The 52,940-nt window shown below is 39.3% G+C and carries 56 protein-coding genes, 1 tRNA gene and 1 pseudogene; 20 read left to right on the top strand and 38 right to left on the bottom strand.

The features are described 5' to 3' along the window. Positions 1–109 precede the first annotated feature (109 nt). The gene (locus tag QC759_RS11180; RefSeq protein ID WP_048073301.1) at positions 110–976 is read right to left on the bottom strand and encodes a response regulator; all 867 of its coding nucleotides are present in this window, start codon (positions 974–976) and stop codon (positions 110–112) included. Positions 977–1,229: 253 nt separating this feature from the next. On the opposite strand from QC759_RS11180, the gene QC759_RS11175 reads away from it, so the two are divergent. After that, a complete protein-coding gene (locus QC759_RS11175) occupies positions 1,230–1,589 on the top strand; it encodes a hypothetical protein (protein ID WP_276699407.1) in 360 nt (119 codons plus the stop codon). A 58-nt stretch (positions 1,590–1,647) separates the two neighbouring features. Here QC759_RS11175 and QC759_RS11170 read toward each other — a convergent pair whose 3' ends face one another. The 3 genes from QC759_RS11170 to QC759_RS11160 form a co-directional block, all read right to left on the bottom strand. Further along, complete coding sequence (locus tag QC759_RS11170; RefSeq protein ID WP_048073300.1) at positions 1,648–2,841, bottom strand: potassium/proton antiporter; 1,194 nt, start codon at positions 2,839–2,841, stop codon at positions 1,648–1,650. A gap of 134 nt (positions 2,842–2,975) precedes the next feature. After that, the gene (gene nudC / locus QC759_RS11165; RefSeq protein ID WP_048073299.1) at positions 2,976–3,815 is read right to left on the bottom strand and encodes an NAD(+) diphosphatase; all 840 of its coding nucleotides are present in this window, start codon (positions 3,813–3,815) and stop codon (positions 2,976–2,978) included. Between the two features lie 106 nt (positions 3,816–3,921). Beyond that, a complete protein-coding gene (locus QC759_RS11160) occupies positions 3,922–4,302 on the bottom strand; it encodes a winged helix-turn-helix transcriptional regulator (RefSeq protein WP_048073298.1) in 381 nt (126 codons plus the stop codon). Positions 4,303–4,585: 283 nt separating this feature from the next. Here QC759_RS11160 and QC759_RS11155 point away from each other — a divergent pair, with 283 nt between their 5' ends. Next, positions 4,586–5,707 (top strand): aldo/keto reductase, encoded by a 1,122-nt coding sequence (locus QC759_RS11155; protein ID WP_279845822.1) that lies wholly within the window; start codon positions 4,586–4,588, stop codon positions 5,705–5,707. 87 nt (positions 5,708–5,794) lie between these two features. Here the strand turns inward: QC759_RS11155 and cofH are convergent, their stop codons facing one another. Continuing rightward, positions 5,795–6,844 carry a 5-amino-6-(D-ribitylamino)uracil--L-tyrosine 4-hydroxyphenyl transferase CofH gene (gene cofH, locus QC759_RS11150; protein WP_048073296.1) on the bottom strand — a complete coding sequence of 350 codons (1,050 nt, stop codon included), beginning with the start codon at positions 6,842–6,844 and terminating at the stop codon, positions 5,795–5,797. 188 nt (positions 6,845–7,032) lie between these two features. Beyond that, positions 7,033–7,275 carry a hypothetical protein gene (locus tag QC759_RS11145; RefSeq protein ID WP_048073295.1) on the bottom strand — a complete coding sequence of 81 codons (243 nt, stop codon included), beginning with the start codon at positions 7,273–7,275 and terminating at the stop codon, positions 7,033–7,035. Positions 7,276–7,435: 160 nt separating this feature from the next. On the opposite strand from QC759_RS11145, the gene QC759_RS11140 reads away from it, so the two are divergent. The 5 genes from QC759_RS11140 (at position 7,436) to QC759_RS11120 (ending at position 11,640) form a co-directional block, all read left to right on the top strand. After that, a complete protein-coding gene (locus QC759_RS11140) occupies positions 7,436–7,972 on the top strand; it encodes a DUF1697 domain-containing protein (protein WP_048073294.1) in 537 nt (178 codons plus the stop codon). 313 nt (positions 7,973–8,285) lie between these two features. Then, positions 8,286–8,507 (top strand): AbrB/MazE/SpoVT family DNA-binding domain-containing protein, encoded by a 222-nt coding sequence (locus tag QC759_RS11135; protein ID WP_048073293.1) that lies wholly within the window; start codon positions 8,286–8,288, stop codon positions 8,505–8,507. Between the two features lie 140 nt (positions 8,508–8,647). Further along, on the top strand, positions 8,648–9,445 hold the full coding sequence (locus tag QC759_RS11130; RefSeq protein WP_048073292.1) for a sulfite exporter TauE/SafE family protein: 798 nt from the start codon (positions 8,648–8,650) through the stop codon (positions 9,443–9,445). Between the two features lie 110 nt (positions 9,446–9,555). Continuing rightward, a complete protein-coding gene (locus QC759_RS11125; RefSeq protein WP_048073291.1) occupies positions 9,556–10,200 on the top strand; it encodes an MBL fold metallo-hydrolase in 645 nt (214 codons plus the stop codon). A 111-nt stretch (positions 10,201–10,311) separates the two neighbouring features. Beyond that, entirely contained in the window at positions 10,312–11,640 is a 1,329-nt protein-coding gene (locus tag QC759_RS11120) for an ATP-binding protein (RefSeq protein ID WP_048073290.1), read from the top strand. A gap of 731 nt (positions 11,641–12,371) precedes the next feature. On the opposite strand, the gene QC759_RS11115 is transcribed toward QC759_RS11120, so the two are convergent. From QC759_RS11115 to QC759_RS11105, 3 genes are read right to left on the bottom strand one after another with little or no spacing between them, the layout of a single operon-like run. After that, positions 12,372–13,151, bottom strand: coding sequence for a hypothetical protein (locus QC759_RS11115; RefSeq protein WP_048073288.1), 780 nt, complete (start codon positions 13,149–13,151; stop codon positions 12,372–12,374). Between the two features lie 10 nt (positions 13,152–13,161). Beyond that, complete coding sequence (locus tag QC759_RS11110) at positions 13,162–13,830, bottom strand: hypothetical protein (protein ID WP_048073287.1); 669 nt, start codon at positions 13,828–13,830, stop codon at positions 13,162–13,164. 38 nt (positions 13,831–13,868) lie between these two features. Continuing rightward, positions 13,869–14,480 carry a COMM domain-containing protein gene (locus tag QC759_RS11105; protein WP_048073286.1) on the bottom strand — a complete coding sequence of 204 codons (612 nt, stop codon included), beginning with the start codon at positions 14,478–14,480 and terminating at the stop codon, positions 13,869–13,871. A gap of 594 nt (positions 14,481–15,074) precedes the next feature. Here QC759_RS11105 and QC759_RS11100 point away from each other — a divergent pair. Next, positions 15,075–17,714, top strand: coding sequence for a PAS domain S-box protein (locus QC759_RS11100; protein ID WP_052659999.1), 2,640 nt, complete (start codon positions 15,075–15,077; stop codon positions 17,712–17,714). Between the two features lie 213 nt (positions 17,715–17,927). On the opposite strand, the gene QC759_RS11095 is transcribed toward QC759_RS11100, so the two are convergent. Together QC759_RS11095 and QC759_RS11090 are read right to left on the bottom strand one after the other, a co-directional pair. Next, positions 17,928–18,311 (bottom strand): hypothetical protein, encoded by a 384-nt coding sequence (locus QC759_RS11095; RefSeq protein ID WP_054858459.1) that lies wholly within the window; start codon positions 18,309–18,311, stop codon positions 17,928–17,930. Positions 18,312–18,623: 312 nt separating this feature from the next. Further along, on the bottom strand, positions 18,624–19,304 hold the full coding sequence (locus QC759_RS11090) for a hypothetical protein (protein WP_048073284.1): 681 nt from the start codon (positions 19,302–19,304) through the stop codon (positions 18,624–18,626). 251 nt (positions 19,305–19,555) lie between these two features. Between QC759_RS11090 and QC759_RS11085 the strand changes: the two genes are divergently transcribed. Both QC759_RS11085 and rnc read left to right on the top strand, forming a co-directional pair. Then, positions 19,556–20,401: a carotenoid biosynthesis protein gene (locus QC759_RS11085; RefSeq protein ID WP_048073283.1), complete on the top strand. Its 846-nt coding sequence runs from the start codon at positions 19,556–19,558 to the stop codon at positions 20,399–20,401. Between the two features lie 157 nt (positions 20,402–20,558). Then, positions 20,559–21,218 carry a ribonuclease III gene (rnc, locus tag QC759_RS11080; protein WP_048073282.1) on the top strand — a complete coding sequence of 220 codons (660 nt, stop codon included), beginning with the start codon at positions 20,559–20,561 and terminating at the stop codon, positions 21,216–21,218. Between the two features lie 395 nt (positions 21,219–21,613). Here the strand turns inward: rnc and QC759_RS11075 are convergent, their stop codons facing one another. From QC759_RS11075 to QC759_RS11030, 10 genes are all read right to left on the bottom strand, one after another. Then, positions 21,614–22,150 (bottom strand): hypothetical protein, encoded by a 537-nt coding sequence (locus QC759_RS11075; protein ID WP_144405539.1) that lies wholly within the window; start codon positions 22,148–22,150, stop codon positions 21,614–21,616. Positions 22,151–22,279: 129 nt separating this feature from the next. Further along, entirely contained in the window at positions 22,280–23,263 is a 984-nt protein-coding gene (locus tag QC759_RS11070; RefSeq protein ID WP_048073281.1) for a magnesium transporter, read from the bottom strand. Between the two features lie 84 nt (positions 23,264–23,347). After that, positions 23,348–24,163 carry an alpha/beta fold hydrolase gene (locus QC759_RS11065; RefSeq protein WP_052659998.1) on the bottom strand — a complete coding sequence of 272 codons (816 nt, stop codon included), beginning with the start codon at positions 24,161–24,163 and terminating at the stop codon, positions 23,348–23,350. A gap of 107 nt (positions 24,164–24,270) precedes the next feature. Beyond that, complete coding sequence (locus tag QC759_RS11060) at positions 24,271–27,087, bottom strand: DEAD/DEAH box helicase (protein WP_048073280.1); 2,817 nt, start codon at positions 27,085–27,087, stop codon at positions 24,271–24,273. 193 nt (positions 27,088–27,280) lie between these two features. Then, positions 27,281–27,363 (bottom strand) — tRNA-Leu (locus QC759_RS11055). Positions 27,364–27,499: 136 nt separating this feature from the next. Then, complete coding sequence (locus tag QC759_RS11050; RefSeq protein ID WP_048073279.1) at positions 27,500–27,742, bottom strand: toxin-antitoxin system TumE family protein; 243 nt, start codon at positions 27,740–27,742, stop codon at positions 27,500–27,502. Then, the gene (locus tag QC759_RS11045) at positions 27,711–27,866 is read right to left on the bottom strand and encodes a hypothetical protein (protein WP_243687099.1); all 156 of its coding nucleotides are present in this window, start codon (positions 27,864–27,866) and stop codon (positions 27,711–27,713) included. Before QC759_RS11045 ends, QC759_RS11050 begins: the two co-directional genes overlap by 32 nt. A gap of 6 nt (positions 27,867–27,872) precedes the next feature. Beyond that, on the bottom strand, positions 27,873–28,151 hold the full coding sequence (locus QC759_RS11040; protein WP_048073278.1) for a hypothetical protein: 279 nt from the start codon (positions 28,149–28,151) through the stop codon (positions 27,873–27,875). Positions 28,152–28,255: 104 nt separating this feature from the next. Then, on the bottom strand, positions 28,256–28,738 hold the full coding sequence (locus QC759_RS11035; protein WP_048073277.1) for a DUF488 domain-containing protein: 483 nt from the start codon (positions 28,736–28,738) through the stop codon (positions 28,256–28,258). A gap of 113 nt (positions 28,739–28,851) precedes the next feature. Continuing rightward, complete coding sequence (locus QC759_RS11030; protein WP_048073276.1) at positions 28,852–29,169, bottom strand: aminotransferase class IV; 318 nt, start codon at positions 29,167–29,169, stop codon at positions 28,852–28,854. Between the two features lie 457 nt (positions 29,170–29,626). On the opposite strand from QC759_RS11030, the gene QC759_RS11025 reads away from it, so the two are divergent. After that, positions 29,627–29,878 carry a hypothetical protein gene (locus tag QC759_RS11025; RefSeq protein ID WP_048073275.1) on the top strand — a complete coding sequence of 84 codons (252 nt, stop codon included), beginning with the start codon at positions 29,627–29,629 and terminating at the stop codon, positions 29,876–29,878. A 146-nt stretch (positions 29,879–30,024) separates the two neighbouring features. Here the strand turns inward: QC759_RS11025 and QC759_RS11020 are convergent, their stop codons facing one another. The 3 genes from QC759_RS11020 to QC759_RS11010 all read right to left on the bottom strand — a co-directional run bounded on the left by QC759_RS11020 (position 30,025) and on the right by QC759_RS11010 (position 32,563). After that, positions 30,025–30,552 (bottom strand): phospholipase D-like domain-containing protein, encoded by a 528-nt coding sequence (locus QC759_RS11020; RefSeq protein ID WP_048073274.1) that lies wholly within the window; start codon positions 30,550–30,552, stop codon positions 30,025–30,027. A 166-nt stretch (positions 30,553–30,718) separates the two neighbouring features. Continuing rightward, on the bottom strand, positions 30,719–31,399 hold the full coding sequence (locus tag QC759_RS11015; protein ID WP_048073273.1) for an ABC transporter ATP-binding protein: 681 nt from the start codon (positions 31,397–31,399) through the stop codon (positions 30,719–30,721). Positions 31,400–31,423: 24 nt separating this feature from the next. Continuing rightward, positions 31,424–32,563 (bottom strand): ABC transporter permease, encoded by a 1,140-nt coding sequence (locus QC759_RS11010; RefSeq protein WP_048073272.1) that lies wholly within the window; start codon positions 32,561–32,563, stop codon positions 31,424–31,426. A 554-nt stretch (positions 32,564–33,117) separates the two neighbouring features. Between QC759_RS11010 and QC759_RS11005 the strand changes: the two genes are divergently transcribed. The 3 genes from QC759_RS11005 (at position 33,118) to QC759_RS10995 (ending at position 35,869) form a co-directional block, all read left to right on the top strand. Continuing rightward, positions 33,118–34,563 (top strand): MFS transporter, encoded by a 1,446-nt coding sequence (locus tag QC759_RS11005; RefSeq protein WP_082055721.1) that lies wholly within the window; start codon positions 33,118–33,120, stop codon positions 34,561–34,563. A 175-nt stretch (positions 34,564–34,738) separates the two neighbouring features. Beyond that, positions 34,739–35,086 (top strand): DUF2085 domain-containing protein, encoded by a 348-nt coding sequence (locus QC759_RS11000; RefSeq protein ID WP_048073270.1) that lies wholly within the window; start codon positions 34,739–34,741, stop codon positions 35,084–35,086. Between the two features lie 36 nt (positions 35,087–35,122). Beyond that, positions 35,123–35,869: a PsbP-related protein gene (locus QC759_RS10995; RefSeq protein ID WP_048073269.1), complete on the top strand. Its 747-nt coding sequence runs from the start codon at positions 35,123–35,125 to the stop codon at positions 35,867–35,869. 95 nt (positions 35,870–35,964) lie between these two features. Here the strand turns inward: QC759_RS10995 and QC759_RS10990 are convergent, their stop codons facing one another. The 7 genes from QC759_RS10990 to QC759_RS10965 all read right to left on the bottom strand — a co-directional run bounded on the left by QC759_RS10990 (position 35,965) and on the right by QC759_RS10965 (position 42,599). Then, on the bottom strand, positions 35,965–36,408 hold the full coding sequence (locus tag QC759_RS10990) for an Hsp20/alpha crystallin family protein (RefSeq protein ID WP_048073268.1): 444 nt from the start codon (positions 36,406–36,408) through the stop codon (positions 35,965–35,967). A 192-nt stretch (positions 36,409–36,600) separates the two neighbouring features. Further along, positions 36,601–36,837, bottom strand: a complete 237-nt coding sequence (locus tag QC759_RS10985) for a type II toxin-antitoxin system HicB family antitoxin (RefSeq protein ID WP_197050487.1) — start codon at positions 36,835–36,837, stop codon at positions 36,601–36,603. A 172-nt stretch (positions 36,838–37,009) separates the two neighbouring features. Continuing rightward, complete coding sequence (locus QC759_RS10980; protein ID WP_048073267.1) at positions 37,010–38,104, bottom strand: acyltransferase family protein; 1,095 nt, start codon at positions 38,102–38,104, stop codon at positions 37,010–37,012. A 237-nt stretch (positions 38,105–38,341) separates the two neighbouring features. Then, positions 38,342–38,602, bottom strand: a complete 261-nt coding sequence (locus tag QC759_RS12275; RefSeq protein ID WP_048073266.1) for a type II toxin-antitoxin system RelE family toxin — start codon at positions 38,600–38,602, stop codon at positions 38,342–38,344. Between the two features lie 2 nt (positions 38,603–38,604). Further along, the gene (locus QC759_RS10975) at positions 38,605–38,793 is read right to left on the bottom strand and encodes a hypothetical protein (RefSeq protein ID WP_048073265.1); all 189 of its coding nucleotides are present in this window, start codon (positions 38,791–38,793) and stop codon (positions 38,605–38,607) included. Between the two features lie 332 nt (positions 38,794–39,125). Beyond that, a complete protein-coding gene (locus QC759_RS10970; RefSeq protein WP_048073264.1) occupies positions 39,126–40,634 on the bottom strand; it encodes a PQQ-binding-like beta-propeller repeat protein in 1,509 nt (502 codons plus the stop codon). 297 nt (positions 40,635–40,931) lie between these two features. Then, on the bottom strand, positions 40,932–42,599 hold the full coding sequence (locus QC759_RS10965) for a helicase C-terminal domain-containing protein (protein ID WP_279845799.1): 1,668 nt from the start codon (positions 42,597–42,599) through the stop codon (positions 40,932–40,934). A gap of 681 nt (positions 42,600–43,280) precedes the next feature. Between QC759_RS10965 and QC759_RS10960 the strand changes: the two genes are divergently transcribed. Together QC759_RS10960 and QC759_RS10955 are read left to right on the top strand one after the other, a co-directional pair. After that, complete coding sequence (locus tag QC759_RS10960) at positions 43,281–43,685, top strand: winged helix-turn-helix domain-containing protein (protein ID WP_048073263.1); 405 nt, start codon at positions 43,281–43,283, stop codon at positions 43,683–43,685. Positions 43,686–43,697: 12 nt separating this feature from the next. Beyond that, entirely contained in the window at positions 43,698–44,030 is a 333-nt protein-coding gene (locus QC759_RS10955; RefSeq protein WP_052399984.1) for a DUF3467 domain-containing protein, read from the top strand. Positions 44,031–44,406: 376 nt separating this feature from the next. Here the strand turns inward: QC759_RS10955 and QC759_RS10950 are convergent, their stop codons facing one another. From QC759_RS10950 to QC759_RS10935, 4 genes are all read right to left on the bottom strand, one after another. Further along, entirely contained in the window at positions 44,407–44,784 is a 378-nt protein-coding gene (locus tag QC759_RS10950) for a HEPN domain-containing protein (protein ID WP_052399983.1), read from the bottom strand. Beyond that, complete coding sequence (locus QC759_RS10945; RefSeq protein ID WP_048073261.1) at positions 44,781–45,116, bottom strand: nucleotidyltransferase domain-containing protein; 336 nt, start codon at positions 45,114–45,116, stop codon at positions 44,781–44,783. The genes QC759_RS10950 and QC759_RS10945 overlap by 4 nt, the downstream gene beginning before the upstream one ends. A 275-nt stretch (positions 45,117–45,391) precedes the next feature. Beyond that, positions 45,392–46,402: a Fic family protein gene (locus QC759_RS10940; RefSeq protein ID WP_048073260.1), complete on the bottom strand. Its 1,011-nt coding sequence runs from the start codon at positions 46,400–46,402 to the stop codon at positions 45,392–45,394. Positions 46,403–46,724: 322 nt separating this feature from the next. Next, positions 46,725–47,210 (bottom strand): TspO/MBR family protein, encoded by a 486-nt coding sequence (locus QC759_RS10935; RefSeq protein ID WP_048073259.1) that lies wholly within the window; start codon positions 47,208–47,210, stop codon positions 46,725–46,727. Between the two features lie 629 nt (positions 47,211–47,839). On the opposite strand from QC759_RS10935, the gene gdhA reads away from it, so the two are divergent. Next, positions 47,840–49,174 carry an NADP-specific glutamate dehydrogenase gene (gene gdhA, locus QC759_RS10930; protein ID WP_048073258.1) on the top strand — a complete coding sequence of 445 codons (1,335 nt, stop codon included), beginning with the start codon at positions 47,840–47,842 and terminating at the stop codon, positions 49,172–49,174. 34 nt (positions 49,175–49,208) lie between these two features. Here the strand turns inward: gdhA and QC759_RS12270 are convergent. From QC759_RS12270 to QC759_RS10920, 3 genes and pseudogenes are all read right to left on the bottom strand, one after another. Then, positions 49,209–49,475 (bottom strand): annotated as a pseudogene (locus QC759_RS12270) (type II toxin-antitoxin system RelE family toxin); the annotation flags it as partial. A 44-nt stretch (positions 49,476–49,519) separates the two neighbouring features. Then, positions 49,520–49,699, bottom strand: coding sequence for a hypothetical protein (locus tag QC759_RS10925; protein WP_048073257.1), 180 nt, complete (start codon positions 49,697–49,699; stop codon positions 49,520–49,522). A gap of 293 nt (positions 49,700–49,992) precedes the next feature. Then, positions 49,993–50,946, bottom strand: coding sequence for a nuclease-related domain-containing protein (locus tag QC759_RS10920; RefSeq protein ID WP_048073256.1), 954 nt, complete (start codon positions 50,944–50,946; stop codon positions 49,993–49,995). A gap of 116 nt (positions 50,947–51,062) precedes the next feature. On the opposite strand from QC759_RS10920, the gene QC759_RS10915 reads away from it, so the two are divergent. The 3 genes from QC759_RS10915 to QC759_RS10905 form a co-directional block, all read left to right on the top strand. Beyond that, positions 51,063–51,257 (top strand): hypothetical protein, encoded by a 195-nt coding sequence (locus QC759_RS10915; RefSeq protein WP_048073255.1) that lies wholly within the window; start codon positions 51,063–51,065, stop codon positions 51,255–51,257. Next, positions 51,254–51,400, top strand: coding sequence for an AAA family ATPase (locus tag QC759_RS10910; protein WP_082055719.1), 147 nt, complete (start codon positions 51,254–51,256; stop codon positions 51,398–51,400). The genes QC759_RS10915 and QC759_RS10910 overlap by 4 nt, the downstream gene beginning before the upstream one ends. 182 nt (positions 51,401–51,582) lie before the next feature. Beyond that, the coding region (locus QC759_RS10905; protein WP_279845793.1) for an ATP-binding protein at positions 51,583–52,940 on the top strand (1,358 nt) is incomplete at its 3' end.

Below are 52,940 nucleotides of genomic sequence, written 5' to 3'. Positions count from 1 at the left end.
TTTGTGACTTAAGTCACAAAAGGAATATCAAAAAATCTTACAAATTTATTTAGATAGCTTAACCAATTTAATCGAACCTTATATCGCTTTAAGGATTTTTTCATATGGATTATTCCATTTCATAATCGAATTTACACACTGATTGCAAGGCCCCGGTAGTAGCTTCCTCTTTCACTGTACCCGGAAGACCAGTCCAGGAATAGGTTAACTGCATTATGCTCTGGCAGATCAAGCATAGAAAAACATCCTTAGGTCGAATAGGTGCCCATGAACATTTTTTAACAGTCATCAAGCCTTTATCGTCCCTGGTACGTGTTAATACCTTGAAACCCAGGTTTTCGTATAACTGTGAAATCCAGGAAAGGTATATCCTCATTTTGTCCCGATCACTGAGATCCTCGTATGGTTCCTGGGTGATGCTTCTGGTGAATTGTATGAAGAGGGGCTTCATATTCTGTTCGAAAAGACGCATGAATCGTGATAAAAAACCACTTCTTTCGGAAATGGGAATGTTAGCCACCAGTTCTGGGAGGGCGCTACGCATGAATATCTGAACATCTTTCAATCCCAGCATTTTTTCATTGGCCATTTCCCTTTGTCTGGTTTCATAGTTTTTCAAGGCCAATTGAATGTTGTTACGTAACTCTGCCTCTTCAATGGGTTTAATTAGATACGCATTGGCCTGGGTTTCGCTCATCCGATTAAAGGTTTCCACATCATCTAGGGCAGTAAGATAAATTAGGGGAATATCCATAAAACTTCTGATAATGGTGGCGGCATCAATACCATCCATATCTCCCTTTAAAGTAATATCCATTAGAATTAAGTCGGGTTCAATGGAAAATGCTTCCTGTATTGCTTCATTACCACTTTTAGCAATGGATGGAACCTGGTACCCCAATGACTCCAAGCACTCCTTGATTTCAATGGCGCTTATTCCTTCGTCTTCCACTACTAAAATTGTCTCCCCAGCCATTTCGTCACCATAAACCCTGAATTGTTACATTATAAAAGTATGTTATTATGGAATTATGGATATTTTAACATATAAATTTATTAGGTACGTGTATTGGAGTCATCCCCCACTTAAGCCTGCAGTAGTATGATCTTTTAGTTACTGTAATGATTATTAATTATTAATTATCAGTTTTACAACCTTTTTAGGGCATTAACTGGTGAAATATGGGCCTAAAGTTGGAATAAATATTTTTAAACCAATGTCAATTATTATGTACTCAACAGGAGGAGGTGATAAAGGTTGGAAAAAAACAATATTGATCTGCGTAGCCGTGGTTTTAATTTCCACCCTGCCTATCTATGCCCTGGATTCATACAACACCACCTATAACCAGACAGTTAATTCCGTGGAACACCAATCTCATAATGATAATGGTCAATTATCAGCCATTAAGAATGGAATTTCCGGGAAATATAAGGATGTGCAGGATTTGCGTTTGAAGATACTGCAAATACTGGAAGAAATAAGGCTGCTACGTCAGGGAAATGAAACTTCGTCCTTATTCCGGTATGAACTGGAAGAGGAGTATGCTGAGCTACAGAGTAAGATGCGAAGTATAATCCGACAGTGAAGTTTTTCCCCAGTTATTCTTTTTTTTTGTAAAGGTTCATTCCTTTTTTATTAAAGGTTCATTCTTTCGTTTTATTGCTAGTCAGACCCAGGTATTGGGCTAGTACATTGATGGTGGATCCCTGTAGTAGGGCGGAGGTTATGGTGATGAAGAAGACCAGGTTGAAGATCATCTGTCCCCCACTGATACTGGATACTATGGGGTAGGTGGCAAATATAATGGGTACTGCACCCCGGATACCCACCCACGAAACAAAGGTCTTGTCCTTTAAAGGGACTTTAAATGGTGTAAGGCATAGAAAAACCGCCAGGGGCCGGGCTACCAGCATGAGGAAGAATGAAATTACCAGCCCAATACCCATTACCGGAATGATCTGGGAGGGGAAAACCAGTAATCCCAGGGCCAGGAACATTATTATCTGCATTAGGAGGGCCATACCATCGAAAAACTGTAACTGAATATCTTTGTTTTCAAAATAACTGTTTCCCAGTATAAGGGCAGCGATATAAACACTTAAAAATCCATTACCTCCGAGGAAATGACTGACGGAGAAGGTTAAAAAGGCCAAGGCTATGGTGAATACTGGGTAAAGTCCATCTACATGGAGTTTAATGTTGTTGATGATTTTGATCATCCCTTTTCCAGATATAACTCCAATAATAACTCCTAATCCTATAGACTGTATGAGTAACAGGACCATGGACCCTATCGAAGTAGTGGGGTTCAGTATGAGAAATATGAGGGTGGTGGTCATGAAGTAGGCCATGGGATCATTGGTTCCACTTTCCAGTTCCAGTAACTGTTCCAACTTATTTTTCAAACCACACTTTTGAGAACGGAAAATAGAAAATACTGCAGCAGCATCAGTTGATGAGACAATTGCACCCATTAAAAGAGATTCTGTTAATGAAAACCCGGTAATCCAGTTTATAAATAAGCCGACTGTCAGGGTGGTAATAACAACACCGGCAGTGGAGAGGGTAACACCCTTCCATAGAACTGGTTTAACATCAGTCCATTTGGTGTCCAGACCTCCTGAGAAGAGGATGAAAACCAGAGCAACAATACCAATGAACTGGGCAACCACGGGATCATCAAAATATATCCCTCCTATACCTTCTGACCCGGCCAGCATCCCAATGAAAAGAAAAACCAGTAACGAGGGTATTCCCAGTCGGTGGGAAGTTTTACTGATTATGATGCTAATGAAAAGAAGTAAGGCACCAATCAGTATAATCTGTTCAGAAATCATTATAATAACGTCTATATTTTTTAACTTTTATAATTATTTAATAATAACTGTTCACATATTGTTGATTTATATGGCACATTACCTCACCAGATCTAAGGGGGGTTTAAAAAAAAATAAATTAAGTTGTGGGGTGATTAAGGTGAATAATGGTCCAAATACCACTGAATCAGGTCCCCCGCAATACTCATTCCCGACGGTGTCCGGGGAAGTTCATCTGGACTGAACCACTGGGCATCCACAATTTCCTTACCATCCACTTGGATTTCTCCACTATCATAATCTGCAGTGAAGCCCACCATCAGGGAATGGGGGTAGGGCCAGGACTGGCTGCCAAAATAACTTATATTTTTAACCTTCAAACCCACTTCTTCCAGAGTTTCCCTTTCCACAGCTTCAGTCAGTGTCTCACCGGCCTCCACAAACCCGGCAATCAGGCCATACATATTTCCGGTGGTTCTGGTGTGTTGGGCCATGAGTAATTTACCATCTTTTACAATAGCGGTAATCACTGCCGGTGAAAGGCGGGTGAAACTCGTAAAACCACATTCAGGGCAAATTTTAGCCATTTCATCCCCCTTGGTCATGGTGGGACTCCCGCACTGCCCACAGAACTGATGGGTCCGGTCCCAGTGTGCTATTTGAGATGCCCGGCCTGCCAGGAGGTACAGATCCTCACTAATAGCCCCATAAAGTGAACGAAGATCTAGAAAATTCATTTCTACCGGTGTAGCACTTTGAGGTGATAACTCTCCAGTGTAGGCTGGAAATCCATCGAACGTGCCCATGTACTGGGATCTTTCCGGTGCAATATCTAAATCCTCTAAATTTTTTAAAAAAGGAATTTGTATGGAATTGCCATTATTTTTAACCATAATTTTGTTGGATTTGAAAAGGAACCAGTAAGAACCTTGATTATTATTTAGTTGTGGTATAAATTCCGGTTTATAACGCTTATAAATACTTTCCCGAGGCATGGGTAATGATTGTACCTTGAAATAAATAAATATCACGGCCCCCGGTAATTGGGAATAAGGGGGAGTTTAGGTAAAAATTTAATTTTTACCAAAAAAATTATTCTATTTAAACCTGGAATAGATCTTCAAGTTCCTCTTTCAGCTGTAAATTAAATTCTTCACTGGGATTTTCCGTGGTTTCCGCAGCGAACATGAAAAACTCGTAAATTATACGGTTTAACTTCCCTCCCTTCACAGTTAAATGGTACTCGGTTTGAACTGGTGAAGAATTAATTACCCTTTTTTCAATTATACCCTTCTGTTCCAGTTCTTTTAACCGTTCCGACAGTACTTTACTGCTTAAATCAGGATTCATTTCTAAAAAATCCTTAAAATGTATGCAATGGCAGAAAAAACCTTTAATAATCTTAATACTCCACTTTTTCCCCAGATAATCAAATGTATCCTCAATGGTGTGATATATTTCATGAATATGGTTGTTTTCCATATAATTCAACTCCTCGCTTACCAAATGGTAATTAGATTACCAAATGGTTAGAAAAACTACTTTAAACCCTGATTACTATTTTAATTTGATTAAGTTGATATTTGATACTGGTTCTAAATATAGATCACGGTGAAGTCAAAAAGAGACACTCACCCTAGACCACTGTATCTGGAAATTTAGTAACTTTTAAAAAATTTAGTTTAATGTTCAAAGAAATTCTACTGAAGGAGGAATTATCATTCTTTACAGAAATTTTGGAAAAACCAACGAGCAGGTTTCAGTATTGGGCTTTGGGTGTATGCGCCTTCCTACACTGGGTGATGATCCTGCCAGAATTGACGAAGAAACAGCCACCGTCATGATCCGCCAGGCCATTGACCAGGGAGTTAACTTCATTGACACCGCCTATCCTTACCACAGCCCGGGATTGTACCACACCGGGGAGAGTGAACCCTTTTTATCCCGTGTTTTGGAAGATGGATACCGGGATAAGGTTATGTTATCTACCAAACTCCCCAGCTGGAGAATTGAAAATCAGGAGGATATGGAACGTTATCTGGAACACCAGCTGGAACGTCTTAATACCAATTGCATTGACTTTTATATGGTGCACGGCCTTAACCAGGCATACTGGAAGAAAATGAAAGAATTAAAATTCGAAACCTTTTTAGAGGAAGCCCTGGACCAGGGAAAAATAAAACATGCCGGATTCTCATTCCACGATCGCCTGGACCTGTTTAAGGAGATCGTGGATTACTATGGCTGGTCATTCTGTCTCCTGCAGTATAACTATCTGGATGAGGTTTACCAGGCCGGAACTGAGGGACTAGAATACGCAGCCAGTAAAGGATTAGGGATTGCCGTCATGGAACCCTTAAGAGGAGGGCAACTAGTATCCAACATCCCACCACAAGTTCAGGAGGTATTCAACCAGGCTGAAATTAAAAGAACACCTGCTGAATGGGCATTAAGATGGGTGTGGAATAACCCCCTGGTATCAGTGGTTTTAAGTGGCATGAACACCAGGGAAGATGTTAAAGAAAATTTAAAGATAGCCAATATTGCCGAACCCCATTCTTTAAGTTCAAAGGAGTTGGAGATCATTGGTAAAGCCAGGGACATCTTTAAAGATAAACTAGCCATCAACTGCACTGGCTGCGGCTACTGTCTACCCTGCCCGGCCGGAGTGGACATACCAGAGAACTTTGCCCGCTACAATGACTACCATCTTTTCGGCAGCCCAGAAGAAAAAGCCAGTTTCCAGTTTTCCTACGAAGCCCTACTACTGGAGAATCGTCGAGCTTCCGTCTGCACTGCCTGCAAACAGTGTGAAGAACACTGCACCCAGGAAATAGCCATTGTTGATGAATTGAAGAAGGTCAAAGAATTATACGAGACCGGTTAAAACTCGAACAAATAGAATAATATAATTCAAAGATAAGGATTGGTTTTAAAGAAAGTAGGGAGGAGTTATGTGTTGTGGGCAGGATTTTTAATTTACCCGTTCATACTGGGTAGTCCTTTCCACGGGGATCCGACCTATATCCTTGATCAGGGTGTGCATCTCCTCCCGGGAGAGGTACTCACCGTGGGATGAACCCGCAGCAATGGAGATGAGGTCCTCCATCATGGTACCACCCAGGTCATTGGCTCCACAGCACAGGGCCATCTGGGCCATTCTGGTACCGATCTTAATCCATGAGGCCTGAATATTAGGTATATCCCTCCCCAGGATTACCCGGGCTATGGCGTGTAATTTCAGGTCATCAAGGCCACTGGCACCACTGGATTCCTCTCCCATCAGGTTATTTTTTCCCAGAAAGGTCATGGGCACCAGTTCGGTGAAACCACCGGTCTCCCTCTGGATATCCCGCAGGATCATCAGGTGGTCAATGCGGTCCTCCCAGGTTTCAATACTACCGTACATAATTGTAGAGGTGCTTGGAATCCCTAGTTGGTGGGCTTCGGTAATAATGTCCACCCATTCCTGGGTGGAAACCTTGTTAGGGCAGAGTTTTTCCCGTACACTGTCCACCAGTATCTCGGCCGAAGCACCAGTAAGGGTGTCCAGTCCGGCATCCCTAAATGAAGTTAAAGCTTCCCTGGTAGTAACATTGGATGCTTTAGCCGCATGGTAAACTTCGACTGGGGATAGACTGTGAAGCTCTATGTTGTATTCTTCTTTAATGGATGAAAAAAGGTCACAGTAAAAGTCAACTGTCATGTGGGGCATAACCCCTCCAAATAGGCATATTTCACTGGCTTTGACTTCTACTGCTTCTTTAATGCTTTCCAAAATTTCTTCAGTGGTCATTTCATATCCAATGTTATCCCGGAAGGAGCAGAAAGCACATCCAATAATACAGTGGTCGGTGATGTCGATGTTACGGTTGGCCACAAAGGAAACTTCATCTCCCACAATTTCCTGCCTTAACCGGTCTGCTGTGTCAAATAACTGGAAATGGTTGGCATCCACCAGTTTTAATGCATCTTCTTTGGTTATTTCACCCTCTAAGGAACGATCGTAAATCTCTTCCATCATTATTTTCGACTCCTAGATAATCACAGTGTTAGATTTATACTTTGATAAGTTTCCCATCATAGGATATAAATTAGTTGTTCTGGGGGGATGTGTTAGTTAATAAAAAGAAGTAAGGAAATTATTTACTCCCTAATGAGGGGGTACATTCAAAAAAGTGAATTATTTTTATTAAAAAAATATTTTTTTATCTAACCTTCAATTCGATCGATATTCAGCATACCGTAACTATCCACCAGTTCTCTAAACTCATCAGTAGCGGATACAGTTTCCAAAGCATTTTCAATATCTTTAAGTATATCCGAGTTTCGGAGTTTATCCTCCACATCAGAATAATCCTTTTTAAGGACAATAGTCACTGCAACTTTATCATCTTCAAATTTGCACACCTTATGTCCTTTAATATCCGTTGCAAAACTTACACTACCTTCCATGATTCCACCTCTTCCCTAATTAATTAATACTTTATTTTTCTATTCATAAGAAGTTGACTGTACTACATGAAATTGGTATTCAACTTCACCATGGATAATTTTTAGGGCCGGAGTTCCATAATATAGTTGGAGGAAAAATGTAAAATGAGGTGATGTTTTAATGACTAAGTACGTGGCTCTCCTTCGGGGGATCACTCCTTCCAATCCCAGTATGAGCAATGAAAATTTACGTGCTGTTTTTCGTGATCTGGGAGGGGAAGAGGTCGAAAGTGTTATCTCCAGTGGAAATATCATTTTTAAAACCGGGTCCAGAGAAACCAGTGAACTGGAAGCAACCATTGAAAAAGCACTTAAAAATAAACTGGATATTCAGAGCACTGCTATTATTTACAGTAAAGATGATTTACAATCTTTGGTCCGTGAAAATCCATTCAAAAACGTTGAAGACACCCCCCAATGTAAACCGAATGTAACTTTCCTAAAAAATAGGTTAGAAACAGAATTCAAATTCCCTTACCATCCAGATAACGGGGGTTTTATTGTTTTAGGCGCACATAACCGTGCAATCTACAGTGTAGTCAATTTATCCCAGGGGAAAACACCGGATTTAATGCGCTGGGTGGAAAAAGAATTTGGCCGGGAACTTACCACCCGAACCTGGAAAACAGTGGGGAGAATTTTAAAAAAATTGGATTGACTTATGATCCACTCTTATTATCAGTATTTTCTGGTTTCTAATTGGTGTATAATTTTTTTCTTATTTTTAATACCCTCTGTTGATTTTATTCAAACTGGGCAGGGCCTGCCTTTTTAGGAATGAAGTGTTTTTTGGAGTATTTTCATTAATTTGGAGTCAGTCAAGGTCAAATTTTTCAAGGTTACTACTAACTATTAAGCAAAATTTAAATATGAATTGTATGAAATATATGTTAAACATGAATTATATGAAAATTTATATTTATCATGTGTCAGGGATAAGTAGAATCTAAAAAATAATGGAGAGACAGTTTATGGGAAGTTATATGGATAACCATCTATTTGGAAAGGTGAAAGTGGGAGAAAGGGGACAGATCGTTATTCCCAAAGAGGCCCGTGACAAATTCAACATAAAACCCGGTGATAGTCTGGTGGTATTTGGGAAAGAGAAAAATGAAAAACTGATACTCCTAAAAGAGGATTTAATGAGGGAATACGCACTTAAAATACTGGACGACCTGGATGAACCAGAATAACAGCCGGGATTGTTTCAAACATTTATTAATTAAAATTTCCAATCAAAAATCAATTTAAATCCCAATGTATCAGTAAGATTGTTAAAAATGAACATGCACGCGGCCATAATATTAATTAAACCTACAAGAAGGCAAACTGGATGTTAGATATTAGTCAACTCTTTATTCCCCTATTTGGATTTTTAATCGGTCTTTTAGTTTCCACCATGGGAGGTGGTGGTGGAGGGCTCTACGTACCGGTTTTAACCCTGGTTTTCGGAATCCCCACTCAGGTAGCAGTGGCCACATCACTGGCCTCGGTGTTACCCACCACTGCAGTGGGTGCCTTTAGCCACTACCGGGAGGGTAACGTGGATATTAGAACCGGCTTAGTTTTAGGAGTAGGGGGAATAGTGGGCACACTGATAGGAGCCTACCTGGCCAACATGATACCTTCCATCCTTTTAAGAAGACTCTTAGGAGTTTTCACCCTTCTGATGCTCATTCCCATGGTTCGGAGTTTCTGGAAAAGGAATAAAAATTCAAAAACCGGAAAGGAAGAAAACAATGAAAAGGAACCCATCATACTCACCGGACCCAGGCGAATAATAGCTTCTCTCTTTGGAGTGGCATCCGGGTTACTGGCTGGAATATTTGGCATAAGCGGAACACCACCAGTCAGTGCCGGGTTGTACAGTTTAGGCCTGCCCGCCATGATGGTGGTGGGGACCACAGTATTTGTACTCATCTTCAATTCACTCACCGGTATGGGTGGATACTTCCTACTGGGAAAATTGGATCTCACTTTAATACTCCTCCTAGCAGGAGGAGCAGCGGTAGGCGCATTTTTAGGGCCAAAACTCCTCAGGAAGATCGATCCCCAAACCTTTGAAAAGATATACATACCGGTACTGGTGACCATTAGCCTGGTACTGGGCGGGGCCATGATACTGGCCTGAATCATAAACTTCAAAATAATTAATTACCAGTAAAACCTACTGTTAAGATTACTTAAGGTCCTAAATTCAGTACACATACTTATATGACCATGTAGATGGAGGGAATTAAATTGCAAATAACTGAGGAAGTATATGCCTTCGATTCAACCAGAGGAAACTATGCCTACCTGATTAAGGGTGAAGAAACCATTTTAATTGACACAGGACGCCCAGGGCAGGGCAAAGGAATATTAAATGATTTGAAAACTATAGGGGTAAAACCTGACAAGATCAAGCATATCCTTATCACCCACCACGATGTGGACCATGTAGGGAGCCTGGCCTTCATGCAGAAGGAAACTGGGGCTAAAATATGGGCATCCACGGGAGATATCCCTTATATCTACCAAGATATAAACCGTCCGGGAATAAAAAGGTTAATTTCATTTATCATGAGGGTGGAAAAGCCGAGTAAGATAAATACTTACCCTGAAGATGGAAAATTGGGCGTGGATGGAGTGCAAGTTATACCCACTCCCGGACACACCCCCGGCCATGTATGTTTACTATATAAGGACGTTTTATTGGCCGGTGACCTTTTTAGAACATCCCAGGGCAAAATTGCTCCCATGAAATCCTTTATGAACTGGGATGATGAAGTTCTGAGAAGCTCCCTGGAAGTCATACAGGACTGTGAGTTCAGCTGGGTCTGCCCGGCCCACGGGGAGCCTTTAAAAGTAGATGGTAAATTGAATCTGGATAATCTGCTGAAATAGTCATCACCCCCTTTATGGTATAACCGGAAAGACGTATAGGAAGATGTATAAATCTTGAAACCCAAGGATTATGGTTGACTTAAAAAATATAAGTGAAATTGGAGCTTTATAATGAATTTCTCCAGAATTTTAGACGAAGGCAAAGGAACCCAAGTAGAATTTACAGAATCCATGAATGAACATGGTTTCCGGGCAATATCTGCATTTTCCAACACCAGTGGAGGTAGTTTATTTTGTGGAGTCTCGGATAAGGGAGATGTCACTGGTTTTGATTGCAGTGAGAAAAGTGTGCGGACCATAACCGCTAAAATAACCAGTAAAATGGGTATACGTCATTCTATTTCCTGTTTTACCTGGGAAAAAAAGAAGGTTTTGTGTATTAATGTGGAAAAAAGTTCTAACCCCATTTCCTACAATGGGATATACTTTAGACGTGAGGGAACTAAAACCACCCCTATACTGGGGGATAAATTAAGGGATTTCTTCTTAAGGGGCAGTAACTGGGATGGTCTGACCAACGATGCTACCCTGGAGGAGATAGATGCGGAATCTGTGGCCCGATTCATCAGCCGGGCAGCCAAAAGAGATAGGATTTTCGATGAGGAGGAAGACACCTGGCAAATTCTCAAAAGCCTCAACCTGATAGTTAATGGTAAATTAACCAATGCTGCAGTTATCCTTTTTGGTAAGGAACCCCAGAAGTACTTCACCAATGCCCTGGTGCGGGTCATTAGATTCAAGGATGAGGTCAGTATCTTTGATCGAAGAATTACTGGAAACCTGTTCCAGCAGGCTGAAGAAGCTGAAGAAGCCATTAAAAATTCCATCAATGTTAAATTCGAAATCAAGGGCAAATTAATTCGGGAAGAAGTATGGGATTACCCCCTCAAGGCTATACGTGAAGCTTTGATAAATTCCATCGTCCACCGGGATTACTTTAAATCCCAGATCCAGACCCAGATTAAGATATTTGATGACCAGATATGGTTCTTTAACCCGGGAGAGCTCTTTGGGGGATTGACCATTGAAAAACTTAAAGAGGCCCATCCTTCATCCCCGCGAAATCCTTTAATTGCGGAGATGTTCTTTAAGGCCGGTCTGGTTGAAGTTCATGGATCCGGTATTCGCCGGATGATCCGATCTTTACAAGATGCTGGTCTCCCTGAACCGGAATTTAAAGAAGAATTTGCCGGGTTTTCAGTTTACATGATGAAAAATGTCTACGACATGGAATATTTAAAGAGTCTGGGTCTTAATCGCAGTCAGATACAGGCCGTGTCTTATATGCAGGAACACGGTTCTTTAACCATGTCTGATTTTCTTCGTATTTCCCCGGGAATAACTGAGCGAACCTTAAGACGATATTTAGCGGACCTGGTGGATAAAAAACTTGTCCGTGCCATTGGAGAGAAAAAAGGGCGCAGTTATGAACTTTACTGAATAAGGAATGTTCCCTTTATTGGGTCGTGGCTGATATTGGACAGGCAGTGGGTTGATATCGGACAATATAACGGACATATCGGACATTCAACTACTTTGGTAATAGAATTCAACTTGAACTACACCGGTAATAGATTTATTCTTTTTTGGATCAATCAAAACCAGACTGTAAAAAGTAGGAGTGCACTGGCAGGAATTTGAGGTTGACACGAAGTACACCAGTGCATCCCATCTAAATATTATTCTTACTGAACTATAAATGATCTGTTAATTTCTGGTGAGGGATATTGCAGTAACCTGAAATGTACCATCTAAAAAATATCTAAAAAAATTATTTATTCTCACCACCAGTACATGCACGGGGAGGGAAAAGTTGAGATGGTGATTATTTTTTGGTCTGAGATAATTTTTTCAAGGCCCTGATGGGTGATGGATTTCTGTTGAAATTTTAAAAATCTAAGAAATCCCTGTAAATGATCCACTCCATATAGCCTCACTGGTGAAAATATGGTAACTTCGATGATTTTTAATTCAGGGATCTTCACCTAGCAACATTATTAAAAATTCATTGAAAATTTAATAAATTTACTTCGTTAAACCGTTATATTACGAAGTAGACAAAAACTTTATAGAAAAAATGCCACTTATTTACTTAACTATTACGAAATAAAAAATATAGTAAAACTTGCAAGTAGGATTAAATATCCTTTAATTTAAAATTATAAATAAAATCAATCCATCATCCTTAAATTATGACCCGTTATACTACACAAAGTTCTGAAATGATGATCTTTCGATAAGAGAAGATAATCTGAAGGACAATCATCTAAAACAATTACATCACCCAAAATTTTACAATATTTCAATGAACAATCTAATAGGGAGCAACTGTTAAATTGGATAATCAAATCTCTTAACATTGTGAAATAGGGTTCGGATTCAGCTATAAGTCCTGCTTCAATTTGATTTAAAAACATTATATTAGACGTAATGTAATGAACTATTGAACAATCAGTACGATTTATTCCTGATTCACATGGGAACTCTATTTTAAATTTGGATCCTACACTCTTGGGCTTGCTTGAAGCTAACTCGCAATCAATATTACTATCTAAAATATTAAATTGTTTTTTCAATATTTTAATTGAGCATTGAGCATAATTTTTAATGGCACGTTTGGCAAAATTAATATCCGGACGACCCATAGGGTAATCAATAGACTCCATTAATAAAATATAACGGCTTACAACACGATTTTGATGGTCATCTTCACTCTCTAGAATGGAATATAACTTTCTTTGTACTCGATCCAAATCATTTTCATCTTCAAGAATTGAATGTAAATTGCATGCATCTTTTACAATAGTCCTAATAAATTCAGCTAAGACATATTTAGAGATATGTACACAGTGAAGTTGAATTTTAGAGGTTATAAAATTAGAAATTTCTGAACTTCTATTAAACATCCACTCAATACAAATATTTGTATCTAAAAAAAGATTTTGATGCAAGTAAAATCACCTAATCTTCATATAATTCTGAAAGTCCTTCGATAGATGGGAAAAAAATCATTCCCGAATCTATAAGATCATCAAATATTTTTTCTATATCCCTCTCGTTAATTTCTTTAGTTCTAAGTTTATTTAAAGAATCTTTTATTGAATTCACTTGCTCTTTATCTAGATTTTCAGGAAAATTATTTTTTATAAATTGGATTATTAAAACTAATAATTCGTTGTAATTATCATCCAAGGGCCTAATATCCCACAATTCATCTATTTGATCCTTTACATCATTATAGCATATTTGCCTTAGTCTTAAATCATCAAAATTTGAATAAATTTTATCAAAATTGGTTTCAATGCTATCAAATATGTGATTAGGACTACTGATTCCTACATCAAATTCTTCAATAGAATTAAAGGGCCAAAATCTAAAGTTTGGAGTATTAATCGTTTGAACATACCTAAAAAAATTTGAATTTTCCTGTATATACCTCGTTCGATGACGATAGTATTTGGGACTAATTATAACTATATTACTAAAATCAACATTCTGGCCATAAAGCAATTCCATTTTTCTATCTTTAATTTCTCTAGAATTGTCAGGTTGTTCTTCTTTAAAATGGATCCTGGCTTCTTCTTCATGTATTTCTTTTAAAATAGGTTGATTAGAGTCTTCAAATTCCAAGGTTGACACTGTGTCTTTGTAAATGATATAATCACCCCCTAAATTTCTTCTTTAGATAAAGATTTTTTAATTTGCTCAAGCTCATTAATTAATTGGTCGATTTCTTCCATTCCAGTTTCTAAAGTAAATGTTTCTGTTTTCATGACTGGTGGATTATCTGAAAACGGTTTTCTGGTACGTATCCTTAACATTGCAGTTGGAAATGTGAGTTTTTTACCATTGAACTCAGTTTTTTTGATAATAATATCCCAATCAAATTTATCCAATAAAGAAGTTTTATAATTTTTTTGAAGATGATATCTTTTAATTAGATTCCAGTTGATTATTTCTTTCTCAATCAGATCACATCTATTATTAAAAGTTTGAAGCATTTCGTTGTTGTCTTGAATATTCAAAATAACTTCATCTTTTTCTCCAGCTAAAATGATAGATACAATCTCAATAATTTCATCAATTATATCTTGTATTTTTGAATCGTCTATGCCATAATTACGTACAGATTTTTTAGTAGGAGGTTTTTTAAAGATTATACCAGTTTTAGCGGGTTCAAAGTAGAATTTAGCTTTTTTATTAGCAAGAGCATCACTGAGAAAGTTAACACCCCTTTTAAAATCATCAATATCTACATTTGGCCCTAATTCTTTAACCATCTATTTCTACCTCCTGAACATTATTAATATTATTATAATTATTATATAAATATTGTTTTAGGTTACATTAAATAATATCTGGCATTATTTTCTAGATTCTTATTTTTGTAAGCAACTAATGAATATATTATGATATAATATTTGATAACAAGAGATTCAAATAATTAAACGAATTTATGGCTAAGTATAACATGGTTTAACGTAATAAATTTAAATTTTAAACATTTTTTTAATAAAAAAAATATTTGTATACTACTAAAACAAAATCATTAAAAGTAGCTTGTATCCCTAATTAGGGGGGGGTATATGTAATGATCCTTTTGTAATGGTTTTTAAAACTTTTTTTTCATCCTTACTTCAATTGGCCATATTGGATATGGTTTGAAAAAGCACTGTGATCACATTAAACAATATGGACACATAAAAGGACATAGCGAAAAAATATATAATATTTGGGTAAATAGTACCATAAACCATTAAAGATTAAACCTACCAATTTAACCTTTCATGCATTATTATTTTCATTAATTAACATTTCAAATCTTGGGCATTAAATTTAGGGGATGATTTTTTCCATGTTTGGGGGGAAAAGATATGGATACTGAAGAAAAAAGTACCATTGAACCGGAAATATTGGATACAACTAAAATACAGTTCCAGGAATTTTTTAATCATACTCCGGACATAATCACCATAATTTCCTATGAAAACCGTCAGCCAGGAAATTTCATTGAAATTAATAAATCTGGCCTGGAAAAATTGGGTTACTCCCCTGATGAATTCTTAAAGTTAGGACTAGATGATTTAATAGTCCCTGATAAAAGGGCTGATATTCCTGAAGACACTTATTGGATCATAAATGGAAAAAGCTATTTTGAAACGGAATTCATCACCAAAAATGGTGAAAGAATCCCAGTTGAGACCAGTAACAGTCTATTCCAGATCAATGGAAGAGATGTGATTCTATCAATCTCCCGGGATACAAGTAAACGTAAGAAAGTTGAAGATGCTCTCCGGGAAAGTGAGGAATTCAACCGCAGTATTATTGCCGCAAGTCCGGATTGCATTAAAGTCCTTGACCTGGAAGGCAACCTCTTAATGATGAGTGAGGGCGGACAGAACCTAATGGAAGTTGACGACGTAAGCCTCATTTTAAATACAAGTCTTATTGATTTCTACCCTGATGAATTTCAACCAGATGCACGCTATGCCCTTACCAGAGCCAGAGAAGGGAAAACTGCGCAATTCACCGCCTACTGCCCAACCCTAAAAGGAACACCAAAATGGTGGGACGTAATCGTAACCCCCATCCTAAACGCCAATGGCACACCAGAAAAACTATCTGCAGTATCACGTGATATTACCGCCCGTAAACTAGCCGATGAAAAACTCCGATGGAGTGAGGATCGTCTGATGATGGGCATGGATATGGCCCACATGGTTTACTGGGAATACAACACTGAAAAAGATCTATTCACCTTCGACGACCAGTTTTATGCATTATATGGCACTTCAGCTGAAGAAGAAGGCGGTAACATGATTTCTGGACAAGAATATACCGAACGTTTCGTTGATCCGAGTGCCTATGAAACAATGGAGAAAGAATTTGCCAAGACCTTTGAAGTGGATGATCCTGATTTTTTAAGCACACCTCAACACTGGATGATTAGGGCCGATGGTGAAAGAAGATTCCTGCAAGTGCGTTTCAAAATCATGTTCGACGAAAAGGGTAATAAAATCGGAACTAGAGGTGTCAATCAGGACATAACTGAACTTAAAATCGCTGAAGATAAACTTAAATTAAATCAAGACCTTCTTCTTATGAGTATGGACATGGCAAAACTGGTGAAATGGGAATATGATATTAAAACGGACATGTTCACCTTTGATGACCATTTTTATGCATTGTACGGAACCAATGCCCAGGAACAGGGAGGATACCAAATGTCCGCTGCTGAATATATCAATCGTTTCGTCCCCCCTGAAGAAAAGGAATATGTAGAAAAAGAATCAGTCAAGGTCTTAGAAATCGATGACCCGGATATTATCAGCACCATCCAACATGGGATAGTTAGGGGTGATGGTGAAAGCAGATTCATTTCGCTTCGATTAAAGGCCATATATGATGAGAATAACCAAAAAATTGGAAACAGGGGTGTTACTCAGGATATAACTGAAATTAAAAAGGTTGAAGAGGATTTACAAAGTACTAAAGCGGAACTGGAACGGATCATTGAATCATCACCCGCAGCAATCATTGTTCTTGATTTTGATGGTCGAGTGCATCGTTGGAGTCCTGCGGCTGAAAGAATTTTTGGATGGACAGAAAAAGAAGTAATTGGAAAACCATCGCCTACTGTTCCTCTAGATTTTATTGAAAAACTCCATATAGAGTTAGATCGATTAAGAAATGGGAAAGAAACCCTTTTCAACCCACTTTTAACACCATTTGAGGTTGAAGTGTTTAAAAAAGATGGATCAAAAATTTTCATGTCCCTATCTGTTGCGCCAATCCAAGGGGTATCAGGTAAGCCAGAAGCAGTAATAAATGTGATGACAGATTTAAGCGAGCGTAAAGAGTTTGAGGAAAAACTAAAAAAATCTATAGAAGAAAAAGAGATGCTTCTTAAGGAGATCCATCATAGGGTTAAGAATAATTTGATGATTATTTCCAGTCTATTGAATCTTCAGGCTAATTATTTAAAGGATCAGGAATCCATTGAAATTTTCAAAGAAAGTCAGCATCGTGCTGAATCAATGGCTTTAATCCATCAAAGGCTTTATCAATCCACGGGCCTAAAAAGTATTGAATTTCAAGAATATATCACCACTTTAGCCCGGGATCTTTACCAAAGTTATGTGAAAGACCCTGACCGAGTAAAACTCCTGCTGGATGTTGAAGAAGTAAGTATTGATATTGACACTGCCATCCCACTGGGTTTAATATTAAACGAACTGATTACTAATTCCATGAAGTACGGTTTCCCTGGAGATATGGATGGTAAGGTTTTCATTGATCTGTCCAAAAAAGATGATATTTATGTCTTAAAAGTGGGTGATGATGGAGTGGGGATACAGTCCGATTTAGACTTTAGAAATACCAGTTCATTAGGTATGCAGTTAGTTAACGGTTTAGTTAGTCAGATTGATGGCGAAATTGAATTAAACCGTGACAATGGCACTGAATTTGTAATTAAGTTTAAGGAAATGAAATTGGGAAATATAGTTAAATAAATTTTGGATAATGCATTTCGTATACTAAAACTAAGATGTAAATTAAGTCCTAGAATAAACTCGGAAATAATTTTTTATTTATCTATTTTTGAAATCATTCTATTCTATGTTTATATCTTACAGGTGCGTTCCTCTAATCCATTACGGGTAACTATTTCTTTAAAATTAAATCGTCGCTCGTAATATCTTTCTTTCCCCTGGGTGGGATGTCCACTATCCATTAACAACGAACAAGAAGGCAACTATTATTACCACAACAACAACTATGATTAAAGCTAAAAGTGGCCATAAACTTTTTAGGATACTCCCTTTACTGGGCATTAATTCGATATTATTATCTTCAGCCAATCTTTTGACATATTCCATTGCTTCCTGGGGAGAGACCAGGGTTACCCGTTCATACAAGGCAGCGCTAAATGGAAAACCAAAACCCCCTTCCCTAATATTTTCTAATAAAATTTCGTCTAGTTTACCCCGGTCATCATTCAATTGTGTGTAGTCGTACATACAATTGGCACAGAAATATTTGCCCTGCCGTTCAATGAGGAGGCCATGTTCACGGCACTGTGGACATTTTAGATAGATAGTGGATTTCATGTTATTAATTATGAATTCATATGATAATAATTTTTTGGAATTTTACCATATTTTGATTGAAATTATAGAAGATTAACTAAAAAATTCTATGAACATTTAAAGATTTATAGCCAAAAGAGTACTTTTATGGCAATGTAACAAAATACCATTGGTAAGGTGTAGTTACGGTTTCCCCATTAATTTAGATGGCTCCACCATTCCAGACACCTGGTTTTATTGATAACTGTGTTTCATTTATAGTTAAATTTCTCTAATTTTTCTCTATTTAAGGAATTCAGCCGAGAACTACACTTTCAATTGGGAGCTGTTTGATTAAAATGATCTGTGGGATCTAATTTTTTTAAGGTAACCACCAATCCATCCACAGACTGCTCCATTAATAGCTCCCAGTATAGTGAATGGAATTAAAAGGAGAAATGAACCGGTAAAAAGACTTCCCAGGAAGAAAGAAATGGCGCCGGCAATTAAGGCATTTTTAATTCCTAATATCTGGTTGTTGAATGTGTAACCAAGGGCAGCTAGGAGTATAAAGGTTAACAGGGTAAGAATACCTGGAGTAAAGGTCAGTATAAGAGTTATTACTGCTATTACTGGTATAACTAGGACCCATCTGATGTTTCTTAAATTTAGTTCATTTCTGAGGGAATTCAGGGGGTTCATTCCATAATCATAGTAGTTTCCATGGGTACCCTGGGTGTTATTCCAGTTCTGAGCACTTTGGAATCGGTACCGGAGCCGGTTCCAGAATCCGCTCAGACGGTACTTTAAATCCCGGGGGAGGGATGAAATTGATTTTAGTTTTTTTCTCAGGATTTCTGCTCTGGTACTTTTCCGGGGGATAATGGTGGGCTTCCAGCCGGGATCCACAATATCCATATTTTCCACGTACCTTAACTTGCCACCACATTTACATTCACGGGCAAAGTCCTTCACAGATTCACCGGATTGAAGTTCATAGTAACTTTTGCATTTACCACAGATTAAATAACCCATTATATCACCAGAATAAAAAAAATCCAGTTATAGTTAGTATTATCACGGGGATAATTCCTCAATATTAACTGATAAACCTAGTATATATAGTATTAGATCACTTCACCTGATTCAAAGGTGGGGGTGGTAACAATTTGTTTTTAATTTTAGGCTCTTTATTTTTACCATAACGGTTAAAATCAAAATATATTTATTCGCCTTTAAATAAATCTGATTATATATTAGTATAGGGATTTTAGGGGGAAATTTACATGCCTAACACAGTAAAAAAGCCGAAAACTTCCTTTAATAAGCTGCGATGGTTTTTAATAATACTTTATTTTGTAATTAACATTTTAATGATTTTTACCTTCAGTGATCCCAATTTACAATCCGTAGATTACTTCCTGGCCACGGCATTTATATTCGTCCTAGCAGTTTTACACGGAGTGGATAGGTATGGTAAGAAAAACATGTTAATTTTCTTCCTGATTACCTGGGCCGTTAGCTTCACCTTTGAAAACCTGAGCATAGCCACGGGATTCCCCTTTGGATACTACCATTACTCACCCAGCCTGGGGATGATGACCGTTCCCCTTATAATCATATTTGCCTACTTCGCGGTGGGATATCTTTCCTTTGCTTTAGCCCACGTGTTAACTGGCCAGTACGCTAGAAAACTTCAGGGAAAACAGGTTTTCCTGGTACCGCTAATAGCGGCGTTTATAATGGTTATGTGGGATTTAACCATTGATCCCCTTTCTTCCACCTTACAGGGTATGTGGGTGTGGACCAATCCCGGTGCCTACTTCGGAGTTCCGGTCTCCAACTTCTTTGGCTGGTTTCTGGTGGTCTACATTTTCTTCCAGATATTTGCCCTGTACCTTTCCCGATATGACACTATCAATGATAAAATCCGTTCGAAAATCACCAGTAAGCCCTACTGGAGTGAAGCTGCGTTAGTTTATGGTATAACTGCCCTGGGAACTATATTATTCATATTTTTCCAGTACAACTACATCACCATTGATATGGCTTTAATTACCGTGTTCACCATGATATTCGTGGCCCTGGTGGCCCTGGTAAACATCTCCAACAACCCGGAACTGGATAAATAAATGTAAAAGGATTATACAAATGGAAATGCCTGTATTAAATATATTGGCCTGATAAAACTAACCAATTTTGAGTTTAGTCAGCTTAAACCATATTTTAAAAAAAAGCAAATTATTTTAAGTCATATTAGAACATATACTAATATAGATCAGTGATAATATGAAACTACTGGATAATTTTTCAATTAAACCCAATGATACCCATCTTTACGAACTGGCCTTCTTACATGAGTCTTATTCCCATGAAAACGGTCTCAGTGAGTGTTATGAACGCCTGGAATTTTTGGGGGATGCCGTACTGGACCTGGTGGTCTCTGAATTTTTATATAAAATGGATCCAGGGTTAAACGAAGGTGAATTAACCCGTATGCGTGCTAACTTCGTATGTAAACAGGCACTTTATGCCTACTCTACGGAATGGGGATTGGACCAGTACACTAAAATGGGTGCCGGTGCAGAACTAACTAGGCGGGAAGTAGATTCAGTAGTTGCCGATGTTTTTGAATCTTTTATCGGGGCTTTGTACCTGGACCTCGGTCTGGAACCAGTGAAAGAGTTCCTCTCCCAAACTGTGCTGCCCCACATAGAACAGAAAGATGTATTTTTTTATGATTACAAATCTGAATTGAATCAGCTTTGCGACCATGAGAGCTTGGATTTAACCTATGATCTGGTCCATGAGGAAGGGGAACCACATAACAAAACCTTCACCATGGCTGCAATTATCAATGGAGAAAACTACGGAACTGGTAGTGGGGGAAGTAAAAAAGAAGCAGAGCAGAATGCAGCCAAGATGGCTCTTATTAATTTTAATTTTTAAAAAGGGATATGCTTAATGATTTTTCCCCATACCATTGGGAATAAAATTAAAATTTAATAATGCTCATTGCAAATCCCACCATGAGGATTATGGAAAAAATTCCAACAATGAATATAGTTTCCCTGTTGTTCATGTAATAGTGGCCCTCCAAAAATTAATTCTTCAAACCCCTATTGATCTTCCAACAATATAACTTTATCCCAACATTATTAGTTTGTAACAACATTTTTTTATTATAATAGTAATATTGATGTTAATTTATTTTAAGGGACCATATCTATCCCCACACTCCCTCCATTAATCAAATTATTTATCCTAAAATTTTCCATTTAAAAATAACGTGAGAAATAAGTGAGAATTTTGAATTCTGGAATAAAAAAAATTAGATAATAAGTTTAAAGTGGTCGCACCGGTGCTGGTGATAAAGGTCTGGTGGTAGAAGGTGATAATTCTCTTTTCACCGGGCTTGATATTGGTCTTTTTGGGTAAGGGGAGAGGGTACGTTGAGGTGAAGGGGATAAAGGCCGTGTTGACTCGGTCGAAAGTTCTCTTTTTGTTGAGGGGGAAAGTGGACGAGTAACCACGGTTGATAATGGTCTCAGGGGTAGTGATGATAGAGTTCGGGGGGAAAACTCTGATAATGGTCTTAAGGGAGAACTGGATAAAATCCGGGAGGAGTGAGGTGAAAGATACCGAGTTGATTCCGGGGAGAGTGGGCGAGGGGGAGCTGGTGACAGGAAACGTAGGGGAAAGATGCTATTAAGATCACCAGAATAGGCATGATTCTCCCAGTAATAAGTAAAACCAGCATCAACAACCACATTAGATATAACTGGTGAATCTGAAGAACTGAATGAAGTTAAACTACCCCCCACTATAATTAATGATGATAAAAGTGTTATTAACCCCAGTAAATATAATTTTTCCCCCATATAGTCCCCCCAATGGATTTTTATTGCCCCCACAATTCCTATTATATTCTGTTGTTAAACCCTAATTAAATTAGTTAATGTTATCAAATTGTGGAGGTTAATTTTTTTTTGGGGCAGGTTTAATTTTAATCAAACTCCACGGAGTAAAGTCATGGCCACTGCCAGATAAATAGCCAGGGTAGCTATATCACTGAATATGGTAGCCAGTGGTCCGGTGGCCAATGCCGGGTCGTAATTAAACTTCTTTAAAATTAGGGGAGCAAAGGTGTTAATGGTAACCGAGGCAATGATGCTTAAAAACAGTGCCAGGAAAATAATAACTCCCAGTATTAGGCTTTGACGGGTCATATAAGCTAAAAAAGCAGCAAACAAACCGGATACAGCAGCCAGGGTAATGGCCACCACTACTTCCCGGGCGAGGTATTTTCGAACATTGAGGTGGGATTCCAGGGCCATGCTACGGATTATCAGGGCTTCAGTCTGGGCCCCGGCAGCATCACTCATGTACACCATCACTGGTATGAAGCTGGCCAGGGCAATGAAACTGGATAGAAGTTCTTCAAACTGGGCAATCAGGGATGCAGCAAGTGTACCTCCAATAACGCCAATTATAAGCCAGGGAAGGCGCGAACGTATCATGTGGAGGGCTGAAGAATGTATGGTGGTGTATTCATCCCCCACACGGTGGAATATTCCTCCAAAGTTGAACACATCACTCTGCACCTCGTGGTTGAATATCTGGAGTATGGTATCGTAGGGCACCACCCCCATAAAACCCTTTTCTTCATTCACCACGGGAATGGATTTTAAACCATGAGAAAGGGCCAGGTAAACCACATTTTCCTGATCATTGGTAACATCAGTGGTGACCAGGTCACGGATCATAATATCACTGGCCTTTAAACTTTTATCCCCACTGGACATTAGATTTTTAATGGAAATAACACCAACCAGGGTGTTATCTTTTTTAGTGAGATAAATGTAATCCAAAGTTGTGAATTGGTGAGCTGCATCCTCCAGTGCCTTTTCAATCTCAGCCAGAGTGTTATCGTCATTAAATACAGGAACATTATTCACCATATTATATCCAGCAGTTTTTTCAGGGTATTCCATAGATATGACTCCGTTATGCATATAATGTGATTATCAGAACAACTCAGGTTAGATGTTATAACTCATTTAGCCATTTATTTATCTTCAATCAGTTTTAAACCTGGACAATTTTAAATAATCTTTTATTAGGGAATGAGTTTTTTCAGGTTGTTCCACCAGCAAATTATGACCAACACCTTCCATAATTACCATTTTTCCCTGTTTTAAGTTGTTACTGATGAAAATCCCATGATGAGGAGGGGTAAATGTATCTTCAGAACCGGCAATAATCAGTGAAGGAACATCTATTTCACTCAGGTCATCTTTAAGCTCGATCTGAAGGCAGGCCTGCAGGGTGTCGGTTAAACTGGTGAGAGATACCATTTGACTGGTGGTGGCTTTAATCAAAGAAAAAGATTCCTGGTTTTTCTCCAGAAACTCCGGGGTATAGGTAAGAGGAAGGCAGGCATCAAAAAAGGCCTCATAACCCTGCTCGGAAAGGATTTTAAGGAGTGTGTTTAATTTTTTTTCCAGTGGTGGGTCTACCCTGGCAAAACTGGATATGAGAGTCAGGGAATACATTTTTTCGGGGTGATGGAGGGCCAGTTCCAGTAAAACTGCTCCACCCATGGAATGGCCCAGGAAATGTGCTTTTCCAATGTCCAGTGATTCCAGTAACTTTAATAGATCAGTGGCAAAGAGATCCAGGGAGTAGGGACCGGGAGTTTTGCAGGAGTATCCGTGGCCCCGTAGATCCACTGCCAGTGCCCGGTAGTTTGTCTGGAGCAGGGGAACCAGACCTCCCCAGGCAGTATGGTCACTACCCATTCCGTGTATCAATACAACAGGATCACCGCTACCCGTCTCCTGGTAGTATAAATCACAATTTTCTAGTTTTAAGAAGTTCATGGTAAACAACATTAATTTATATTCCCTAAGCATGATTTTAAGCAGGGGAAAATCTTTTCGGGTGCTAGTGGCTTCAGGACATATAATAAATTAGTCCATTAATCTATAAATTTAGTCCATTAATCTTCCAAAAGTTCCTTTAAATTATCTCCAGCCTCCTCATTTAAGGGATTAATCTCAAGAGCCTTATGGTAAGCTTGAATAGCTTTTTCATTCTCATTAAGGGCCTGTCGAGCCATGCCCAGAACACACCAGGCATCATCCCAGTCACCCCTTAACCTGGTGAGTTTTTCCGCAAGATCCCGGCATTCCTTATGGTTACCAGTTTTATAGAGGGAAACTGCCAGGTAATAGATGGTTTCCGGGTTATCCGGGTCTATCTGCAGGGCTCTTTTAAGGGATTTCAATGCTTCTGGTTGATGGTCCTGCTGCTGCTCTATCATGCCCTGGTACTTCCAGGCTGAAAGTTGATTTTCATCCATCTGCAGGGCCTTCTGGAAACAGGAAAGTGCTTGTGGGTAGTTACCATTGAGGTAGAAGGATTCACCCTTTTGGGTGAGATTCTGGGGATTTTCAAATTCATGGTAACCCTCTGCACCCACCATCGATGTTTTTGAAGGTGGACTGGAGATCTCGTGATGATCAGTTGTCAGGTGTGTGGGGAATTCCATGGTTTCACCTTCCATCATTTTCATTATAGATTCTAAAAGGAATATGGTCCCACTTTTATGGAGGGGCTTGTTATCGTTACCACATTTAGGGGAGTAGATGCAGGTGGGGCATCCTTTACGGCACTGGCAGCTTTTAACCATGTCCCGGGTGACCTCCACCAGTTTATCCATGACCTCTACTGCCTTTTCTGCCAGTCCAATTCCCCCTTCGTAGGCATCGTAGATGAAGATAGTTGCTTTCCCGGTTTGTGGGTGGTAGTTGGTGGATAATCCCCCTATATCAAACCGGTCACATAATACCAGCAGGGGGAACATGGAGATAAGGGCGTGTTCTGCACCGTGCAGGCTACCAGCGTAGGCGTCCTTCTTGGTGAATATGTTCTCCAGTGAATCAGCCACCATTCCCGGTACAGTGAACCACAGGCCCCGGGTATGGTACTTTAAGGGTGGCAAGTCCAGTTCATGGGTGGCCAGGGTCTTACCGTAGAGCATCTCCTTGTATTTGTAGAAGTCCTGGGTAACCTTCACCTCTCCAAAGGAGACCGAGAAGTTACCAATTTTCCGGTTGTTCAGCTCTTTTTCAATGGTCACTTCCACATTCCGAAGGGCCTGGGTATGGTAATCCACATCCATCTTCTTGACATTGATGGTTCGTTTTTTGAAGTTGAACTGGTCCACGATGTAGGTTTCCCCCTGATTTATGAGCACTGCCCCTTCGTGGGCCTCACTGTAGGCATGTTGCCGGTCCATGGTCTCCATCAAACGTTTATTATGGAAGACGCGGAAGTGGTCACTGGATATCTGGTCCAGGCTGATTTCCATGGCCGGGTCCTTCCGCCCCACATAGGTTAATCCCTGTCCAGTTTCCTGTACCAGGCCCATCTGACGTATCTCTTCTAAAGTATCATAATCCGCCTCGAAGTACCTTTCAAAGTCATCCACAGTTAATGGTAACTCTTTTATGGCACACAGGAGGTGTCCGTTGACTATTCTCCGGTTCTGGAGGTCGATCACTGCATTTTCATGGGATTTGTGAAAGAGGAATTCAGGGTGCTTCATGAGGTACTGGTCCAGGGCGTTTTCAAAGGCCACCATCACCACCAGGGACTCATTTTCCGCCCGGCCTGCCCTACCGGCCTGCTGCCAGGTGCTGATCATGGTTCCGGGGTAGCCACTGATGATCACCCCGTCCAGACTACCCAGATCCACCCCCAGCTCCAGGGCATTGGTGCAGGTCACCCCTACCAGGGACCCAGTCTTTAGTCCCTTCTCTATTTTTCTCCTCTCTTCGGCCAGATATCCCGACCGGTAGGCAGTTATTCGGTTAACCATGTCTGGTCTGGTTTCATTCAACTCTCTCTTGGTCCACATGGCGATGATCTCCGCCATCTTCCGGCTAACCGTGAAGCACAGGGTCTGCAGATCGTTTAGGACCATGAGCTGGAACAGGTTCTTGGTCTCCTGGTGGGTGGAAAGATCACCCCATTTGGCAAAGGGGTTGTATAAGATGAAATGCTTCTTCCCACTGGGAGAAGTATCATGGTTAACCTCCTGGAAGGTTTTACCCACCAGGTTACGGCTGAACTCCTGGGGATTAGCCAGGGTAGCCGATGAAAGGATGAACTGGGGGTAACTACCGTAATGATTACATATTCGTCTTAACCTTCGGATTAAAAAGGCCACGTTGGAGCCGAAAACCCCCCGGTAGTGGTGGGCCTCGTCAATCACCACGTACTTGAGGTTGCGGTAGAAACGGCTCCACTGGTGGTGCCAGCCCATGATAAGATGTAACATGTAGGGATTGGTTAGAATGAGGCGTGAGTTTTCCTTGATCCAGGGGCGGATGTTCTTGGGGGTGTCCCCGTCGTAGATATTAGGCTTGAAGTCCAGTCCACAGGAGGATTCCAGGTGTTTCAGGACGCTCAACTGGTCATTGGCCAGTGCCTTGGCCGGGTAAATGTAGAGGGCCGTAGCCTCCTCATCTTGACTCAATGTTTCCATGATGGGCAGGTTAAAGGCCAGGGTTTTACCGGAAGCCGTAGGGGTGGTTATGAGTACGTTCTCCCCTTCCCGGATGAGCTGGGTGGCATCAACCTGGTGCTGGTAGAGTTGAATACGGCTGTCCTGGAGGTACTTCTGGATGGATAATGGTAGGCCCTTCACCTCACCGTACTCTGCCTGGCGGGCATTGAGGGTTTCGATATGTTCCACCTTCCGCCTGAAGGTGCGGTTACCTTCCAGTGCATCGAGGACTTGTTGTAACATGATAATCTTCTTATCACATATATGCCCGTTATGGTATAAATAAATCGGTTAAGGTGCTTTTAGATAACCGGAGGCGGAGGTTAATTAATATTTAAATAGGGGTATTAACCTGGTAAAGGGATTTTAAAAAAAAAGACACTCGTAATAGAAGATTTAAAGAAATGGTTTCAAGAGTTAATTATTAAAATTAGAGTGCAGGGGAAGGGATTCGAACCCTTGAAGGCCTACACCAATAGGCCCTGAACCTATCCCCGTTGACCGCTTGGGTACCCCTGCAGTATAACCACATTGGTGGAGGTCATATATAACCTTTCGGTCTGAATCCACTCACTTAACACATTACCTCCGGTGTTTATTAAGAATTTTCCACTCTGGTGGATGGTGATTCTAGTTATGATTGGGAAAGGTTGTTTCAATCTAAATTTTCCCTGATAAATGTCAAAACAGTGCGTATGGCTTTTTCAGGATTTGGATCCAATTTACTTTCAACAACATGTGCATCAGATCCAGAGTGGAAGTGATCAGGAAATGTAGAAATGTGTTGGTGGTCCGGTGCATTGTCCCAGCGATTTATCAATCCTCTTTGGGCTCTTTGTTCCCAGTGGTATGAATAATCCCCATCTTCAGTATGCCAGATATCTAAAAAAGTTTCCATCACAGATATCTAATCTTAACTTGTTGGGATTGCTGGTTTTACCACCTAACAGGCGAGTGGAGACCACAATATCTTTAAATTCGTTTTCGGATATTTTCTTAAGAATAAGATATAATTGCAGCAAAAAAAATCACCGGATTAATTTCAATTTTTCTTCGAGATCTTTCCGGTATTTTTCCTTATTTTTCCAGGTAATATAGTCTTCCCAGGCAGGATGGCTGTTGATGGATTTAGATTCAATGAGTGTATATAAATCTTCTTTGCTAGCAACATCGTACTTGTCACGAAGATCAGCGATTTCCAGCTCAGAAAGTCTGATTTCCTTCTCCAGAAATGCTAGCATACCCCTGGCTATAAGTTCATCTGGAGGTATGTTAACAATTTTACTCACTTCAAGGACAGTATTCATATTATTAACCTCAATCCATGGGATAAGTATTTGTGATATAAATTATGTCCTATCAAACATATAAGAATTAACAGTTAGGGTCTGATTATCAAATTTTTCAGAATTTAAAAAAGCCTGGCCTGATAATCATTGGCCACATTCTCCAGGGTACCGTTCCCACGAATGTGGGTTATACTGTACCCCTTTTTAAGTAAAGACTGGCTGATGAGGTGGTGGCGGTGGCAGTGATAGGGGTTCTCCTCGCTGCACATCAACACCAATGTGTTATTGGGGATTAGGTCCACCAGTTCCTGGAGTCCCTTCTGGTACTTTTCATCCTTCTCCAGGAGGTGGTACTGGAGCTGGTCCTCGTGGTAGAACTTCTTATCCCGTGGTTTTCCACCGATCTTGTTTCCCATATAAACATAGTCTATTTCTGATTCTTCCAGAGTCTTCATTAATGGTTTTTTATTGAAATGGGGGGAGTACTTGCTGTAGGGGCTGGTGCGGACATCCACCACCATGTTGACGTTATTTTTATGGATTAATTCCAGAAATGCTCTGAAAAGATGATTGCTGTGCCCTATGGTGAATACTTGCTGGTTCATGCTAAAACTCTGAGGATATTGGTACTACACTTAATTAGTGGATAGTTTAGAATCGATATTTTAGGAATATTGATTACCTAGTGAATTATTCTATTACCATTAAAAATTTAAGGTTATTTTTCCCGGTATTCCAGCTTGAAATCTTTCCAGGGGTTTTTACCACTCTTGGATGGTTGTTTGCCATTGAAGGTTATACGGACTTCCAGTCCCATATCCACCTTTTCCATTAACCCGTCCAGGACTGTGGAGCCCCAAACCTTAACCTCTCCTTCACTGGTCCTTATGGTGTAGAGGTTGCTCTTGAACTGGCCTACATTTTCTTCCAGATCAATGTAGGTTCCCTGCAATGTTTCTCCGATGACCTCCGGTTCCCAAAATTTGGTTTTTTCCTTTTCCTCTTCATCTCTTTTAACTTCTTTCCATTGGCTCATTTTTATTCCCTCTCAAGATTGTATTGATAGACACTGTAATAAAAATATTTGTAATAATTCTATTATAAAAGTTATGTTACATTATGTGCTATTATGTGGGGGATAATGAAAAATACGAACGGTTCTAAATTCTCCAAACAGTTTATATAATACAAACAGTTCGTAAATTCCCCGAACAGTACGTAAAATCAGTAATTTTTTCTACAATCCCCACCATAAATATGGTGGAGAGGGGTTAGCCACTATCACTGTAAAAATGCTTTGCCGGCCTATAATATATCTGTACAACAACCCCTTCTCACCCTAATCACATTTAATTTTTCCTTTCTTTAGAATATTGTTTTTTATCTCTTCATCCTTTCAGAGTATTGTTTTCATCCCTTTGGCGCTTTAGCACTACTTTTTTAAATTTTATAAATCAAATATTTACAGGGAGATAATAAGGAGGGTTGAACCTATGGGCGAGGGAAACACTGTTCTAGAACTGGATGAAGAAGAATTAGAAGAGGTTATGATCCGGATTATGAAGACCTTACGGGAAGCTGAGTTTCCCTACATGGAGTTTTCCGGTGAATGTGGCTACATTATCCTGGACCGGCACCCCCTGGATCTGTGGAGTGTGGAGAAACTGGAGAAGGAAGACCCTTCCGAGGCACAGACTTATTCCTTTAAAATCAATGCCACCTTCATACCCAAAGAAGAAGAGTAGTCTAGTACCTTTAATTTAACAGTGTTTTAATTTATTTCTTATTGAAACAGTCATTCTTTCCCGTTTATGAACGGTCATTCTTCCGGTTAGATATTGGTTAAACCTGGTACTATGGCATTTATAATTAGTATATAGTAAATTTAGAGTCATTTTAACCTATATCGGTATGGATCTCTTTGGTGGGGTTCCAGATCATGGTAACATCTTAAATCTTCACGGGTTAATGGTGTGGCCTTTTCCCAGTACCGGTCCATTTCCGTGGTTAATCCCGGCAATATATCTATTTTTCCAGTTATTGTGGTTTCCAGTGATTTGTGGAGGCTGTACCAGTACCAGTTGGCACTTCCCAGGTAAAATAAAGCCTGGTCCAGGAGGATAACCTTGGAGTGGAGGTAGGGAAGGGTCCGGGCCTGGAAGTTTTCCAGATTTTCACGGGCCAGGTTCAAGGCGGAGAGTGTCTTGGCGTCAATAAGTTCATCTCCATCTATACGCACCAGGAAACAAACCCCTATTTTGGTGGTTTGCATTGAATCCAGGACTTTAGCTACAAAATATGCATCAAGCCAGGGGCCAACTACCATTATACTTTGAGTTACCTGTGAGATATCGTGCTGGAGCCAGGGTAGTAGCTGGTCCTGGCCCAGGAGTTTTAAATCCACATTATCTTCTGCCATCTTAAATCCCCTGCAGTTATATTTATTCAATAGATATTTATTATTAAGTATTATATTAAATCTATTACTGTATTTAGGTAATCCTTTTTTTCCAGAGAATGAAGAGAACGATAAAAAAAAGGATGATAAATAAAAAGGAGTATTTTAAAAAAAGGGTCAGATGGATTTAACTTTCAATCAATCCATCCCTGATTCTCAGTACACGGGTGTCCCGGGTGGTTTCCACATCGTGGGTAACCATGATCACCGTGGTTCCCTCCTCATTAACCTGATGCAGGAGGTCGATTATGTTGCTGGTGGCTTCACTGTCCAGGTTACCAGTTGGTTCGTCGGCCAGGATGAACTTGGGATGGTTCACCAGGGCCCGGGCAATGGCCACCCTCTGCCTCTCCCCACCAGAAAGCTTGGCGGGAAGGTAATTCATCCGGGGCCCCAGACCAACTATTTCCACACATTCCTCTGCCCTTTTTATCCGGGAGGATTTATCCATCTTCTTACTACCGGTGAGGTTCCTCATGGGAAATTCCACATTATCCCGTACACTCAACGCCGGCAGGAGGTTGAAAGTCTGGAAGATGTATCCAATATTCTCCGCCCTCATCCGGGTGAGTTCCTTATCCTTCATTGCCGCGATATTCTTCCCTCCAATGTAAAGATCCCCCTGGGTAGGGGTATCTAAGCCCCCAATGAGGTTGAGGAGGGTTGATTTACCGGACCCAGAAGGACCCATAATGGATACAAATTCTCCCGCATCTACACTTATATCCAGCCCCCGTAGGGCGTGGACCTCGGTACTATCCAGTTTATAGGTTTTCCAGAGTCCTTCTCCTTTAACTAAACCTTTCATTACACACACTTCCTTTCATTATTCTTATTCATATCGCAGAGCATCTATAGGACTGATTCTGGTGGCCAGGTAGGCAGGTATGAGTCCACTGAAGGTTCCAATTACAAATACGATGACCAGGACCTGCAAGACAATGGCTCCGGGTATGTTGAAGCTCAGGAAATTCACTTCTTTTGCTCCCATCAATAGGCCCAGCATGCTGTAGGTGGGTGACATGAGGATGATCCCCACAATACCACCCACTAAGCTCAGGATAAGTGATTCATATATTATCAAGGCCATAATTTTCATTTTACTGGTTCCAATAGCCCTCATGGTTCCTATCTCCTTGGTTTTTTCCTTGACCGACATCATCATAACGATCATGATGATGATCACTGAAACCAGGAATATGAAGGTGCTGATCATGTTCATGAATATCCTGATCTGGCTCAGGTTGTCATCCAGTGTTTTCTGGGTGTCCTTCTGGGAGTAAATGGTGTAACTGGGATAAGCGTCCTGCAGACTGGTTTCTGCACCGTCAATGGAGCCAGAAGGAGTGATGATAACTGTGGATATGAGTCCGGACATGTCCATCACTGCCTGGGCATGGGAAAGAGGCATGACCAGGGAATTATCAATGGTCAGGGGCCATCCACTGCCCACCTGCTTCATGATACCCACTACCTTGTACTGGTTTCCCTGCACAGTTATGGTGCCACCTACCGTGGCGTTGTATTTTTTAGCAGCCTCGGAACCCACTATAACCGCATTGTCACCTTCACCCACCAGGGAACTTTTACCATTCACGGTGGCGTTCTCCAGGAAGGCCTGCTCCTTACCAGGTGTCAAACCCACGATCATGGTGTACTGGGCACTCTCCCCGGTTTGAACCGGTGCAAAGAGGGCCTCGGTACTTTTGGCCTGGTCAACTTCGGCCCTTTTCAGGACTTCATCCCCCAGTGTTTGGGGGATTATACTGGCGTAGGGTGGGAAGCTGGTCCCGTTCTTTTCAAAGTACAATTGCCCGTTAACTGTTCCCAGGTCTCCCTTGAGACCGGATTCCATTTCATAGAGGACCAGGTTAACGGTACCAATGAGTAAAACACAGACCATGACTCCAATGATACACATGGCCGTGCGGCCCTTTTTGGCTTTAAAATCTTTAAAAGCTATATCTAACATTTTTCATTTCACCTTAATCTAGAAAACACCTTAAAAAATAGTGATGATTCCTTTCTTTAAATTCCCATAAGTAAAAATACTTCAATCTAATTCTAATGTAATTATTGTAGATTTAATTAGTTATTTCCCACTGTATATAAATTTTAGTATTATTTAGGGTAGTTAGATCAGAAAATTTTCCCATGGTTAACATGTATTGCAAAATGCAATACAAATCATATGTAATGTAAAAAGCATTACTTTCTGTGGTAGTTAATCCCTATATGACAACCTTTATAAGTGATGTTAAACTTAAGTTTTAGTGTACTAATAGTGTATTATGAAGGTGTATTTTCAGTTGAAATTTACCAGTAAATTAGCTTTTAAAACTACCAAAACGCAACCATTATTATTTGATTATTTTAACAGATTTTTTTTAACTGTGGAAATGTTAGTGTCAGATGGAATTAAGGGATTATCCACCCATTCTTCTTTAAATCCCCTATCCAGGTCATGATAACATTTCTGGTTTTGAAAAGAAATGGCAGATCCTGCTAGCCCTATCTCTGGGAACCATGATGGTTCCCATTAACGCCAGCATCATCAACGTATCCCTACCCACCATCTCCGTCTACTTTGGAGTGGCCCTGACCACAGTCCAGTGGGTACTGATCTCATATTTGATAACCCTTTTAGGCTTTGTCCTATTCTTCTCCCGGTTAGGAGACTTCTACGGACAGGAAAGGGTGTACATGGCTGGTCTGGTGGGATTTGTAGCCACATCACTACTCTGTAGTTTATCCCCTTCAGTGGAAGCTCTCATCATCTTCCGGGGACTGCAGGGACTGGCCGCGGCCATGATGATCAGTGTGTCCATGGCCCTGGTCCGCCGATCCTTCCCCAGCCACATACTAGGAAGAGCCCTGGGAATATACGCCGTGGCCATAGCTGCCGGCCTGGCCCTAGGACCCGCCATTGGAGGAGTGATTTCTGGATATCTGGGATGGAGAGCCATATTCCTGGTGAACGTACCCACGGGAATACTGGACTTCGTATTCTGTTACCAGATCCTCAAGCGCAGCACCCGTACAGCAGTTAAATGGGACATACCCGGTACCTTGTTACAGTTTCTGGGCCTGTTTTTAACCGTACTAACCTTGAACCTGGTGGAACAGGCCAGTTATCTTTTCGCTGCCTTCACCGGGGTAGGGGCCGTGGTCATGCTGGGCCTCTTTGTTTACCAGGAACTTCACTGCGAACACCCGGTCCTGGATTTAAGACTCTTCAAAAGGAAGACCTTCGGGGCCTTTAACCTCAGCCTGCACTTCAACTACCTGTGCATGTACATGATGTTCTTTGCCGTGCCCTTCTACCTCCAGAAGGTCCTCCACCTGGACCAGGCCACCACTGGCCTGGTGTTAACTGCCTCACCCATCCTGATGATGGTGGTGGCCCCCATCAGTGGTATGGTCTCCGACCGCTTCGGATCCCGGATCCCGGCCTTTGCCGGGTCTATGGTTTCCGCGGCGGCCCTATTATCCATGACCCAGTTAACGGTAAACTCCACTGCGGGGGATGTGTTCATCCGCCTGGCAGTGATGGGACTGGGAGTGGCCCTGTTCCAGTCACCCACCAACAAGGCCCTGATGAGCCAGCTACCCACTGAAAAATCAGGGGTGGCCTCCGGTATCATTGCCACCACCCGTAACCTGGGGATGGTGTTTGCCGTGTGTTATGCAGGACTTTTAATCCACCTGGCCATATCCCCTGAACTCATGCAGGCCAGCCAACTACAGGGAGTGGCTGCTGCCAATTTAACCAGTGGACTGCACCTGGTGGTCATCTTCGGAGCAATCCTCAGTGTGGGTATGGCTGTACTATCCCTGGCTGGTCTTAAAAACAAGAAGAAGGCCCTGGTCAAGTACGAACAGGTGGCCCTTAAGAAGACCATCCAGATGGAACAGAAAATGGTTAAAACCGTGGGCATGGCGTTGATGGTCATGGTTCAACACACCAAATAGGTAGATTACCCCTGGTTATCGTTCACTCCGGGATATCTTTACCCCAGGATATCTTTTACCAAGTGGTTTCTCCTTTTTTCTTAATTTTATTCTAAAAAGTCTGAGTAAATTATATTAGTTCTGGGCAACAATATTTTATCAAATTAACATGCAATGGAAGGGGGGCACCACTGGTATGTTTTCAGACGATTTTAGGGTTTCAAATTTAATTTGCCATCGTATCCCAGAGAGAACTTTTAATATTCATGGGATCTACTTCCCGGTTTGCGCCCGTTGCACTGGATTTTATCTGGGTGCCTTTTCATACTTTATTTATGCCTACTTCTTCTACATTGACTACACCATTTACCTGGTAGCACTGGGGATACTCATGATGATCCCTACATTTTTAGATGGTTTCACCCAGTTGGGGGGTTCACGTATGAGTAACAATACATTACGCTTATTAACTGGACTTTTAGGGGGTGTTGGCCTAGCTATTGTGGTTAAAGCAATTAAATGGGTAGTGATAACTAGTTTGTAATTTTTTACAGGGTTTTTAGTGATGTAGGTGATAGTTATGAGCAAGATTTGTCCCAATTGTAAGAGTGAAAATGAAGATTCGGCTGAGTTCTGCCAAGAGTGCGGAACCAAACTGCCTAAATATTCCTATAGTGTTCCTCCGGCCGGAGAAGAAAAAACAGAACCTAAAAAAGGTAACTGGTGGAGTAAACAGACCAACACGGTGAAGGTTCTCACCATTGTGGGTGGTTGTTGCGTGGGTCTTATTGTTATAATAGGGTTACTGGCTGTACTGTTCCCGGATGCAACCACCTTTAACTACTACGTAGGAGATACAACTGCCCTGACCAAAACCTTTTCACAGAATGGTTTAACCTTTAATTATCCCGATGACTGGCAGACTGCCACTTCCCAGGGGGATATTGTAAGCAGTGGATCGAGTGTGCAGTATCTGACCAGCCTGTACGGTTCAGACGGTCTCACCCTGCATGTTTCCATGGGAGATCTGGCGGCAGTAGGGGCGACCATGGCCCAGGCCAAGGAGGCCACCAAAACCAATATTCAGGGTGGTTCATCAGCCAAGCTATTGAGTGACACCCAGACCACGGTAAATGGACTTACCATGTACAAGATGATATTTACCCTAACTGACCCCACCAGCAACCAGGAAAACAAGGTTTTAACCGCCATCACCGGTAAGGAAGGTCAGAAAGTTTACTACATGCAGTTCATTGCCGAAACCAGTGTCTTTGACAACAACCAGAAGTTGATGGACAGTATACTGAACAGTGTAAAAGTGAGTTAAGGGGTTTGGAAAAAAACACCCCTTATTTATCTATTTTTTTAATAATTTTTTTGGTATCCAAATATTTCAAGGTTTTTAAGGTAAAATGGTCTTTTTCAATCCACCTTGACGTTGAAGGTTTCCTTTTTCTCCAGTTTGGGCATGGTCACGGTCAGGACACCGTTGTCGAATTTGGCGGTGACTTCGCCGAGTTTCACCTTGGCCGGGAGTATCAAGGTACGGGCTGCCGAGGCGTAACGCCTTTCCTTGCGGTGGTAAACCACTCCCTCTTCCTCCCCTTCTTCTTCGCTTTCCTGGGAGGACTCGGCACTAATCTCCAGGGTGTCCTCGGTGAGGTCGATCTGGATATCCTCCCGCTTAACCCCCGGTAGGTCCGTCTTGACCACAATCTGGTTCTCGTCCTCCATAACATCCATGGCCGGTTTAAACGGTCGGCTGGTGTATTCGGCAATGGCATTGTCCAGATCCACCTGTCTCTCCTTGATGGTCTGGAGCATATTGTCTATAATCTCTTCTGCCTTTCCCTTTTTCTCATTCATGTCTAATCCCCCTTTTATTTTATGAAAATTAAGGCCTTAAACTGAAAAAACAAGGTGAACATCACGGTAGTTATTATGTTTTTAATGGTAGTTATTTTTTAATGTGCAGTCAGGGTGGGGATCAGAAGGGGTTAAAAGAACAATTATTTGGAAGGAAAAAGGAATATTATTTTTCTCAAGGAAGTTTTCCACTCATACCTCTACTTCCAGAGACGCCAGGCAAACTGAGTTGATTTCAGGTATCACTTCGCCACTTTCCAGGCGGTCTTCCAGATGGAGTTTAATGGCATCTTTAATATTGGCCATAACCTCCTCGTAGGTATCTCCCTGAGTGTAACATCCTTGAAGTTCCGGAGAAAAAGCGAAATATCCATCTTTATCATGTTCTACAATGACCGAAACTTTATATTTTCGTTTCATTATGTACATCTTGTAACTCCTTAATTATAAAAATTTACTTCAAACAAAAATAGTAATAACTATTATATAAAAATTATGTAAATATTCTCATTCTACATACAGGGGATTATGGTATGATAACACCCCATTCTAGCCAGGCCAAAAAAATATTTGAAAGGGAATCAACCTCCAGATTAAAATTTCATCCCTTAATCCCAAATAGGAACCGGATCCCCTTGATTCTCCTAACCACCTCAATGGTGGCTATGGTGAATACGAAACTCAACGCCATGGTGAGGATTACCTGCAGGGCCATCATACCCGGCAACCAGCCAATAAGGTAGTAGGCAAACAGGTTGATCCATACAATGTGGAAGATGTAAATGGGGAAGGAAGCCGCAGACAGGTACAGGGTGGTGGGGTTTTTAAATTCCAAGTAGTGTTTACCCATTCCCATGACCCCCAGGACTCCCAGCCACAGGATAACGTTGGCGTAGAGCTGCATCAGGAACAGAGACAGGATGGATGTAGTGGCACTGCCCGCGTCTGCCGATGAACTCAGGATAGATAAAGCTAGCACCACATAGATACTGGTTAAAACCACAAAGGAGATGAAAAGTGGCCATCTTTTATCCTCCAGCTTCTCCTGCACACTGTCATCCGACAGTAAGAAGTAACCGGCCATGAAGAGTAATAAGAACTGAACTACACTTTTATCCGGGTATAAATTGAGGAAAAAGCTACCAATGGTCAGGGGGATTATCATCAGCAATAGTTTAGGTACAGTTACCTTTTCCATGGGTATTCTCCATTCTCCCTTTTTGTACTTCATGATAAAGGGCAGGGCCACCACCGAGACTATGAACAGGTACAACAGGAACCACAGGGGGCCTATAATTATTCCGTTGGCCAGGTACTCCAGGGGGTGGCTGAAAATAGATAGCCACAGGGAGAGGAAGCTACCGGTGTATCCACTGTAAAGGAAGCCGAAGTAAACACTCACCGGTATTACCAGGAGGACACCCGCCGCTGCCGGGAGGAGGAGTTTGGTCACCCTTTCCTTAAGATATTCCGTGGAATTTCTCCTCTTCAGGGAGTAGTAGGTGGCGATCCCGGCCACAGTGAACAGCAGTTGCATGAACCAGGGGGCAAAACAGAGGAGGAATGCATTGGCCACCATTGAGTTAGCCACGTGGAAGTAGTAGGACCCGATACTGCTATAGAGGAGTAAGGTATGGTACGGGAACAATACTAAAATTACAAGCCATCGCAAATTATCAAGGTAATATTTTCTCATTTAGAATTCTCCATTAACTAAATCATTATGAGCATAGCTATCTTGTTTTAAATTGATAACAGACCACAATTTACATTTAGTAAAACTATTAAGACTTGATACTTAATTAAAAGGATAAATGTGGTCACTAATTACCATATCACTCGGAAGTTAATAAGTATTTGCTATTTAATGCAAAAAAACGTGTAGGTGTAAGTAAGTAGTCAGAAATGATTTCTAAAAAAACGGGATCAAATATTAATAAATATGGTCGTGATGTCTATAATCTAAAAGGAGAACAGTTTTTTCGGCTTCAATTATTTCATAAACCAGAACAAAGGATCCAATATGAACTCTTCTAAGACCGTACATATCATTCTGGAGAGGTTTGAAGCGATATGGATCTTCCAGTACTTGTAGTAATTTTTTTCTGATTATTCTAATTTGTTTTTTATCGCGCTTTTCTAGCTTTTTAAAGTTTTTATCCACTCTATTGTTTATTTCTAGAGTGTAAGTCATACCTATAACCCATATCTTTTTGAAAAGTCACGGATAGTTCCAATTTTTATCCGTTTGCCTTTTTTATGGGTATCAATACGTATCTTTTCCACTTCTTTCTGGTACTCCGGGGAGATCGAAGGTTCTTCGGAGCGTTTATTTTTCTTTAAAGAGGACGATTTTTTCTTTAAATCTCCTATATCTGATGACATTTCTTAGTCTCCACATGTTTTTATGTTAATCATTCCATAAACACTTAATTTAATTCATAATTATAATATTATTAGTATTAATATAAAGATTGTGGTGTATCATCATAAATCATTAAGAGAGGAATGACTGCCGGTAGTCTGTTAGATTGGTATATATATTATATTTGGATGAAATCCAGAGTTTTTCTAAATTTCAACAGTTGGCATGAGGTAAGTTCCAACAGCACAAGATAGTCCTTCCAATAGGTTAATATTATTTTCTGGGGCTTGTTCCTTAAGCTCTATTTGAGAAAATATATCAATAAATAAAAAAAATAAAAAAAAGGATGGATTTAATTCCTTTTTGTTTGGATTAAACCACCTAAAACCATTAACACGGCCAGGACCATCCAATTAATTGGTAGTCCGGTTTCTTGCATTTTTATGGTTTTACTGGCGGCATTTACAGTGTTTACTGGGTCGTTGCTGTTGTTGCTGGCAGGATCATTCTGGGGAGAGTAAGGACTCTTAATGGCCAGAAGACTGTAAATCTGTCCTGACAGGCCATCAGTAACAATACCTACATACAGTGCTCCGCTAGCTCCGATTACAGGGGCGGTCGTTGTTTGAACTGGTAATGACCATTTAAGGGTTCTATCACTGTTCAATGCGTATAAAGTGTCGGGTACTGCTCCTTCACCGAAGTAAATGGTTCCGTCGTTGCCAATAACCGGGTTGAAGTTCAAGGGATAGTCCGTGGTGTAATTCCATTTAATAGAACCATCAGATCCGATTGCGTAAAGGATTCCAGTTATACTGTTTCCGTTTTCGTACCATCCTGTAAGATATAGGGTTCCATCACTGGCCAGGGCTAATCCTCTTATCAGAGTATGGGGGAGGATTGTGTTCCATTTTTCGCTTCCGTCGGGGTTAAAGACATAAACCACATTGGTATGGTCCACATAGTTGTAGTAATATGGTGTGATGATTATACTTCCGTCTTTAGCTACCACTGGTGATATTCGGAGATTGGTGTAATAAGATGGGTTGGCGTTGATGATTTTTTGCCATTTTACAGTACCATCCGGATTTATTGCATATAACCGGCTAGTAAAGGATCCCCAGGTGGCAACTTCACCGGTAAAGTAGATGGTTCCATCCGTACCAATTGCTGGAGATCCATGTGACCAACTCATACCATAATCTGGCTCAGTGATGGTGTAATTCCATTTAGAGGTACCATTGGGATTAATGGCATAAAGTATACCATATTGCCTGGAACCCATTGGACTCTCTCCCTGGTAAAACCCGGAAGTGTATATGGTCCCATCGTTTCCGATAGCTGGAGAATTCGAACCGGACCAACAATCAGTGATGTAATTCCACTTAAATGTTCCATCAGAATTTAAAGCCAGCAAGAAACCTCCACTTTCAGCGTATCCTGGAATGTATATGGTTCCATCTGACCCTATGGCCGGTGTTCCGGTAAAACCTGAGTTACTATTTGCACCATTGTTAATTGTGTAATTCCATTTTAAGGTTCCATCAGAGTTTATAGCTTTTAAATCGCAATAATAATGAGTATTTGTTCTAATAGTAACTGGTAAGTAAATGGTTCCATCCGGGCCAATTGCTGGAGCTATGGTAATGCTTTCACTGGAGTTCAGGGTGTAATTCCACGGGGTTTGGTTGGTTTGTGGGCCAGTATAGGGGGACTGTCCGGTGTTCTGGTTGTCACCCTGATATTTAGGGGACTCGGAACTTGCTAGACTATCATCAGCCATTACCGGGGAAATGGATAATACTGCCAAAAGCCCGGCAATAACCAGTAATAATTTTAGGGATATTTTCGTTTTTTCCAAGTCTTTTTCACCTCCTTTATGCTGTATTCCCTTTCAAAAATTTTAGTTTGGTATTAAACAATATTGATACCAATTGATAGTTTTGTAAAGTAACATATATATATCTACTTAAAAGAAACAAACATTTATGATTTTAATATAATTTATTTAAAAAGTATGTGATAGCTTTCAGCCTTAAATAAACAGGTTAATTTTAATTTTAAATATATAATTCATAGAACATTTTTTGAGTAATAGGGAGAATGGACTTTAATTAAACCTAAAGTTAATTGGAAGTGTATCTGTCTTTAGTATTTTTCATAAAATAGCTTCTTCAAAATATTCGGGAATGAAATATAAACATTTGCGCCATTTTTCCATTAGAACACCGTAAATATCCTGGTCCAGAATATAGGTGTTGCAGTAATCAGCTTCGTTTCTCATCCCCCGACCATAAGCCTGGACTAAACTGGCCACAGTCTTGTAGGCATACCAATAGCCATCCCTCTTCATCCGGGTCATGATCTGTTTATCACCCAGATAGGGGAATGGTATCTTGTAGATTACCTGGAAACGGCAAAGATCATCGGGAAAGTCAACACCTTCATCCACACTGGGAGCTACCAGTACCAGAGGTTCTTCAGATTTCACAAATTCTCTGATGACCTGTTCCCGTTTAGGACCCCTCCTGGACTTACCATCGGGGCTGTAAATGATTATTCTAGGATCCTGCAGATGCTGGCTAATGTAAGTTGCTAACTTATGACTATGGGTATGTATCAATCCCTTTTCTGACTGGTGCTTTTCCAGTATCCTTTTAAGGGCAGGAATGGATCGGGGTTTGGTTTCTTCAATAAATTTATTGGACATTCTACCTGCTGTTTTAAGATAAATAGGTCTATTTTCTATTTTAAACGGGCTTTTAACCTGGATATATAAGGCATCTTCGGGATTGATTCCGTGCCATTTACAGAAGTGATCCTTACTGAGGATGGTGGCACTCATTAAAAGACAGTAATCAGTATGACTCAGGAGGTACCTTTGAACAAACCGGCTCACCTCTACTGGTTTAAAGGTAACTGTCCGCACCTTCCGGTTGGCTTCAATCACCCATTCCGTGGGATGATCCTCCAGCTCACTTTCCACCAGAGATAACCGATTAATGACCCGATGGACAGATTTACGCTTTTTCAGGGGAACATCTGGAATTTTAAGTATGGATTTATAGGCATCATTAAACTTAACAATATGTTCTTTCCAGAAATCAACATCTTCCGTGAAATCCTCCTTGGATATGTAGGGGATACTATGTAACTCATCGATTTCTATCAATCTTTCCAGGTATTCATCAAAATCCTTTTTCAAATTTTTATTGGAAAGTTCCAGGCTTAACTGATCCATGACCTGATTTTCCATGTTATGTACCTCGTCAAAAACCGCCAGCACCCTTTCTCCAAAGTGTTCCATATAATTCATTTCTGGAAAAAAGGAGGAATAGTTCATTAACGTGATGGGGGACTGTACTGATTTGCCCTTCTGCAGCCAGTAATGGCAGGGATCCTCACTGTTAAAGTACCAGGGTTGGCCCCACATGTCGTTGAAGCAGATTAGTTCTCCTTTACGGCTGATACCATGATCACACAGTAAATCTGCTGTCTGGCAGAGTCCATTATCACAGGTGATGTCCTTGAAAACCATGCCCTCAATGCAATCAAAGTTGTTCCTACCCTTTAAAACCTGGAATTTGAAGTCATTATGGTACTGGTCCTGTAATTGTTTGGTTATGGTCACCAGATAGGCTGAAGAGAAATAATTGGCTAAAGTAACGGCAATAGCAGATTTACCTATACCCGTACCGGCATCCAGCAGGAGGTAATGGTAACCCTGGTCTAATCCCTGGGCTATTTTTTTCAGAATGGTTCTCTGCTGGGGGCGGGGAGTCATCCCCGATGGGAAATTTTTTAATAGTTCAGAGTAGGTGTCCACATTATCTTTAACAAAAACACCCCTTCGACCACAATCTGGCAGAGTATTAACCCTTTTTTAAGTGTTTCCTTGCATTCTGGGCATTTGAGTGACATTTTACTCCCATGGTGATTGATTCTATTATTATGGTTAAGGGATGAAGTTATTTAATAAAATTACATTTTTCGAGATAATTCTGAGATTTTTTTGGGAGAAATATCCTTATTTTCTTACATTGCTACAGTTAAAAACTTTATATCAATAATAAAAGTTTTAAATCGTTGTAATTTTGATCCCTTAATTCTTTTACCAGTTCTTGAGCTACCCTCACTCCCAAGGAACTTAGACCATAATTATTTGGCCTGTAAGACATTTAGTTCGTAATAAACCCAGTGTCCTGTCAATCTTTTTCCCGTATTTATTGGGAAGTCTCTTTTAATGGTTTCTTTTCGTATATTTTTATGTTGAGATATATTAAGAGAACCTAATAAACGTAAAACTCGTTTTTCATATTCATCTAGTTCCTTTATAATTAGGGAAACCTCATCATCTTCATACATATGAATAAATATAGTATTAAATTAATATATAATACTTCATAAATTGTCATTTATTACCATTACTGGTAAAAAATGTAAAATTATATATGGTTATGATCACATAGAAAATAATACATATAATGCTTTTTAGGAGGGTAAATTAATGGCAAACGTGTTAAGAGAGGTTTTTGGAAACACCAAAAGGATCAGTATTTTGGAGGAAATGGTTGAAAATTGGGGGGAATTTTTAACTATTGAAGAAATAGCCCGGATAGCTGAAACATCTCCTAAAACTGCTTATAGGCATGTAAATGAATTGAATAAGATAGGAATACTGGATTTTGCCGATGGAAAACCTAAAAAATTCAAACTTAAAGAAGATGATAAAAGAGCCCTGGCCCTGACTATTCTTGAAAGTGAGGAGTATCTACGAAAAACAGAGAATACATTGAATAACATCAAAAATGAAGAAAAAATTACCAATAAACGTCGTTCTTTCATTGAATTTAATAATTCTAACCCTGATGAACTTAAAATGATTGGAGAAAATTCTTCTTTTTCCAGGTAGAGGTTGAATCAAATGAAACAGAAAAAAAATGTAATGGAAAAAAATGACATTCCACTAATTGTTCCCTCGGATATTCCCCGAATATATGCAACTGGAGTCCTTGGGGGTTTCAATGCCTGTGACTTCCGGTTGTTATTATTTTCTGACGAGCCACTGGAACAGGATGAAATACTCCTTCCCCCGGACCTGAATGTAATGCGAGAAGTACAGGCCGAAGTTATATTATCTCCCTTATCCGCCAAAAAAACAGCTAAATGGTTAATGAAATATGTTGAAGAATTTGAAAAGAAAATAGGACCTATACCAGAACCATCACTACCTGATGAAAAAGACTCAACTGATTAATTTATTATTTTGATGGGAGATTTTTGTTTTATAAACTTTATCATGATGATATTTCAAAAAGAGAATGTAATGTTCAAGTTCATTAATTTCAAAACGTTGTAACTGTGTCAGTTGCCCCATGAAAAAGAAACAAGTCTTCTTATGAGGAGAGCATGGAAACGCCACCAATTTTTACCTTCAAAATCATTGTCCAAGGATATTATTTCATGGATCTTTTCATGATTTCTGGTTGAATCGGTTTAAAAACAATAATATTTACTCCTTTTAACTACATTCGACAACTGAAACTACCCATTTGACTACTTTAAGATGGAAAAGGGTGGATCGGCTCTTCTCTATAATTACCTATCCATTAAGCTCTGCAATGGGTAAAAGTTTACGCCTTCAAGTATTCTTTTAGCTGTTTAACAAAGTTATCTGCACGATAAAAAGCCTTTTTTGCAGTTTCCTTATTTATTTCTGATCTGAATCCATAATCAGCAGATGAACGATCGTCAAATGCTCTATTGAAGTCACGCCCTAATTCTGGTTTAAATATTCCCGTTTTAATAAAATGAATACCAAACTGGGAAACAACCCCACTATGAGATGAAAATTTTAAATTTTTCGTTAGTAAAACCGCTTCTGCGGCGTAAAACATAGCATAATAAGATCTAGAAACAGCAATGTCATGATAACCATTATCAATAAGTAATTGGATAGATTCCAGGTTATCATCGGCTCTTTCAAGTAGTAATTCAATTTTACCCTTCAAACTTTGACACCATCCTTCTGGATATAATAATGAAGGGGCCATTCTGTATCTTTAAGATCCTCTTGAGATATTGGATAAAATGAGATAAGTTCTCCATATTTCAGTGCTAAGTGATAGGTCTCTTCATGTAATCGGTCCAATTCCTGAAACTTATCTACACTGCCTTTGAGGACTATGGCAATGTCGATATCAGAATCTGCATTTGCTTCACCCCGGGCAAATGAACCATAAAGGATTATTTCCACCAGCCTATCCCCATAAAGTTCCTTTAAAACCTTTTTAAGGTCAGAGGTAAGTGCTTTAATCTCTCCTTTTGAACGACTATTAACCATTAAATAATCACACCCCCAAACTCTATAGTAATCCTTTTGTTACTGATTATAAATTAAATTAACTGAATTCTGTATCTTAATATACTAACTATTCTAGCGAATTAAAAAAAATTAAGTTTAACGTATTGAAATAAAATCTAATGTGGATCTCACCACCATATAAACTCCCTCTAATAGCTATTGATTTTAAAAAATAACCCTCATAATACTAAAATAAATCAGTAATATTAACTCCTTTTAACTACATTCGACAACTTAAACGACTACCCATTTGACTACTTTAAGATGTAATAAGTGGACCTGCTCCCACCCTTCTTCTCTATAATTCCCTTATCCATTAAGTTCCGTAAATCTTTATAAGCTCCCTGGCGAGAGATATTTAAGAGCTTCTGAACCTCGGAGTTAGTGATGCTGCCGTTTAAGTGTACATATTCTAAGATTTTCAACATTTTCTCGGTTAATTTTATCTTCACTGGTGCACCTGCGGGAAATAACAGTATCCTATTCTTAATTTCGTCAATCGAAGTTAAGAATCCTTCCAGGAAATATAAGAGCCAATCTGTTAGGTCCTGAGTCTGGGGATCAACCGAGTTCAGGGCATGGTAGTATGCCTGTCGGTTGTTGTTGTAGTATTCATCCAGGGTAAAGTCAACATCAAATCCCCTCAGGTACAGGTAAATCGCTGCAAGTGCCCTGCCTGTTCTTCCATTACCATCTACGAAGGGATGTATTCTCACAAATTCATAATGGATTATACCTGCAGAAATAACTGCATTTAATTCACCAGATGTGTTATTGATCCATTCCAGGAGGTCCTGGATTTGGCCCGGCACCAGATTGGCATTGGGGGGAGTAAAAACAATATCACCTTCCTGGTTTACAACATAAACTGGTTCGCTCCTGTACTGGCCTTCAAGATAAGTATATTCCAGTGTGTAATGAGTTATATTTTCATGAAGCTTTAAAACGTTCTTCTCTGTAATTTTCCCGTCTTCAATATAACTATCCATATATTTAAGCACGTTTAGATAGTTTAGAACTTCCTGCGTAGCCCTCTTCTGTCCCTGTATTTTGATTCCCTTAGCCAGTTTATCCACCTGATTTAAGGATAAGGGATTACCTTCTATTGCAGTGGAGTGATGTGCAGATTTGAGAAGCGCTTCTCTTTTTAGTGATACTTCCATTTCCAGTACAACCGGTGCGTTGACAATAAAATCCCTTATGGAATTAATTTCAAGCAGTTTATTTACTAATTCATGGTTATAATTGAAACATGGATTGAACATTTTTTCAAATCCTGGAAATCTTGTTTAATCTAAACTATTTTATTATCTAAACCAATTCGACTACTTTATGACTACTATTTGTAGGTTATATAATAAATATTTGACTACTTTTTGACTACCAATAAATTTTGGTGGTCAGTTTCAGATTGGTAATAAAAATGCTTGGGGTTTGTAAAAAAAATCATTTAGAATATCTGTAATTTTTATTGTCAATGTTACCTGGTGGTCGTAATCAACAACCACTATTGTCCTGTCCTTTTTATCTACCAAGAATATCAGATTATGTGCTGAAGAAAAAAAGAATTAGTTAAGAAATATCCGGTTAATTTAGAAGGTAAATAGAGTAGTTCAGGTAGGTAGCTATAGTCACCCATACAATGTAGGGTAAAAGAATCAGGCCAGCCCACTTGGAAATCCGGTAGAATAGAATTATGTTAACTAGTATGGCTAGCCACATCAGTATTATGATTACCAGGCCGCCCAGGATAGAATGGAGTCCGAAGAATACCAGGGACCATAACAGGTTCAGTCCCAGCTGAACTGCAAAGACCACTAGGGCAATTTTAGCCTCTTTAGTTTCCAGGCCTTTCCTCCACACCATGAAGAGGGACGTGCCCATCAGGATATAAAGAATAGTCCAGACCACTCCAAAAAGCCAGTTTGGTGGTGCCCAGGTTGGTTTAATAACGTTGACATACCAGAGGGGAATTTGAGGATAGGTGGCTGCACTACCAATACCACCGACAATTAAAACAATAATTAAGGCTATAACCAGTCTCGGGATTTCGCTTAGTTTAAAACCTTCCATTTTTTTATACCTCCCTTATACCTCCCTAGTTATTAATTGTTTTTTTAAATATTAAATAGTGGTGTTGATATTTATTGAGTTATTCAGCTTCTCTTCGGTAGATAAATCCCCCCTAATATCAATAGGAAACCAATTATAACTGGTGCAACTGGTAATCCATTATTTTGAAGTGGAATGGTAACTGCATTAACCAATCTTTCATTTTGAGTTATGTGAACAACTTAATACGCTGTACTTAGGAAAAACAGGGAGGTTGTCCAAAATACACTGTTTTTGAAGAGCTATCAGAGTACAATTTTAATGCGGATGAAACCGATGCAATATTGAGAATATTGAAAAGTAAAAGTATTGTCTGTGAACCTCAAAAGGACGTTTAAAATTAGGTTAACCATTATAAGGATGAATAATCTATAGATTATCAAATAGTAGCTAGATTATGTACCTGAAGGAAAAATAAAAAATGCAACTCTGGATGAATTTTATCAGAATTTAGTAAAGGTAAATGAAAATAAAAGAGATTAAAATTAAGAATGAACCCTGAAAATTGGATTTTATGGTTATGAAACGTTTAATATATTATTAAAAGTGGAATATTATTGATTACCATCTAAAAATTAGGAGATGAGGATATGACCTACGTGGATGATGTATTAAAAGAGCTTGAGAGAAAAAATCCATATGAACCAGAGTTCATTCAGACTGCAACTGAGATTTTAAGATGTCTTAATGTGGTGTTTGAAAGGCATCCTGAATTTCAGGAAGCAAAGATTTTAGAACGATTTTTAGAACCGGAAAGAGTGGTTATGTTCCGGGTACCGTGGGTTGATGATAATGGTGAAGTACAGGTGAATCGAGGTTTTCGTGTTCAGTTCAACAGTGCACTTGGCCCCTATAAGGGAGGGCTTCGTTTTCATGAGACGGTTAATTTATCGGTTCTTAAATTATTAGCATTAGAACAGATTTTAAAAAACAGTCTAACCGGTATGTCAATTGGCGGTGCAAAGGGTGGGAGTGATTTCAATCCAAAAGGCAGATCCGATGCTGAGGTTATGAGATTCTGCCAGAGTTTCATGACTGAACTTAAAAATTATATAGGGCCGGATATTGATGTCCCTGCGGGGGATATTGGTGTGGGTTTAAGAGAAGTAGGGTATATGTTTGGGCAGTATAATAGAATTGTAAACAGGCACAATTGTGTATTAACCGGGAGTGGAATAGAGTATGGTGGATCTCTGGTAAGAAGAGAAGCCACAGGTTATGGACTTATTTATATATTGGAAGAAGCTTTAAGAGCAAGGGGAGAAGTTTTGGAAGGTAAAAAGATAATAATTTCTGGTTCAGGGAATGTGGCCATATATGCAGCGGAAAAGGCCATACAACTTGGAGCAACAGTTATTGCCATGTCTGACTCTAAAGGTTACATTTATGACGAAAATGGGATATCTATTCCATTTGTAAAACATATCAAAGAAGAAGAAAGAAAATGTATCCATGAATACTTAAATGATTTTCCGGATACCATTTATAAAGAAGGAAGTGAAGGTCTTTGGAGTATAAAATGTGATATAGCTCTTCCCTGTGCTACTCAAAATGAGTTAGATGAAGAATCAGCTAGAAAACTTATAGATAATGGAGTTAAGTATGTTGCAGAAGGAGCAAATAAGCCATCAACTCCCGGAGCTACTAAATTATTCTTAAAATCTGGATTAATGTTCTTACCAGGAAAAGCAGCTAATGCTGGAGGAGTTACCACCAGTGTACTGGAAATGGCACAAAGAAGCTCAAATATGCACTGGTCATTTGATGAGGTTGATTTACGATTAAAACGAAACATGGTTAACATATATAGAAATATTGATAAAATGGCTAAAGAATATGGATTCGAAGGCAACTATGTAGTTGGAGCTAATATTGCGGGATTCCTTAAAGTTGCAAAGGCAATGATGGCTCAGGGTATTGTCTAAGAACTATATATTCAGTTAAGAGTAAATCTATTTTTTATCTACGTTTTTTACTTTTTTGAAACGCTTTAAATAATTCATTTTTCGTATAAATGTCCTTGCGGTGTCCAAAAAGAAGTATTATCACCGATTTTTCATCTTCATGGATATCAAAAATAATTCTGTATTTATCTCCTACAGGGGCTTTTCTTGCATCGTGCAAATCACCTTTAAGAACCTCATAATGATAAGGATTTTTAATAATTAAGTCAAATTTCTTCAAAATACGTTTAGTAAGTTCCGGATCTTTTTTCTTGAGTTTTCTAAGCCTATGTTTGCTTCATCCGAAACATCTAGAAAAAAAGTCATTTACAATCCAAGTTCAGTGGCAAGTTCTTTAGAGTTTTTATATCTGCTAAATTTACCTTTTTTTACCTCTTCCCTTACCCTGTTTAAGTCTGCTTTGAATTTTTCAGATAGTTCTGATTCTTTAGAACTAGTAATGCTTGAAAATTCCTTTTTTTTATCCACTTTAACCACTTTATGCATTTATATATCTCCACAAAAGAGCAACTTAAACATTTAACTCTTCTATTCCATTTAATATAAAAATCTGTTGATTAAAATTTACAGATTCAATACAGTCTAATTCATCTAATAAAATCATTCAGTTTACGTTATTAATATTGCCAATTCATAATAGTATTAACTTATATTTAAAAGTTATGATATAATAAAAAATATATATGCTTATGATCACCTTGAAAATAATATGGAATATGCTTAGGGGAAGATAAATTAATTTTTTACCTTTTTTATTTCTAAAAATTAACATACTCAAATTAACGAGCAAAGGTAAGCTCTACACAATAAGGTTCTAATTCCATAGCTGCTCTTCCCAATAAATTCATATATTTTTCTTTTTTTCCATTTAAGATATATTCAGGGACAGTTTTAGGAAGTAAAACCTTATATTTTTGAGGTGTCTGAAGGACTTTAAAGTCTGGGCAGTTGAATGCAACCAGCGATGTTATCCAGGTTTTTTTGGTGGAAATATCTCTTTGATTTAAAAAATCAATAAGATTTAGTGTATTTCGTCTAACTTGAGTTCCAGGATTCTTTTTAATTTCCATATATTGGCCATTTTTATAGTAAAGCCATTGGTTGCCCTTGATACGATAACGTCCACTGTAGTTTTTGGTTTCTATGACGTATATGCCAGTAGGACCAATTACAACATGATCAATGTTACCTCCTTTTCCAGGTAAGTTCACATCGTTAAATACAAAGTAATCCTTGGGAAGGGTGTTTAAATAATTAGAAACCAGGTTTTCACCTTCCATTCCCTTCTGCCAACTATACCCTTTTTGTTTACCCTCTTCAATTATGGAATTCCCATAGACAGCCAGGAAGCCTCCTATAAATACCAAAGCCAATAATAAATAGTTGAAAAATAGACCGGTGCCCAATCCTATGATAAAGATACCAATTCCTGCATAAATAAAAATATTGCCTTGTTCTCGTGCGGTTTTATATTGTGAAGCTTTTTTCTCGGTGTAGGTTGAACCATTTGCCATAGACTCCCTGACAGGTTCAAGAGCTTCTTCTTCATATCGATAATCTACATCAGTAACTGGTTCATCAACTATATCTGTTTGAGTGTATGAATCCTCTAAATTCTCAAAGTAGACAAGTTCCCTCCCACATTCACAGTGGGTTAATTCCATATCTGCTGCATCCTCTAAGCTCTCGACTTCATAGTACTGGTTGCATTCAAAACAAACTAAATATGACATTTTCCCACATCTTTATTACTTTTAGGAGACAATAATCATATTATAAATGAATATTTTTATTAGGGAGCAACTTATTAATAAAATTTAAGATTCATATTATCTTCGAGGGGATTTAATTGGGAGAAAATGATGAAATTTCTAAAGCTCCTGCTTCAATATTAGACCAGATTCTTGATGAAACATTCCAAAAACTGGAAAATATAGAAGATTTTGATTCTGAATTAATATCAGAGCTGAAAAAGGTTAAACTACCTGGTAACACTTCAACAGAACAAAAATTAATTTCTATTTTACGAGGTGAATCCCCATGAGGATACAGGAACTGGAGATCTGTAACTTCCGGGGGATAAAAGAATTAAAAATTGAACCCAATGGTAAAAACTTCCTAATTTCTGGTCCCAATGGTTCGGGTAAAAGTGACACCCGGATGCAGTGGACTTATCTATACTGGTGATATCTCCAGGATGAAAGGACCCGAACTAAAGACATCAAATTTAAGTCGATATTCTTATAGTAAAAAGAGGCAAACGCTTAAATTTTTAAAAATAACTATCTACTATTAAAGTAATATCATTAAATCATTCATTAAGGTGAATTAAGGTTAATATATTTGATTCCAATAGCAGGAGTAATTCCATGTTTTATGAAGAATCAGAACATATAGAACTTAAAAAATCCATAAATAGACTGCCTGATGCTTTGAAGTCCATCTGTGCTTTTTGTAATCATAGAGGCGGTTCTGTATTTTTTGGTGTTACCTCCAGTGGGGAGATTAAAGGCGTTGATGTTTCTGATAAAGTTCTCTTAAAAATATCTCAGCAGATAAACCGGATACGACCAGAAATAACCCCCGAAATTCGAGAGATTAATGAAGATGGCAAATCACTTATTGAAGTAAAAGTTCTAGAAGGCAATAATAAACCCTATTTCTTGAATGGAATTGCCTATATTAGAGTAGGAACTGAAGATAAACTGATTCCTCCTGATGAACTTAAAAGGATAATTATAGAAGAAAATAGAGAAAATTGGGATGAAGAAATAAAAACAACAGCGAATTTTGATGAAATTGATAAAGATACCCTTGATGAGTTTCTAATTAGAGCTCGAGAAAGCAGGAACTTTGATATTGATGTTAAAGTCACTGTGGAGGATGCGCTGGAAAGACTCGCTTTGAGTAAAAATGGTTTATTAACCAATGCAGCAGTACTTCTTTTTACTCGTGACCCTCAGAAATTCTTTCCACAAGCCCAGGTTAGATGTGCTAAATTTAAGGGGAATGATATCACTCAACCATTTATTGATATGGCAGTTATTGATGGCAATATATGGGAACAGATTGCTGAAACAGAAAAATTCATTTTATCAAATATTAAACGGGCTGCCTGGTTTGAAACTGAAAAAATGGAGAGAACTGAACATTTCGAATATCCATTTGAAGCTATTAGGGAAGCCATTATCAATGCTATCTGTCACCGGGACTACAGGTCATCAGGAAATGTCCAGATTAGAATATTTGACAATTCCATGGAAATATGGAATCCCGGAAAACTTCCAGAAGGAATGACCATTGATTTATTGAAAGGAAATCATACTTCGAAGCCCAGGAATAAATTAATTGCTCAATCACTTTTTTTAACAAAATATATAGAACAATGGGGTTCTGGAACCAACAAGATGATTGAAGCATGTGTAAATGAGGGGTTACCAGAACCAGATTTTAATGAAGTGGGTGATGATTTTAGAGTTATTTTAACCCGTTCTAGAGTTAATGAGATCCTTGAAAATCCTGATCTGATTAACAACAGGCAGTGGAAAGCTATTGATTATTTGAAATCTAATGATATTATAACATCAATCGAATATGCGGAATTATTTAATTGTTCGCATCGAACTGCTAGGATGGATTTAAAAGGGCTCGTTGATCTAGGGATTTTTGAAAAAAAGGGAAAGGGGAATCAAATTCATTATATTCTTATCAGATCTTACCGGCAATT

This window comes from Methanobacterium formicicum, from assembly GCF_029848115.1.
GTDB lineage: Archaea > Methanobacteriota > Methanobacteria > Methanobacteriales > Methanobacteriaceae > Methanobacterium > Methanobacterium formicicum.
The sequence above is the reverse complement of the archived record's forward strand: the minus strand, read 5'-3'. Positions and strand labels throughout refer to the sequence as shown.

Bases quoted from the DNA above. Each gene is read 5' to 3' on its own strand.
- QC759_RS11180 (WP_048073301.1), bottom strand. From the start codon at position 976: ATGGCTGGGGAGACAATTTTAGTAGTGGAAGACGAAGGAATAAGCGCC.
- QC759_RS11175 (WP_276699407.1), top strand. From the start codon at position 1,230: ATGTACTCAACAGGAGGAGGTGATAAAGGTTGGAAAAAAACAATATTG.
- QC759_RS11170 (WP_048073300.1), bottom strand. From the start codon at position 2,841: ATGATTTCTGAACAGATTATACTGATTGGTGCCTTACTTCTTTTCATT.
- nudC (WP_048073299.1), bottom strand. From the start codon at position 3,815: ATGCCTCGGGAAAGTATTTATAAGCGTTATAAACCGGAATTTATACCA.
- QC759_RS11160 (WP_048073298.1), bottom strand. From the start codon at position 4,302: ATGGAAAACAACCATATTCATGAAATATATCACACCATTGAGGATACA.
- cofH (WP_048073296.1), bottom strand. From the start codon at position 6,844: ATGATGGAAGAGATTTACGATCGTTCCTTAGAGGGTGAAATAACCAAA.
- QC759_RS11145 (WP_048073295.1), bottom strand. From the start codon at position 7,275: ATGGAAGGTAGTGTAAGTTTTGCAACGGATATTAAAGGACATAAGGTG.
- QC759_RS11140 (WP_048073294.1), top strand. From the start codon at position 7,436: ATGACTAAGTACGTGGCTCTCCTTCGGGGGATCACTCCTTCCAATCCC.
- QC759_RS11135 (WP_048073293.1), top strand. From the start codon at position 8,286: ATGGGAAGTTATATGGATAACCATCTATTTGGAAAGGTGAAAGTGGGA.
- QC759_RS11130 (WP_048073292.1), top strand. From the start codon at position 8,648: ATGTTAGATATTAGTCAACTCTTTATTCCCCTATTTGGATTTTTAATC.
- QC759_RS11120 (WP_048073290.1), top strand. From the start codon at position 10,312: ATGAATTTCTCCAGAATTTTAGACGAAGGCAAAGGAACCCAAGTAGAA.
- QC759_RS11105 (WP_048073286.1), bottom strand. From the start codon at position 14,480: ATGGTTAAAGAATTAGGGCCAAATGTAGATATTGATGATTTTAAAAGG.
- QC759_RS11100 (WP_052659999.1), top strand. From the start codon at position 15,075: ATGGATACTGAAGAAAAAAGTACCATTGAACCGGAAATATTGGATACA.
- QC759_RS11095 (WP_054858459.1), bottom strand. From the start codon at position 18,311: ATGAAATCCACTATCTATCTAAAATGTCCACAGTGCCGTGAACATGGC.
- QC759_RS11090 (WP_048073284.1), bottom strand. From the start codon at position 19,304: ATGGGTTATTTAATCTGTGGTAAATGCAAAAGTTACTATGAACTTCAA.
- QC759_RS11085 (WP_048073283.1), top strand. From the start codon at position 19,556: ATGCCTAACACAGTAAAAAAGCCGAAAACTTCCTTTAATAAGCTGCGA.
- rnc (WP_048073282.1), top strand. From the start codon at position 20,559: ATGAAACTACTGGATAATTTTTCAATTAAACCCAATGATACCCATCTT.
- QC759_RS11075 (WP_144405539.1), bottom strand. From the start codon at position 22,150: ATGGGGGAAAAATTATATTTACTGGGGTTAATAACACTTTTATCATCA.
- QC759_RS11070 (WP_048073281.1), bottom strand. From the start codon at position 23,263: ATGGAATACCCTGAAAAAACTGCTGGATATAATATGGTGAATAATGTT.
- QC759_RS11065 (WP_052659998.1), bottom strand. From the start codon at position 24,163: ATGTTGTTTACCATGAACTTCTTAAAACTAGAAAATTGTGATTTATAC.
- QC759_RS11060 (WP_048073280.1), bottom strand. From the start codon at position 27,087: ATGTTACAACAAGTCCTCGATGCACTGGAAGGTAACCGCACCTTCAGG.
- QC759_RS11050 (WP_048073279.1), bottom strand. From the start codon at position 27,742: ATGGAAACTTTTTTAGATATCTGGCATACTGAAGATGGGGATTATTCA.
- QC759_RS11040 (WP_048073278.1), bottom strand. From the start codon at position 28,151: ATGAATACTGTCCTTGAAGTGAGTAAAATTGTTAACATACCTCCAGAT.
- QC759_RS11035 (WP_048073277.1), bottom strand. From the start codon at position 28,738: ATGAACCAGCAAGTATTCACCATAGGGCACAGCAATCATCTTTTCAGA.
- QC759_RS11030 (WP_048073276.1), bottom strand. From the start codon at position 29,169: ATGAGCCAATGGAAAGAAGTTAAAAGAGATGAAGAGGAAAAGGAAAAA.
- QC759_RS11025 (WP_048073275.1), top strand. From the start codon at position 29,627: ATGGGCGAGGGAAACACTGTTCTAGAACTGGATGAAGAAGAATTAGAA.
- QC759_RS11020 (WP_048073274.1), bottom strand. From the start codon at position 30,552: ATGGCAGAAGATAATGTGGATTTAAAACTCCTGGGCCAGGACCAGCTA.
- QC759_RS11015 (WP_048073273.1), bottom strand. From the start codon at position 31,399: ATGAAAGGTTTAGTTAAAGGAGAAGGACTCTGGAAAACCTATAAACTG.
- QC759_RS11010 (WP_048073272.1), bottom strand. From the start codon at position 32,563: ATGTTAGATATAGCTTTTAAAGATTTTAAAGCCAAAAAGGGCCGCACG.
- QC759_RS11005 (WP_082055721.1), top strand. From the start codon at position 33,118: ATGATGGTTCCCATTAACGCCAGCATCATCAACGTATCCCTACCCACC.
- QC759_RS11000 (WP_048073270.1), top strand. From the start codon at position 34,739: ATGTTTTCAGACGATTTTAGGGTTTCAAATTTAATTTGCCATCGTATC.
- QC759_RS10995 (WP_048073269.1), top strand. From the start codon at position 35,123: ATGAGCAAGATTTGTCCCAATTGTAAGAGTGAAAATGAAGATTCGGCT.
- QC759_RS10990 (WP_048073268.1), bottom strand. From the start codon at position 36,408: ATGAATGAGAAAAAGGGAAAGGCAGAAGAGATTATAGACAATATGCTC.
- QC759_RS10985 (WP_197050487.1), bottom strand. From the start codon at position 36,837: ATGTACATAATGAAACGAAAATATAAAGTTTCGGTCATTGTAGAACAT.
- QC759_RS10980 (WP_048073267.1), bottom strand. From the start codon at position 38,104: ATGAGAAAATATTACCTTGATAATTTGCGATGGCTTGTAATTTTAGTA.
- QC759_RS12275 (WP_048073266.1), bottom strand. From the start codon at position 38,602: ATGACTTACACTCTAGAAATAAACAATAGAGTGGATAAAAACTTTAAA.
- QC759_RS10975 (WP_048073265.1), bottom strand. From the start codon at position 38,793: ATGTCATCAGATATAGGAGATTTAAAGAAAAAATCGTCCTCTTTAAAG.
- QC759_RS10960 (WP_048073263.1), top strand. From the start codon at position 43,281: ATGGCAAACGTGTTAAGAGAGGTTTTTGGAAACACCAAAAGGATCAGT.
- QC759_RS10955 (WP_052399984.1), top strand. From the start codon at position 43,698: ATGAAACAGAAAAAAAATGTAATGGAAAAAAATGACATTCCACTAATT.
- QC759_RS10945 (WP_048073261.1), bottom strand. From the start codon at position 45,116: ATGGTTAATAGTCGTTCAAAAGGAGAGATTAAAGCACTTACCTCTGAC.
- QC759_RS10940 (WP_048073260.1), bottom strand. From the start codon at position 46,402: ATGTTCAATCCATGTTTCAATTATAACCATGAATTAGTAAATAAACTG.
- QC759_RS10935 (WP_048073259.1), bottom strand. From the start codon at position 47,210: ATGGAAGGTTTTAAACTAAGCGAAATCCCGAGACTGGTTATAGCCTTA.
- gdhA (WP_048073258.1), top strand. From the start codon at position 47,840: ATGACCTACGTGGATGATGTATTAAAAGAGCTTGAGAGAAAAAATCCA.
- QC759_RS10925 (WP_048073257.1), bottom strand. From the start codon at position 49,699: ATGCATAAAGTGGTTAAAGTGGATAAAAAAAAGGAATTTTCAAGCATT.
- QC759_RS10920 (WP_048073256.1), bottom strand. From the start codon at position 50,946: ATGTCATATTTAGTTTGTTTTGAATGCAACCAGTACTATGAAGTCGAG.
- QC759_RS10910 (WP_082055719.1), top strand. From the start codon at position 51,254: ATGAGGATACAGGAACTGGAGATCTGTAACTTCCGGGGGATAAAAGAA.